Source organism: Gordonia paraffinivorans NBRC 108238 (assembly GCF_000344155.1).
Lineage (GTDB): Bacteria > Actinomycetota > Actinomycetes > Mycobacteriales > Mycobacteriaceae > Gordonia > Gordonia paraffinivorans.
The window spans coordinates 1-51,587 of sequence record NZ_BAOQ01000010.1 but is presented as its reverse complement, the minus strand read 5'-3'; the positions used below and the strand labels follow the sequence as shown (position 1 = coordinate 51,587).

Below are 51,587 nucleotides of genomic sequence, written 5' to 3'. Positions count from 1 at the left end.
ATCGAGTCGGGGGCCGTTCTCGTCTGCGCGGATGTCAGGCGTCGACGCGGCTGCGGTCGGTCTCGGTGGCCACCAGGACCTGCCAGGTGGCGCCGATCAGGAGCAGCGCGCTGCCGAACATGTGCGCGATGACCAGGGCGATGGGCAGGCCGGTGAAGAACTGCACGAATCCGATGAGCCCCTGGAGGAGGATCAGCAGGGCGAAGACGATCGCCGACCGCTGCTGCGGGCGCGCGAACACGCGGGCGTACACCAGGGCGGCGATCCCGAGGCCGACCAGGACGAACACGGCGTCGGCGTGCAGCTGGGTGGCGTTGTCGGGATCGAGGCCGTTGCGCGGGACGTCGGCGTCGCCGGCGTGCGGGCCGGAACCGGTGACCACGGTGCCCAGGTAGATCGTCACCCACGTGACCAGGTAGATCAGCCACGCCAGGTAGACGCCGAGGCGCCGGATCGCGGCGGCGGGGATCTCCGCCTCGGCGGCCGGCTCCGACGGCGTGGGGTAGGGGCGCATCCGGTAGACGAGCACCGTGGCGGCCGACACCAGGATCATCGACAGCAGGAAGTGCAGGGCGACGACCCAGGGGTTCAGGTCGGTGAGGACCGTGATGCCGCCGATGACGCCCTGCAGCGGGATGCCCAGGGCGATCAGCGTGACCAGCCACTTGTCGCTGCGGGTCGAGTTCGCGTAGCGCAGCACCGCGACCCACGCGGCGATGGCGATCACGATCAGCACCCAGGTCAGCAGCCGGTTGCCGAACTCGATGGCGCCGTGGATGCCGAGCTCGCCGTGCGGGACGAAGGACTCGTCGGTGCATCGTGGCCACGTCGGGCAGCCGAGGCCCGAGGCGGTCACCCGCACCGCGCCGCCGGTGGCGACGATGCCGACGTTGGAGATCAGCAGCGCGATCGCCCAGCGATGGACGAAGCGGGCGGTGGGCCGGCCGAAGCCGGGTATGCGCTGCCAGAAGCCGGGCGCCTCGCCGCCGTCGTGTGCGCCGGGATCCGCGCCGCCCGGTCGGGCCGAGGTCTGCGACGTCGTCATCGGAATCGGAACCACCTCACCGCCAAGGTGCCGGCCACTGCGGCCCACACCAGCAACACGCCCACCCCGAAGGCGTCGAACGAACCACGTGCGGCCATCTCCAGGGCCTCACTGAGCGCACCCGAGGGGATGCACCGCGCAAAGGTGTGCACGGCGCCGGGCACGTCGGAGTCGACGACCACGAGGCTGCCGACACCGATGAACGCGAACCAGAGCAGGTTCGCGAGGGCCAGGACCACCTCGGCCTTGAGCGTGCCGCCCAGCAGCAGGCCCAGGGTCGCAAAACAGGCGGTCCCGACGAGGAGCACGACCACGCCGAGGAGCAGGCCGAGCGCGTCGGGCCGCCACCCGAAGGCGGCGCCGATCCCGCCGATGATCACCGACTGCAGGGCGACCACGATGAGCACCGCGACCGATTTGCCCACGATGATGCCCCACCGCGGGATCGGCGTGGCACCCAACCGTTTCAGCGCCCCGTAGCGACGGTCGAAACCGACGGCGATCGCCTGGCCGGTGAAGGCCGTGGACATGACCGCGATGGTCAGGATGGCCGGGACGAAGAGCGTCGCCCGCTCGGCCGGCCCGTCGCCGAAGCTCGTGTTGATCGGCAGCAGGCACAACCCGACGAGCAGGGTGATCGGGATGAACATCGTCAACAGCAACTGCTCGCCGTTGCGGAGCAGCAGCTTGAGTTCGAGCGTCGACTGCGCGGCGATCATCGCGGCCAGCGACGCCGGACGCGGCGCGGGCCGGAACATCCCGCCGGGGAATGTCGCGGCGGCGTCCGGGGAGTTGGTCGTCACAGGGGAGTTCACGGTCGTAGGGCCCGTCCGGTCAGTTCGAGGAAGACGTCTTCGAGGCTGCGCGTCTCGACCCGGAGGTCGGTGGCGAGGACGTTGATGCGCGCGCACCAGGCCGTCACGGTCGCGAGGACCTGCGGGGTGATCGACCCGATGACCAGGTAGTTGCCCGGGGTGGGTTCGGTGCAGTGGTAGCCCTCGGGCAGCGCGAGCGTCAGGGTCGTGAGGTCGAGGCCGCGCGGCGCGGTGAACCGCAACTCGTTCTCGGCGCCGGTGCTGGTCAGGTCGGCGGGGGTGCCGCAGGCGACCACGCGACCGTGATCGATGATCACGACCTGGTCGGCGAGTTCCTCGGCCTCGTCCATCAGATGTGTGGTGAGCAGGACCGTGACCCCGTCGGCGCGCAGGCGGTCGATGAGCTCCCATACCACGAGCCGCGCGTGGGCGTCCAGGCCGGCGGTGGGCTCGTCGAGGAAGACCAACTCGGGGCGACCGACGACCGCGCAGGCGAGCGCCAGACGCTGCTGCTGGCCGCCGGACAGGCGCCGATAAGGGGTGCGCCGGACCTCGTCGAGACCGAGCGCGCCGAGCAGGAAGTCGGGGTCTATCGGGTCGGCCGAGTACGCGGCCACCAGGCGGAGCATCTCCTCGGCACGGGCACCCGGGTAGGCGCCGCCACCCTGCAGCATCACGCCGATGCGCCGGCGGAGCGCGTCGTTGTCGGTGACGGGATCGAGGCCGAGGACCCGGACGGTGCCGGCGTCCGGGGCGGTGAAGCCCTCGCAGATCTCGACCGTCGTCGTCTTGCCCGCACCGTTGGGCCCGAGCAGGGCGAGGATCTCGCCGCGGGCGATGGTGAGGTCGAGGTGATCGACGGCGGTTCGGTCGCCGAAGGTCTTGACCAGGCCGCGCACCTCGAGTGCGGGGACGTTCGGCCGACGATCGTTCATCCGATCGTCATCGCTGATCTGCCGGGAGGACGTGCCGTGCACACAGGTCAGACTATGCGGTCGGACCCCGCGGACGGAAAACGCCGCCCACTCCGGGGTGGGGTGCGGGTCACGGCGTCGGCGTCCTTTCCGCCGGCTCGGCATCCGTCTCGTCGTCGCTGGTCCCGGCCTCGTCGGCCCCCGTCCTGCGACGACGCCACAGGCGTGAGGACCGTTCCTCGAAGAACAGCGCCGTCAGCGCTGCGACCATGATCACACCGGCGAGCACGCCCTGGGCGAGGACGATCCCGCTCGTGTTGGAGCTCGTCGGCATGACGACGATCGCGATGATCGCCGAGGCGGCGATCGTGGAGATGCGGAACCAGGCGCCGGTCGCCCACGCGGCCAGCGGGATGACCGCCCACAGCAGATACCAGGCCTGGACGAACGGGAAGAGCAGCACGACCGTGGCCATCGACACACCCAGGGCGCCGAGCGGGTGCAGACGCCCGCCGAGGGTGGCCAGCATCCAGCGGATGATGAAGAGTCCGGCGATCACCTGGCCCAGCGGGCGGATCACGTCGAGTATCGCCTGGGTGTGCTCGCCGAGTCCGAGTCCGACGCCGATGCGGCCGGTCGTCACGCCCAGCAGCGTCGGGATCGACATCCACGACCGCACGATCGCGCCGGTCGACAGGGTGCCCGTCCAGCCGAAGCCGAGCCCGGTGGCCAGCGAGATCCCGATCATCACCACCGCGAGGATCACGACATAGAACCCGCCGGAGAGGGCGAGCGCATGGACCGACGCCTTCGACCGCGCCCACCATTCCCGCATCGGGGCGTGCCGCAGGGCGGGCAGCGTCGCGCCCCAGCGCATGGCCAGCGCGATGCCGACGAACCCGAGCGCGAGCATCGAGGTCACCTTGATCATCGCCGACGCGGCGAGGACGGCGCCGCCGGCGATGAGGATCCAGCCGGCACGGGTGGGCACGAGGGTGCCGGGTTTTCGGAGCAGGTCGGGTCCGTAGATCGCCCGGAAGCTGAGTTCGAGGCCGACCAGCATCATGCCGAGCATCAGGGCCTCGTTGTGGATGCCGCCGGCCAGGTGCAGGATCACCAGCGGGTTCATCGCACCGAGCCACAGCGCCGCCACCGAGGACACCCCGCACCGGCGGGCCAGCCGCGGCAGTGCCCAGACGATCAGCGCGATGCCGACGAGTGCGAGGCAACGGTGCAGGAAGATCGCCGCGGTGATGTTCGCGCCGGTCACCTTGGTGATGCCCTCGCCCATCCACAGGAAGAGCGGGCCGTAGGGCGCGGGGGTGTCGCGCCAGAGATTCGGCACCGACCTCGTGAGGATGTGGTCGACGCCGAGTCCGCGGACCGGGCTCACCGAGTACGGGTCCATGCCGCGGTAGGCGATCGCGCTCTGCGCGAGGTAGGAGTAGACGTCCTTGCTGAGCAGCGGGGGAGCCAGGATGATCGGCGTGATCCACAGCATGAGGGTCCGGTCGGCCTGGCGGCGGCTCATCCGGCGTTCGGGGCTGCGGCCGTGCAGCACCTCGACGCTGAAGCGTCCCACCGCGAACCGCCCGATGAGCAGCCATGCCACGACGAGGATGATCGAGCCGCCGATCGACAACGCCAGCGCGGTGCCGAACATCCGCGACGGGAGCGAGAGCACCCGCATCCCGGCGACCGGGTTCTGCAGCACCGGCACGGCGCCGGTGCCGAGCGCGCCGATGAGGATCAGGACCGACCCCGTCGCGCCGAAGAGCTTGATCCGCCGCAGTCGGCGGTTCTCGGTCTCGTCGAGCGGGCCGACCTCGCGTTCGTCGTCGTGGAGTCGGGCGACGGCCTTGCCGTAGTCGCCGCGCTGCTCGGTGGCGTCGGCGGACGGCGTCCCCGCCGGACGCTGCTTGCGCAAGCCGAGGTAGTCGAGCACGGCGAGCAGGAGGGTCACGACGCGTCCGAAGAGGTCCGGCAGTCGCCGGCCGGCTGTGGTTTCGGGCACACGACGACTGTAATCGCCGAAACCCGATACCTCGCGAACCACCCTTTATCCGGACTTTCGCCGACCACCTGCGCGACAACGGCGCCCTCTGCTAAGGGCACCCTTGCTGGCAGCAGGGAATCAATTACGTCACACTCGTGTTGTGAAAACCATGCGGAACGATGTTGAGCTGCCCCCGGGCAGCGGCAACGCCGTGCCCTCCGCTGGTGCGGCGACCCCACGCCAGTCCGTCGTCGGTGCCGAGGCGCACCCCGACGGTCAGACGCGTGAGGCCGTGCTGACCCTGCTCGTCGAGGACGGCCCGCTGACCGCGGGCGACATCGGCGAGCGCCTCGGCATCTCCGCCGCGGGCGTGCGCCGTCACCTCGACGCCCTGACCGCGGCCGGGGACATCGAGGTCGCGCCGACCGGCTTCGGCCAGCGCGGCCGCGGTCGTCCCGCCAAGTGGTTCCAGCTCACCCCGGCGGGCCGCGGCAAGATGCGGCACGCCTACGATGACCTCGCCGGAGCCGCGATGCGCAAGCTGCGTGACCTCGGCGGACACGATGCGGTGGCCGACTTCGCCCGCGAACGCGTGGAGCGGATCGTCGCCGAGGTACAGCCTGCCGACGGCCCCGACGACGTGGCCGACACGGTCGACGAGATCGCCGACGCGCTCACGAGCGCGGGGTATTCCGCCAACACCCGACAGGTCGGCAACGGGATGCAGATCTGCCAGCACCACTGCCCGGTGGCGCACGTCGCCACCGAGTTCCCGGAACTGTGTGAGGCCGAGACCGCGGTCTTCACGGAACTGCTCGGCACGCACGTGCAGCGCCTGGCGACCATCGCCAACGGCGACTGTGCCTGCACCACCCACGTGCCGATACACCCGCCCCCGGTCGGCAGACCGGGCGAGAGGAAACCGAGCGTGAAGAGAACGACCCGACAGCCCCGCACACCGCAGTCCCAGACCACCCCGACCCGAAAGGCCACGCGATGACCGTCACCGATCCGGCCGCCGCCAAGGCGACCGCCGCTGCTCCGCTCACGCAGGAGGAGACGATTGCCTCGCTGGGCAACTACGGCTACGGCTGGGCCGACCGCGACGTCGCCGGCGCCGCCGCGCAGCGCGGGCTGTCCGAGGCCGTCGTCGCCGACATCTCGGCGAAGAAGAACGAGCCCGAGTGGATGCTCGAGCAGCGCCTGAAGGCCCTCAAGATCTTCGACAAGAAGCCGATGCCCCACTGGGGCGCCGCCCTCGAGGACATCGACTTCGACAACATCAAGTACTTCGTGCGCTCCACGGAGAAGCAGGCCACGTCGTGGGACGAGCTGCCCGAGGACATCAAGAACACCTACGACAAGCTCGGCATCCCCGAGGCGGAGAAGCAGCGCCTCGTCGCCGGCGTCGCCGCGCAGTACGAGTCCGAGGTCGTCTACCACCAGATCCGCGAGGATCTCGAGCAGCAGGGCGTGATCTTCCTCGACACCGACACCGGTCTCAAGGAGCACCCGGAGATCTTCCAGGAGTACTTCGGCTCGGTGATCCCCGCCGGCGACAACAAGTTCTCCGCGCTCAACACGGCGGTGTGGTCGGGCGGATCGTTCATCTACGTGCCGCCGGGCGTGCACGTCGACATCCCGCTGCAGGCCTACTTCCGCATCAACACCGAGAACATGGGCCAGTTCGAGCGGACGCTGATCATCGTCGACGAGGGTGCCTACGTGCACTACGTCGAGGGCTGCACCGCGCCGATCTACAAGACCGACTCGCTGCACTCGGCGGTCGTCGAGATCATCGTGAAGAAGGGTGGCCGCTGCCGCTACACGACCATCCAGAACTGGTCGAACAACGTCTACAACCTGGTCACCAAGCGCGCCAAGGCCGAGGCGGGCGCCACCATGGAGTGGGTCGACGGCAACATCGGCTCCAAGGTCACGATGAAGTACCCGGCGGTCTGGCTGACCGGTGAGCACGCCAAGGGCGAGGTCCTCTCCGTCGCGTTCGCCGGCCCCGGACAGCACCAGGACACCGGATCCAAGATGGTCCACCTGGCCCCCAACACCTCGAGCAACATCGTCTCCAAGTCGGTGGCCCGCGGCGGTGGCCGCGCGTCCTACCGTGGCCTGGTCAAGGTCAACAACGGCGCACACGGCAGCCGCTCGACGGTGAAGTGCGACGCGTTGCTGGTCGACACGATCTCCCGCAGCGACACCTATCCCTACGTCGACATCCGCGAGGACGACGTGACGATGGGGCACGAGGCGACCGTCTCGAAGGTCAGCGACGACCAGCTCTTCTACCTGATGAGCCGCGGACTGACCGAGGACGAGGCGATGGCCATGGTGGTCCGCGGGTTCGTCGAGCCCATCGCCAAGGAACTCCCGATGGAATACGCGCTCGAGCTCAACCGCCTGATCGAGCTGCAGATGGAAGGAGCCGTCGGCTGATGGCCGATCCGACACTCCCGGTCACCACGCCGGGTTCGCAGACCCCTGCCGTCAACAAGGGTGAGTTGTTCACCTCGTTCGACGTCAACGCCTTCGAGGTGCCCAGCCCGCGCGAGGAGGCCTGGCGGTTCACCCCGTTCCGCCGCCTGCGCGGCCTGCACGACGGCTCCGCCCAGCGGACCGGCGAGGCGACCGTCGAGGTGACCGTCGCCGGGAACGCAGTGAGCGGGACGAATGACACCGTCGCCGGGAACGCAGTGAGCGGGACGAATGACACCGTCGCCGGGAACGCAGTGAGCGGGACAGGTGTAGACGGCGTCACCGTCGACACCGTCGGCCGCGACGACGAGCGTCTCGGCCAGGGCGGCGTCCCCTTCGACCGCATCGCGGCGCAGGCCTATTCGTCCTTCACCCGGGCCACGGTCGTGACCGTGGGCCGCGAGGTCGAACTCGCCGACCCGGTCACCGTCACGGTCACCGGCCCCGGCGAGGGCGAGACCGCGTTCGGCCACATCCAGATCCGGCTCGAGCCGTTCGCCCGCGCCGTCGTGGTCCTCGACCAGAAGGGCGGCGGGACCTACGCGGAGAACGTCGAGTTCGTCGTCGGCGACAGCGCCGCGCTGACCGTCGTCAACGTCCACGACTGGGACGACGACGCCGTGCATGTCGCCGCGCATCACGTCCGCGTCGGCCGTGACTCGTCGGTCCGCCACTTCGCGATCAGCCTCGGCGGCAACCTCGTCCGCCTGTCGCCGATCGTCCACTACGACGCCCCGGGCGGCGACGTGGAGATGTGGGGCCTGTACTTCGCCGACGCCGGCCAGCATCTCGAGCAGCGCCTGCTCGTCGACCACAGCAAGCCCAACTGCCGCTCCAACGTGGTGTACAAGGGTGCACTGCAGGGCGATCCGAGTGGAGACCGCACCCGCGAGGCCCACACCGTGTGGATCGGCGACGTGCTCATCCGCGCCGAGGCCGAGGGCACCGACACCTTCGAGCTCAACCGCAACCTGGTGCTCACCGACAACGCGCGCGCCGACTCGGTGCCGAACCTGGAGATCGAGACCGGCGAGATCGTCGGCGCCGGACACGCCAGTGCCACCGGACGTTTCGACGACGAGCAGCTGTTCTACCTGCAGGCCCGTGGCATCCCGGAGGACCAGGCGCGCCGCCTGGTGATCCGCGGCTTCTTCGGCGAGGTGATCGCCAAGATCACGGTGCCGGAACTGCGCGAGCGCCTGTCCGCCGCGATCGAGCGCGAACTCGAGATCGCCGGCGCCTGAACGGCCGTCGCGCCCACCACGAACTCCCACAGCCTGTCGAGAAAGAACACATCAATGACCACTCTGGAAATCCGTGACCTGCACGTCGACGTCGCGCAGACCGACTCCGACGCCGAGCCCATCCACATCCTCAAGGGCGTGAACCTGACCGTGAAGTCCGGTGAGACGCACGCGATCATGGGGCCCAACGGCTCCGGCAAGTCGACCCTGTCCTACGCCATCGCGGGCCACCCCAAATACCAGGTGACCTCCGGCTCGATCACCCTCGACGGCGAGGACGTGCTCGAGATGAGCGTCGACGAGCGCGCCCGCGCCGGCCTGTTCCTCGCGATGCAGTACCCGGTCGAGGTGCCCGGCGTCTCGATGTCGAACTTCCTGCGCAGCGCCGCCACCGCGGTCCGCGGCGAGGCCCCGAAGCTCCGCCACTGGGTCAAGGAGGTCAAGGAGGCCATGACCGAGCTCGAGATCGACCCGTCGTTCTCCGAGCGCAGCGTCAACGAGGGCTTCTCCGGCGGTGAGAAGAAGCGGCACGAGATCCTGCAGCTCGACCTGCTCAAGCCGAAGATCGCCATCCTCGACGAGACCGACTCCGGCCTCGACGTCGACGCCCTGCGCGTCGTGAGCGAGGGCGTGAACCGCTACAAGGAGCGCGAGAACGGCGGCATCCTGCTGATCACGCACTACACGCGCATCCTGCGCTACATCAAGCCCGACCACGTCCATGTCTTCGTCAACGGCCAGGTCGTCCAGTCCGGCGGACCCGAGCTCGCCGACGAACTCGAGGAGAACGGCTACGAGCGTTTCCTCACGGCGAAGGCCGGCTGACACACGACACCAGGAGGGGCACGTACGTGACACTCTCGACCGAGCCGACGACCGCGGGGACCCGCGGCGCGGCGCTCGACGTCGCCGCGGTGCGCGCGGATTTCCCGATCTTGCAGCGCACTGTCCGTGACGAGAAGCCGCTGGTCTACCTGGATTCCGGCGCCACCTCGCAGCGTCCGGTCCAGGTCCTCGACGCCGAGCGGTACTTCCTGACGCACCACAACGCCGCGGTGCACCGGGGAGCCCACCAGCTCGCCGAAGAGGCCACCGACGCCTACGAGGACGCCCGCGAGGTCATCGCGGGCTTCGTCGGGGCGACCCCGGACCAGCTCGTCTTCACCAAGAACGCGACCGAGTCGCTGAACGTGGTCACCTACACCCTCGGTGACCCGCGTTCGGCGTCGGTCCTCGGCGGCTCGGCGCTCGGCCCGGGGGACACCGTCGTCGTCACCGAACTCGAGCACCACGCGAATCTCGTTCCGTGGCAGGAGCTCTGCCGCCGGACCGGGGCGACGCTCAAGTGGTACGGGGTCACCGACGACGGCCGCATCGACCTCGACTCGCTGACCCTTGACGAGTCGGTCAAGGTCGTCTCGTTCACCCATCAGTCCAACGTCACCGGCGCGGTCGCCGACGTCGACGAACTCGTCCGCCGCGCCCGTGCGGTCGGCGCGCTCGTCGTGCTCGACGCCTGCCAGTCGGTGCCCCACATGCCGGTCGACTTCGGCGCCCTGGACGTGGATTTCGCCGCGTTCTCCGGGCACAAGATGTTCGGCCCCAGCGGCGTGGGTGCGCTGTACGGCAAGTCAGGGCTCCTCGACGCGCTGCCGCCGTTCATCACCGGCGGGTCGATGATCGAGACGGTGACCATGGAGGTCTCCACCTACGCTCCGCCGCCACAGCGCTTCGAGGCCGGCGTGCCGATGACCTCCCAGGTCGTCGGGCTCGGCGCCGCGGTGCGCTACCTGCAGACCCTCGGGATGGATGCGGTTGCCGCACACGAGCACTCGCTCGTCGAACGGGCGCTGGAACGCCTCGGCGCGATCGACGGCCTGCGCATCGTCGGCCCGACGACCACCGAGAACCGCGGGGGAGCGGTGTCGTTCGTCGTGGACGGCATCCACGCACACGACCTGGGCCAGATCCTCGACGACGAGGGTGTCGCCATCCGCGTCGGCCACCACTGCGCGTGGCCGCTGCACCGTCGCTTCGGGGTCGCCGCGACCGCGCGTGCGTCCTTCGCCGCCTACAACACCCTCGACGAGGTCGACGCCCTCGCCGCGGCGATCGTGAAGGCGCAGAACTTCTTCGGGGTGAACTGAGCATGCGGATGGAGCAGATGTACCAGGAGGTCATCCTGGACCACTACAAGCATCCGCACGGCCGGGGCCTCCGCGAGCCGTACGGCGCCGAGGTGCACCACGTGAACCCGACGTGCGGTGACGAGGTCACCCTGCGCGTCGCGGTGTCGGCGGACGGTTCGACGATCGAAGACGTGTCCTACGACGGGCAGGGGTGTTCCATCTCGCAGGCGTCGACGTCGGTGCTGCACGACCTGATCGTCGGCAAGCCCGTCGAGGAATCGCTGGCCATCGTCGAGTCGTTCAACGCGATGATGACATCGCGCGGCAAGGATCCCGGCGACGAGGACGTCATCGGCGACGGCATCGCGTTCAGCGGTGTCAGCAAGTACCCGGCACGGGTCAAATGCGCGCTCCTCGGCTGGATGGCGTTCAAGGACGCGCTCTCGCAGACCGTCGGCACCCTGACCAACCAGACAGAAGCGGAGACAGCATGAGTGACGAGACCACCACGGCGACACCGTCAGAACCGCAGACCTCGCTGCCGACCGTCGAGGACGTCGAGGAGGCGATGCGCGACGTCGTCGACCCGGAACTCGGCATCAACGTCGTCGACCTCGGCCTGGTCTACGGTATCGAGGTGACCGACGATGCGGTCGCCAAGATCGACATGACCCTCACCTCGGCGGCCTGCCCGCTGACCGACGTCATCGAGGATCAGTCCCGGGGCGCCCTGGTCAACAGCGGCCTGTGCACTGACCTGGAGATCAACTGGGTCTGGCTGCCGCCGTGGGGCCCGGACAAGATCACCGACGACGGCCGCGAGCAGCTTCGCGCGCTCGGTTTCACCGTCTAGTCCGTACTCCGGCACGTCACCGGCATGACGTCATGGTTCGAATCGCGGGTCGAGCGGATGATCCGCGAGGCCACCGAGCGCGGGGAGTTCGACGGCCTGCCGGGCCTCGGCAAGCCGATCGACCTGTCCGACGCCGACGACCCGGACTGGTGGGTCAAGCGCAAGATCCGCGACGAGAACCTGGATTCCGCAGCGCTGCTCCCGGCGCCGCTGCGCCTGCGCCGGGAGGCCCAGGAGTTCCCGGAGTCGCTTCGGGACGTCTCCGACGAGGCATCGGTGCGCGAAATTCTCACCGACTTCAATCGTCGTGTGCGCGAAGCACTCCTGGCGTCACGGCAGATGGCCACGCCCCACGGCGTCGTCGCCCACACCGTCGACGTGGAGGAGATGGTGCGGCGCTGGCGCGAGTTGCGTGACGCGCACTAGAGATGCAGTGGCGGGGTGCCGCTGACGTCCCCGGCCCACTCCGGCGTGGACATCGCGCCGCGGGCCACGGTCACGCGTGTCCGCATGTCCACGGCGCGGATGACGCGGGTCATCGCCGCCATCACCCCGGTCAGGTCGTCGCGCCGGCTGAGGTAGCTGCGCTGGGCCTCGACCGGCATCGCGAAGAACGCCTCGAAGAAGGCGATTGTCTGCGTCGGACTCAACCGCAGCAGCGCGCTGAGGCCGCGCAGGCGCAGGTTGTGGACCGCGCGGACCCCGGCCGGCCACATCTCGGCGATGGGGTCCCGTCCGGCCGCGAGCGCCCCGACCACCCGATCGACGGACATCAGCGAGTTGGCGACGCTGTAGCCGGTGGTCGGGTTCTTGAAGCCTCCGGCGGCGCCGAAGCAGAACGTGGACTCCCGCCACGGCTGCGGTGAGGATCCGGTCAGCGGGAAGTTCACGTACTCGACGCGGCGGATGTCCGACGGCAGCCCGCCCAGACGTGTCGCGAGCCGTCGCTTCAGCTCGTCGAGGTCGAGGGCCGGCATGCCCGCCAGGCACGTCTCCTCCAGCAGGTATTCGTTGTGGCCGAGCGGCACGACGTACAGGAACGACGGCAGCCGGCGCCGGTCGACGATCCCGCCCCGCCAGTCCATGAGCATGGCCTCGTGTCCCTCGAGAACCGGTGCGGCGGTGGCGGCGTCGACGACGATGCCGTAGGCGGTCTGCCGCGGTGCGGGATGGGGGAGAGCGCCGCGACAGTCGACCACGACGTCGCCGTCGAGAACCCGGCCGGATTTCAGATGCACACGCGCACCGTCGATCCCGACCACGCGGTCGGCCACGACCTCCGCCCCGTCGAGCGTCAGGCTCCGCTGCAGGCCGGGCGTGTCGAGGACGGTGTAGCCGCGGTCGACCTCCTCGAGTGCGGTGCCGGCGACACCGACCCGGTCGAGGCGTGCGGCGAACGCCGAGTCGGCGAGCCACCCGGGCAACTCGTCGGTCCAGCAGGCGAAGGTCGACTTCCACACCCGCTCGGGGTTGAGGTCCACCACGGTGACGGGTGCCGCGGCAGCCAGCAGCCGATGTGCGAGTGCGCGACCTGCCGGGCCCGCACCGAGAACGATCACGCCGCCGGTCATGGATTCGATACTGTCACGAACCCACGACCGGCGAGATCGGCCGCGGTCAGGGGGCCGCGCATCCGGGGCGGACCGTCAGGAGCCCCCGGTGGCGAGCATGCCGCCGTCGACGGCGAGGGTCTCGCCGGTGATCCACGACGACTCGTCGCTGACGAGGAAGGCGACCGCGCGCGCGACGTCCTCGGGTTCGCCGATCCGCTTCATCGGGTACGCGGCCGCGGCGCGCGCCTCGTTCTCGCCCTCGATGAGCCCCGAGGCGAACTTGGTGCGCACGATCGCGGGCGCGACCGCGTTCACACGGATCTTCGGCCCGAGCTCCCAGGCGAGTTCGGCCGTCAGGCGGATCAGCGCGGCCTTCGACGTGCCGTAGGCGGCGATCACCCCGGTGGACCGGATGCCGGCCACCGACGAGACGTTGACCACCGCGCCGCCGGAGTCCTTCATGCCGGCCTTGTACGCCTCCTGGACGAACCCGAGGGCGGCGACGACGTTGGTGTCGAATGTCTTCAGGTAGGCGCCGAGATCGGCGCCCATGAGCGGGCCGGCGATCGGGGCGATGCCGGTGTTGTTGACGAGGATGTCGATTCCGCCGCCCTGCTCGACGGCCTTCGCGACCGCCTCGGCGCGGTGGTCGGCATCGCCGGTGTTGCCCGCGACGGGTGTCACCGTCGCTCCGGGCACGGCCTGCCGGATGCGGTCGGCGGCCTCGCCCAGCGGATCGGGTTTGCGGCTCGTGATGACCACGGTAGCGCCGCGGCGGGCGAGCTCGGTGGCGATGGCCTCGCCGATGCCCCGACTGGCCCCGGTGACCAGTGCCGAGCGTCCGGTGAGGTCCGATGTCTGCGGAAACGTTGTGGATTGCGTCACGTCCCACACCGTATCGGTCCACCGTGTCGGCGCGGGGCAACTCCGCCCGCGACGTCCGGAGGGTCTCGTGGGGAAAACCGATCGACACGCACCGGTAGACTGGCATGTCGTGATTACCGCGACCGACCTGGAGGTTCGAGCGGGTGCTCGGACCCTGCTGTCGGCACCCGGAGACGCCCTCCGCATCCAACCCGGCGACCGCATCGGCCTCGTGGGGCGCAACGGCGCCGGCAAGACCACGACCCTGCGCATCCTCGCGGGGGAGACCGAGCCGTACGCCGGCACCGTCCGCCGCTCCGGACCGATCGGGTACCTCCCTCAGGATCCGAAGGAGGGTGACCTCGACGTCCTCGCCAAGGACCGCGTGCTCTCGGCGCGCGGCCTCGACGAGATCCTGCGCGACATGGAGAAGCAGCAGGCGTTGATGGCCGAGACGGCCGACGAGAAGAAGCGCGACCGCGCCGTCGCCAAGTACGGGCGGCTCGAGGAGCGGTTCGCCGCGCTCGGCGGTTACGTCGCCGAGTCCGAGGCGGCCCGCATCTGCAACAGCCTCGGTCTCCCGGACCGGGTGCTCGGACAGCCGCTGCGAACGCTCTCCGGTGGCCAACGGCGCCGCATCGAGCTGGCGCGCATCCTCTTCTCCGCCTCCGACGGCTCGGGCAAGTCCGACACGACGCTCCTGCTCGACGAGCCGACCAACCACCTCGACGCCGACTCGATCACCTGGCTGCGCTCGTTCCTGCAGAACCACGAGGGCGGGCTCGTCGTGATCAGCCACGACGTCGACCTGCTGGCCGACGTGGTCAACCGGGTGTGGTTCCTCGACGCGGTGCGCGGCGAGGCCGACATCTACAACATGAACTGGAAGCGCTACCTCGACGCGCGCGCCACCGACGAGCAGCGCCGGCGCCGCGAGCGCGCCAACGCCGAGAAGAAGGCGTCCGCCCTGCGCGCGCAGGCCGCCAAGCTCGGCGCCAAGGCGACCAAGGCGACCGCGGCCCAGCAGATGCTCAAGCGCGCCGAGCGGATGATCGAGTCCCTCGACGAGGAGCGGGTGGCCGACCGCACCGCGCGCATCCGGTTCCCCGAACCGGCGGCGTGCGGCAAGACGCCCCTCATGGCGACGAACCTCTCCAAGAGCTACGGCTCGCTGGAGATCTTCACCGGTGTCAACCTCGCCATCGACAAAGGCAGTCGCGTCGTGGTGCTCGGACTCAACGGCGCGGGCAAGACGACCCTGCTGAAAATGCTCGCGGGCGTGGAGAAACCGGACACCGGCCGGCTCGAACCCGGCTACGGCCTCAAGATCGGGTACTTCGCGCAGGAGCACGACACCCTCGACGACGAGGCGACGGTGTGGGAGAACATCCGCCACGCCGCACCTGACGCAGGCGAACAGGAACTGCGAGGGCTGCTCGGCGCCTTCATGTTCAGCGGCCCGCAACTCGAGCAGCCGGCGGGCACGTTGTCCGGCGGTGAGAAGACGCGCCTCACGCTGGCGGGTCTGGTGTCGTCGGCGGCCAACGTGCTGCTGCTCGACGAGCCGACCAACAACCTCGACCCGGTCTCGCGTGAGCAGGTGCTCGACGCCCTGCGCAGCTACACCGGCGCCGTCGTGCTGGTCACCCACGACCCGGGAGCCGCCGCGGCCCTGGATCCGCAACGCGTGATCCTGCTGCCCGACGGCACCGAGGACCACTGGAGCGACGAGTACCAGGAGCTCATCGAGCTGGCCTGATACCCGTCGCCGTCGTGGTAGGGGTCAGCTCGCCGCGGGCCAGTACTTCTTGCGCAGCTCGCCCTTGACGAGCTTGCCGGTGGGGGTGCGCGGCAGCTCGTCGACGAAGTCCACCGACCGCGGCGCCTTGTACGCGGCGATGTTGTCCTTGGTGAAGGAGATCAGCTCCTCGGCGAGCTCGTCGGACGCGGTGTATCCCTCCGCGAGCTGCACGCACGCCTTGGCGACCTCACCGAGGTCGGGGTCGGGCACGCCGATCACCGCCACGTCGAAGACCGCCGGGTGGTTGATGAGGACGTTCTCGGCCTCCTGCGGGTAGATGTTGACGCCGCCGGAGATGATCATGAACGCCTTGCGGTCGGTCAGGTAGAGGTAGCCCTCCTTGTCGACGTAGCCGACATCGCCTGTGGTGGACCAGTTCTCGTGCTCGGGATGCTGCGCGGCACGGGTCTTCTCGGGGTCGTTGTGGTACTGGAACGCGACGTCCTCGCGCTCGAAGTACACCTGGCCGACCTCGCCGACCGGCAGCTCCTTGCCGTCCTCGTCGCAGATGTGGATGACGCCGAGCAGCGGCCGCCCGACCGAACCCGGATGCTCGAGGGCCTCCTGCGGGCCGATGAACGTCGCGCCCGCGGCCTCGGTGGAGGCGTAGTACTCGTGGATGACCGGGCCCCACCACTCGATCATCGCCTTCTTCACCTCGGCCGGGCACGGGGCCGCGGCGTGGATGGCGATCTTCATGCTGCTGACGTCGTACTTGCTGCGCACCTCGTCGGGCAGCTTGAGCATGCGGATGAACATGGTCGGCACCCATTGGCTATGGGTGACCTTGTACTTCTCGATGGCCGCGAGGGCCTCTTCGGGCTCGAAGCGGTCCATCATGATCACGGTGCCGCCGACCGAGTTCGTCACGCCGCAATACCGAAGCGGCGCAGCGTGGTACAGCGGGGCAGGGGACAGGTAGACGGTGTTCTCGTCGAAGCCGTACATGGGCGCGAAGATCGCGGTGTAGGTATCGGGGACCTGGTCGACCTGGCCCTCGGGCATCGGCGTCTTGATGCCCTTGGGGCGGCCCGTGGTGCCCGACGAGTACAGCATGTCGGTGCCGCGCGGCTGGTCGGTGCGCGGTTCGGCCGAGGCATTGGCGAGGACCTTGTCGTAGGAGTCGAAGCCCGCGATGTCGCCGCCCCAGGCGATGCGGCGACCGGGGCGGTTCAGTGCGTCGATCTCGCCCGAGGCGGAGACCGCGTCGGCGACGGAGGCACCCGCGAACAGCACCTGCGCGTTGCAGTCCTCCAGGATGTAGTTGGTCTCGCCCGCGGTCAGGTGGTGGTTGACCGCGGTGACGTACAGGCCGCTGCGCAGCGCCGCCCAGTACACCTCGAAGACGTGCAGGTCGTTGGCGCTGACCACCGCGATGTTGTCGCCGCGCTCGAGGCCGAGCGATTCCAGGTAGTTCGCGAGCCGGGTCGAGTTCTCGTCGAGCTGACGGTAGGTCAGCTGTTCTCCGGTGGCGGCACGGATGACGGCGGGCTTGTCCGGAGTGGACTTCGCGAAGACTCCAGGGAACAAGGGGCACTCCTTCGACGGCGGAAACGGAACACCCACCCCGAACGTGCATATCTAACGCTCGTTCGGGGTGGTCTGAGTCACAGTACCTCAGATCGCGCGACCGTCGTCACGCTCCGATCGGTGTGGCACGCGCTTGGCGGCCCCGCGACCGCGGTCGGTGTGTGCCCGGGCCTCGGTGCGTGGCAGGAAAGGGGTCCATCGTCCGTTCCGCCACGGCGGTGATCGTCAGCGCTGGGCTGACCAGGCCCACCGCGCCGGCGGGAACGAGGCGTTCACCACGTAGAGGTTGTCGAGACCGTGCACTGCCCCGTGCATGGTCTCGGACATTCCCGGCGGCGTCGGGCCGAATCGGCACCGACGAGTTCGTTCCGGCCGATCGCCGAGCGGCGGTTCGAGCAGGAAGAACGCGTGCGGGAGCGGGGGATGCCCGCACGCCTGCTGAGTGCCGAATGCGTCGATGCGCTCTTGGAACTCGGGGTCGTGTTCGACCTTCACTACGACCGGACGGCGCGTTTCGACCTCGACAGGTCCATGTGGCGGGTGCCGACTGACCGCGCCGAGGCGATCAGTCCTTCGCCCGCACCGACTCCTCGACGAGGTCGAGGACCGCGTGCAGGTCGTCGGTGGGCTGGCCCGTCGCGAGCCGGGTGATCAGCCCGTCGAGGACGAGATCCAGATACTTCAGGAGGACGTCGGTCGGGACGTCGTCCCGCAGGCGCCCGGCCTGCCGACCCTTCTCGAGCCGGCGCAGGGTGGCCTTCTCGAGCTCGGCCGAGCGGGCCAGCCACTCGGCCCGGAAGTTCGAGTCGGTCCGCAGCTTGCGGGCGATCTCCAACCGGGTCCCGAGCCAGTCGTACTCCTCGGGGTGTTCGAGCATGTCGCGCATGACCTGGACGAGACCCTCTTCGGCGGCCACGTCGGCCATCCGTTCGGCGTCCTCGTGCGCGAGAGCGAGGAACAGGGCCTCTTTGTCCTTGTAGTGGTGGAAGATCGCACCACGGGACAGCCCCGTGTACTCCTCGATCCGTCTGACCGTCGCCCCGTCGTAGCCGAACTCGGCGAAGCAATGCCGCGCGCCGTCGAGAATCTCCCGACGACGCGCGGCAAGGCGGTCATCACTGACCTTGGGCACGTCGCGTGCTCCTTGTCAGTTCTTGATCATGTTTCGCAGCACGTACTGCAGGATGCCTCCGTTGCGGTAGTAGTCGGCCTCGCCGGGCGTGTCGATGCGGACCTTCGCATCGAACTCGACCTTCGAGCCGTCCTCCTTGGTGGCGGTGACGTGCACGGTCTCGGGGGTACGGCCCTCGTTGAGCTCCTCGATGCCGACGATGTCGAACACCTCGGTGCCGTCGATGCCGAGCGACTTGTGCGACTCGCCCTCCGGGAACTGGAGCGGGATGACGCCCATGCCGATCAGGTTCGAGCGGTGGATGCGCTCGAAGCTCTCGGCGATGACGGCCTTCACGCCCAGCAGGCGGGTGCCCTTGGCGGCCCAGTCACGCGACGAGCCGGTGCCGTACTCCTTGCCGCCGAGCACGACCAGCGGGATGTTCTGGGCGGCGTAGTTCTGCGCGGCGTCGTAGATGAACGACTGCGGGCCGCCCTCCTGGGTGAAGTCGCGGGTGTAGCCGCCCGAGACCCCGTCCAGCAGCTGGTTCTGCAGGCGGATGTTGCCGAAGGTCGAGCGGACCATGACCTCGTGGTTGCCGCGGCGGGCACCCAGCGAGTTGTAGTCCTTGCGCGCCACACCGTTGGCATCGAGGTACTGCGCGGCGGGGGTGCCGGGCTTGATGGTCGACGCGGGGGAGATGTGGTCGGTGGTCACCGAGTCGCCGAGCTTGGCGAGCACGCGTGCGCCCTTGACGTCGGAGACGGGCTCCGGGTCCAGCGGCATGCCCTCGAAGTACGGAGGCTTGCGCACGTAGGTGGACTTCTCGTCCCACTCGAAGGTCTTGCCCGACGGGGTCGGCAGGTTCTGCCAGCGCTCGTCGCCCTTGAAGACGTCGGCGTAGTCGGCGGCGTACTGCTCCGGCGAGATCGACGCGGCGATGGTGGACTCGATCTCCTCGTTGGACGGCCAGATGTCCTTCAGGAAGACGTCGTTGCCCTCGGAGTCCTTGCCCAGCGGGTCGGTCTCGAAGTCGAAGTCCATCGTGCCGGCGAGCGCGTAGGCGATGACCAGCGGCGGCGACGCCAGGTAGTTCATCTTGACGTCGGGGTTGATGCGACCCTCGAAGTTGCGGTTGCCCGACAGCACCGCGGTGGCGGTGAGATCGTTGTCGTTGATCGCCTTCGAGATCTCCTCGGGCAGCGGGCCCGAGTTGCCGATGCAGGTGGTGCAGCCGTAGCCGACCAGGTAGAAGCCGAGCTTCTCCAGATACGGCCACAGGCCGGCCTTGTCGTAGTAGCCGGTGACGACCTGCGAGCCCGGGGCCATCGAGGTCTTGACCCACGGCTTGGAGGTCAGGCCCTTCTCGACGGCCTTCTTGGCGAGCAGGCCGGCGCCGATCATGACCGACGGGTTCGAGGTGTTGGTGCAGCTGGTGATCGACGCGATGGTCACGATGCCGTGGTCGAGGATCATCGAGCCGCGCTCCTCGGAGTCCACGCGGACCGGCTTGGAGGGGCGGCCCTCGGAGCCGTTGGCGGCCGACGGCACGACGGCGTCGTCCTCGGCGAAGGACAGCGCGGCCGGGTCGGAGGCCGGGAAGGACTCCTCGACGGCCTCGTCGAGCTGGGTGTGCGGAGTCGATTCGCCGGTCTCCACGTAGTTGTGGATGTCCTTGCGGAAGGCGTTCTTGGCATCCCACAGCTCGATGCGGTCCTGCGGGCGCTTCGGGCCGGCGATCGACGGGACGACGGTGCTCAGGTCGAGCTCGAGGTACTCCGAGTAGGCGGGCTCCGCGGCGTCCTTCTCCAGCCACATGCCCTGTTCCTTGGCGTAGGCCTCGACCAGGGCCAGGGTCTCCTCGCTGCGGCCGGTGAGGCGCAGGTAGTTGATGGTCTCGTCGTCGATCGGGAAGATCGCGCAGGTGGAGCCGAACTCGGGGCTCATGTTGCCGATGGTGGCGCGGTTGGCCAGCGAGACCTCGGCGACGCCGTTGCCGTAGAACTCGACGAACTTGCCGACCACACCGTGCTTGCGCAGCATGTCGGTGATGGTGAGCACGACGTCGGTGGCGGTGACGCCCGGCTTGGTGGAACCGGTCAGCTTGAAGCCGACCACGCGCGGGATGAGCATCGAGATCGGCTGGCCGAGCATCGCGGCCTCGGCCTCGATGCCGCCGACGCCCCAGCCCAGGACGCCGAGGCCGTTCTCCATCGTGGTGTGCGAGTCGGTGCCGACACAGGTGTCGGGGTAGGCGACGCCGTCACGGACCATCACCGAGCGGGCGAGGTGCTCGATGTTGACCTGGTGGACGATGCCGGTGCCCGGCGGGACGACGCGGAAGTCGTCGAAGGCGCCCTGGCCCCAGCGGAGGAACTTGTAGCGCTCCTCGTTGCGCTGGTACTCGATCTCGACGTTGCGCTCGAACGCCTGGGCGTTGCCGAAGGCCTCGATGATGACCGAGTGGTCGATGACCATCTCGGCGGGAGCGAGCGGGTTCACCTTGTCGGGGTCGCCGCCGAGTTCCTTGACGGCCTCACGCATGGTGGCGAGGTCGACGACGCAGGGGACGCCGGTGAAGTCCTGCATGATCACGCGGGCCGGCGTGAACTGGATCTCGACGCTCGGCTGGGCGTTCGGGTCCCAGTTGGCGAGGGCCTCGATGTGCTCCTTGGTGACGTTGGCGCCATCCTCGGTGCGCAGGAGGTTCTCGGTCAGCACCTTGAGGGCGTAGGGGAGCTTCTCGGCACCCTTCACGGCACTCAGGCGGTAGATCTCGTAGCTCTTGTCGCCGACGTCCAGCGTTCCGCGGGCGCCGAAGGAATTGATACTCACGTCTTATTCCACTCTCCTCGTGTACCGACGGGCTGCGTCGGCGATGCTCGATGATCAAACTGCCTTGCCGGACAGCCCGGTCTCCGCCGGGCGGACGCTCCGGGGAGACGTCGATTGCCCGTACCGCGCTGTACCTGCACCGGAGGGCTGCACCGGTGCCATCGGATGTCCGCGAGACGACCCGCGACAACATCGCCCAGTCTAACAGTACGTCCGTACTGTCCCAGGCCGGGGCTGTGTGGGACACGCCGTCGGTGTCTTCGGCGGCACGCGAATACCCGTACCCCACCATTGTGTCGTACCGTGCAGGTCGAGATCTGGAGTCTGGGCGAACAGGGGTGTGACGATGGGGCCGGAGTCGACAGTGGTGCTCGCCGCTCCCGCGGGGGTGCTGGCCGCTCCCACGGAGAACAAGGAGCTCACCGGACTCGTCGGGGTCGACATGGAGCAGCTCTCGCGCGACATCGCCGACGACGGGGTGGCGGGCGCCGCGCCCGAGCAGGTCCCGGCCATGCTCGAGGTCGTCGAATACGCCAAGTCCAAGGGGCATGACGTCAGTTTCGTCGTCATCGACCAGCAGCAGCCGCGGTTCACCCTCTATCGCGACATCGCCAACCAGTTGCAGGAGCAGGTGGGCGGCACCGTCATCGTGCTCGGTCCCAACTCGGTCGGGTCGTCGTCGCCGGAGTTCTCGCGGGTGATCCAGGAGCAGGCGACACAGGACCTCACCCTCACCGACCCGCCGGGTGCCGCGCGGCAGATGGTCGACGTGATGACCGACGACCACATCGACTGGACCCTCGTCGGCCTGGGGCTGATCCTCGTGGTCGTCGTCGGCGCCGTGATCGCCCGTCTGCGCACCCGTCGCGCGCGTGCCGCGGTGGCCGCCGGCCCGCTCGGTCCCGTGGTCGACGACCCCGCACCGTCTTCCGCCGCCGACGCCCACGCGCCGGCATCCGCCGACGACGAGCAGGCGAAGGCCGCGGACTCGTCGGCCTCCTGATCCGCGCGATCTGACGCCCCACCTCGGGGCCTTTTCCCGGAGTCGGCACGGCACCGCGCGGCCGCGTCGACCCGACTCGGCCGGTCTCTGCCGAACTGTTGCCAATTCGAGACCTGGGCCACGCTGGTGAACTTTCTCCAGTTCACGGCATCGTCGCAGGTAATCACGTCTTTGTAATTCAACGCGTTCGGTTTTCTCGTGTGGTTCGTGTGACGTACGGTTCTGTTGTCGCGCATGTGACTCGTGTCTTGTCCAGTGGCATGTGCGGCAGTTGTGCACTGTGTTGTCGGGGTGGTTGCAGTGACCAGCACGACCGGCCTGCCCCCGGGCCGGGCCCCCGAGAGAACCGCGAGGAGTTACAGGTGAGGCGAGGAAGAACAGGTGCGTTCTGGCCGACGCGCATCACGGCGGTCATGACAGCCGTTCTCATCTGTGCGGTCGGCGCCGGCCAGGCGATCGCTGCGCCCGGCCGGGCCCCCGAGTCGCCCGTGTCAGGCCTGATCAACGAGATCGCCGCGGTCAACCAGGAGCTCGCCGATCTCGACCAGGCGCTGGCCGTCCGCCAGGAGAACGTCAACCGCGCGATCGTCGACTTCCAGAACTCTCTGGCACAGCGCAAGCTGGCCACGGTCGCCGCACGCGGGGCGCGCGCCGAACTCGACAGCGCCGCCCGTGCCGTCGCCGAGGCGCAGAAGGGCTTCGACGACTTCGCCCGGCTGGCCTACCAGCAGGGCGCCGAGCAGGTCTCGCTGTCGAACTACGCGACCGCGCCCGATCCGCAGGCGGTCCTCGACCGGATGAAGCTCATCGACCAGGTCGGCAAGAAGCAGCAGGAGACCATCCGCAAGCTGCAGGTCGCCCGCAACCAGAAGGCCAACCGCCTCGCCGCCGTCGAGGCCACGCGCCGGCAGGCCGAGATGGCCGCGAAGAGCGCCGAGCAGCGCAAGAGCGACGCCCTGGCCGCGGTGAACGAGGCGCGCACCGCGATCGCCGACCAGCGCAAGCGCAAGGCCACCCTGATCTCCAAGCGCGATGACGTGCAGAAGAAGCTCGACGCGATCCGCGGCCACGTCCCGAAGAAGACCGTCGAGGGTCCGTCGACGCGTGAGCTGCTGACCGGGCTCTTCCCGGCGAAGCCGCAGCTTCCCGAACTGCCCGCCACCCCGGTCTCCGACAACGAGCTGCTCAACATCGCGGCCCGCGCGGCCGCGGAGATCGCGGTCGACCTCGGTTCGGCCGCGCTCGGCATGGGCCTGGACATGGGGTCGCAGATCCTCAAGGGGATCATCGGCGAGCAGCGCCTCCCGCAGTCCGAGCTCCTCAACGAGCTCGGCCTCGGCGGTGTCGACCTGACCGGCAGCAGCGGCAACGACAGCCTCAGCTCGCGTCTCGGCTCGGGCAGCCTCGGTTCGCTCTTCGGCTCCGGCGGTGGTGGCGGCGGCTCCGGCGGCATGGTCCGGCCCGGTCTCCGCGGCCCGCAGGCGGTCGAGATCGTCGTCAACCGCGCCCTGTCGCAGCTGGGCGTGACCTACGCCTGGGGCGGCGGTGACGTCAACGGCCCGACGCAGGGCATCCGCGACGGCGGCGTCGCCGACAGCTACGGCGACTACCGGAAGGTCGGCTTCGACTGCTCGGGCCTGATGATCTACGCCTTCGCCGGCGTAGGCATCGAGCTGCCGCACTACACGGGCTACCAGTACACCTCGGGTCCGCACTACCCGCTGTCGCAGATGAAGCGCGGCGACATGATCTTCTACGGCCCGAACGCGAGCCAGCACGTGGCGCTCTACCTCGGTGACAACAAGATGGTGGAGGCGCCGCAGTCCGGCGACGTGGTGAAGGTGTCGCCGCTGCGGACCAACGGCGCGATGCCCAACGTGGTCCGGCTTCTCTGAGGGTCGTCCGGACGACACCGCCGACGGTCTTCTTGGCACCTTTTCAGCTCGCGCGACTAGGCTGGCACAGACACGCGGGGGGCGTCTCTCGCGATCCCGCCGGTGAGCAGCAGAGTTCAGACGAACAGGAGCACGGGTTGACCGAATCGCACTCCCTCGACAAGGCGGCCGCCGATCGGGCCGCGCCAGGCGCCGATCCGTCGGTCCTGAGCGACTCCGACGTCAAGCTGCTCGAGCGGGCCATCTACGAGGTCAAGCGTGTCATCGTCGGTCAGGATCAGCTCGTCGAGCGCATCCTGGTGGGTCTGCTCGCACGCGGGCACATCCTGTTGGAAGGCGTCCCCGGCGTCGCCAAGACGCTCGCGGTCGAGACCTTCGCGAAGGTCGTCGGCGGTTCCTTCTCGCGCGTGCAGTTCACGCCGGACCTGGTGCCCACCGACCTCATCGGCACGCGCATCTACCGCCAGGGCCGTGAGGAGTTCGACACCGAACTCGGTCCGGTGGTCGCCAACTTCCTGCTCGCCGACGAGATCAACCGCGCGCCGGCCAAGGTGCAGTCGGCGCTTCTGGAGGTCATGGCCGAGCGGCACGTGTCGATCGGCGGCAAGACCTACCCGATGCCCGACCCGTTCCTGGTGATGGCGACCCAGAACCCGATCGAGAACGAGGGCGTCTACCCGCTGCCGGAGGCGCAGCGCGACCGCTTCCTGTTCAAGGTGCTCGTCGACTACCCCTCCGTCGAGGAGGAGCGCGAGATCGTCTACCGCATGGGCAACGTCCCGCCGACCGCCTCGCAGGTCCTCGACCCGGCGGCGATGCTGAGGCTGCAGAAGACCGCGGCGAACGTCTTCGTCCACCACGCCCTCGTCGACTACGTCGTCCGGGTCATCAACGCAACCCGTCGTCCGGCCGAACTCGGCCTCCACGACGTCGCGTCGTGGCTGTCCTACGGCGCGTCGCCGCGCGCCACCCTCGGCATCGTGGCGGCCTCGCGCGCCCTCGCGCTCGTCCGCGGCCGCGACTACGTGATCCCGCAGGACGTCGTCGAGATCATGCCGGACGTCCTGCGCCACCGCCTGGTGCTGTCCTACGACGCGCTGGCCGACGAGGTCGACGCCGACACGGTCATCACCCGCGTCCTGCAGACCGTCGGGTTGCCGCAGGTCGGCGCGCAGCCGGTCGCCGGGCCCTACGGCTCGCCCCAGGGCCAGGCGCCCCAGAACCAGGCACCCCAGCAGCCGCCCCAGAACCAGGCGGCCCCGCAGGGCGCCAACGGCTATGGCGCGCAGCAGGCTTCGCAGAACGCCGGCCCGGTGAGCCCGAATTCGCCACGGTATGGCGGCTAATCGCGACCTGCCGAGCCTCGGTGCCGGGCTGCTCGAGGAGCCCCAGCTCACCGCGGCTCTGAAGATGCTGGAGCTCTCCGTCCGGCGAAAGCTCGACGGCGTGCTGCAGGGCGAGCACCTCGGCCTGATCCCGGGACCGGGGTCGGAGCCGGGGGAGGCGCGCGCCTACCAGCCCGGCGACGACGTCCGCCGCATGGAGTGGTCGGTGACCGCCCGCACCACCCAACCGCACGTCCGCCAGATGATCGCCGATCGCGAGTTGGAGACGTGGCTGGTCGTGGACGCGTCGGCGAGCCTGGACTTCGGCACCGCGGAGTGCACCAAGCGCGACCTCGCGGTCGCGGCCGCCGCGGCGATCGTGCACCTGACCACCGGCGGCGGAAACCGCCACGGCGCACTGGTCGTCACCGGCGACGACGTCGTCCGGGTGCCCGCCCGGGCCGGCCGGGCCCACGCCCAGAACCTGCTGAAGGCCATCGCGACGACTCGGCGCAGCGCGCCCGGCGTGCGCGGCGACCTCAAGGCGGGCATCGAGGCCCTGCGCCGCCCGCAGCGCCGGCGCGGACTCGCCGTGATCATCAGCGACTTCCTCGGCCCGATCGACTGGGAGCGCTCCCTGCGCGCGATCGGCGCCCATCACGAGCTGCTCGCCATCGAGGTCCTCGACCCGCGCGATCTCGAACTGCCCGCCATCGGCGAGGTCACCCTCGCCGACGCGGAGTCGGGGGAGATCCGCGACGTGACCGTCACCGAGGACCTCCGACGCGACTTCGCGGCCGCCGCCCGGGCGCACCAGCAGAAGGTGCACCGGACGATCCGCAGCTGCGGCGGACCGACGCTCACGCTGCGCACCGACCGCGAATGGATCGCCGACATGGTGAAGTTCGTCGCCCAGCGGCGTCGGGGTCTGGCAGCGGGGGTGGGGTAGCCGATGCTGTCGAGTCCCTGGTGGCTGCTGCTGCTCCCGGTCGTGGCCCTGCTGGTCGCGGCGTACGTCTACATGCTGCGCAAGCGCAGGCAGCGTGCGCTGACGTTCGCCAATCTCGACCTGCTCAAGTCGGTCGCGCCGCCGGAGCGCAACAGGTTGCGGCATCTGCCGGTCGCACTGCTGGTCGTCGCGCTCGTCCTGCTGACGGTGGCGCTGGCCGGCCCGCAGGCCGACCGCAAGGTCCCGCGGAACAAGGCGACGGTCATCCTCGTCATGGACGTGTCGCGGTCGATGAACGCCACCGACGTCGCGCCGTCCCGCATCCGCGCGGCGCAGGAGGCGGCCAAGAAGTTCGCCGACGAGCTGACCGACGGCATCAACCTCGGCCTCATCTCGTTTGCCGGCACCGCGGCGAGCCTGGTCTCGCCCACGCCGGACCACAACGCCACGAAGGTCGCCGTGGACAAGCTGCGCCTCGACGACAAGACCGCGACCGGTGAGGGCATCTTCGCCGCGCTGCAGCAGATCAACACGCTCAACGCGGTGCTCGGGGGTGGGGACGCGGCCCCGCCGGCCCGCATCGTCCTGCTGTCCGACGGCAAGGAGACCGTGCCGGACAATCCCGACGACCCCCGCGGTGCCTTCACCGCCGCGCGCAAGGCGAAGGAGGAGGGGATCCCGGTCTCCACCATCTCCTTCGGCACGCGCACCGGCACCGTCGAACTCGAGGGCGACCGGGTGCCGGTCCCTGTCGACGACGACTCGCTCCGCAAGATCGCGAACCTGTCGGGTGGCGACTTCTTCACCGCGTCGAGCCTCGACGAGCTCAACAAGGTGTACGAGAAACTCCAGAACGAGATCGGTTACGAGACGCGTCGAGGGGACAATTCGAGACCGTGGCTGATCGCCGGCACGCTGTTGGCGCTGGTGTCGGCGTTCGCCGCCCTCGCCATCAACCGACGGTTGCCCTGATCTGCCGACCACCGCGCCGTCGGCCCTGAGAGAACGGATAGGTTAGACACTCATGACGGCAGCTAGCAACGAAGCGCAGAACCCCTCCCGGTCGGTCCTGGTGACCGGCGGCAACCGCGGCATCGGTCTGGCCGTGGCCCGGCGGCTGGCCGCCGACGGCCACAAGGTCGCGGTCACCCACCGCGGCTCGGGGGCTCCCGAGGGACTCTTCGGCGTCCGGTGCGACGTCACCGACTCCGAGTCGGTCGACGCGGCCTTCGCCGAGGTCGAGGCCCACCAGGGGCCGGTCGAGGTCCTCGTCGCCAACGCGGGCATCACCGACAACATGCTGCTGATGCGCCTGTCGGAGGAGTCCTTCGAGAAGGTCATCGACGCGAACCTGACCGGCGCCTTCCGCTGTGCCAAGCGCGCCACCAAGGGCATGCAGCGCGCCAAGTGGGGCCGGATGATCTTCCTCGGCTCGGTCGTGGCGATGTCCGGTGTCCCCGGCCAGGTCAACTACGCCGCCTCCAAGGCCGGCCTGATCGGCATGGCCCGGTCGATCGCCCGCGAGATCGGTTCGCGCAACATCACCGCCAACGTCGTCGCGCCCGGCTTCATCGACACCGACATGACCGCCGGCATGGAGGACCGCTACATCGAGATGGCCAAGCAGGCCATCCCGCTCGGCCGCACTGGCAAGCCGGAGGACGTGGCCGCGGTCATCAGCTTCCTCGCCTCCGACCAGGCCGAGTACATCACCGGCGCGGTCATCCCGGTCGACGGCGGCATGGGCATGGGTCACTGACCCCGCCCGGCACCCGAGACCGACCCCACCCATCATCGTCGAGCAGGAGCACACTTTCGTGAGCGGAATCCTGGACGGGAAGACCGTCCTCATCACGGGCATCATCACCGATGCGTCGATCGCCTTCCATGCCGCCGCCATGGCGCAGGAGCAGGGCGCGACGGTGATCATCACCGGCATCCCCGAGCGCCTGCGGCTGATCGACCGGATCGCCAAGCGCCTGCCGAAGGAGGTGCCGCCGGCCATCGGACTCGACGTCACCAGTGAAGAGGACCTCGCCGCGCTCGCCGACAAGGTGCGCGAGCTCGCCCCGCAGGGCATCGACGGCGTCCTGCACTCGATCGCGTTCGCCCCGCGCACCCTCATGGGTCCCGAGGCCAAGCCGTTCCTCGAGGGTCCCGGCCCCGACGCGGCGAAGGCCTTCGAGATCTCCGCCTGGAGCTACGCCTCGCTGGCCCGCGCCGTGCTGCCCGTCATGAACGAGGGCGGCTCGATCGTCGGCATGGACTTCGATCCGCGCACCGCGATGCCGTACTACAACTGGATGGGCGTGGCCAAAGCCGCGCTGGAGTCGGTCAACCGCTACGTGGCCCGGGAAGTGGGCTACGCCAAGAAGATCCGCTCCAACCTCGTCGCCGCCGGTCCGATCAAGACCCTTGCCGCCAAGGCCATCGCCGGCACCGCCACCGACGACGCCAAGCAGCTCAACATGCTCAACGAGTACTGGGACGGCGCCTCGCCCATCGGCTGGGACGTCGACGACCCGACCGTGGTCGCGAAGTCGGTGTGCGCGCTGCTCAGCGACTGGCTGCCCGGCACCACCGGCTCGATCGTCTACGTCGACGGCGGCGCGAGCCACAACACCTGGTTCCCGGAGGGCATGACCTCCGGGTCGTGATCGGCGTGAGCAGCCCGTTCGACTCCGTCCTGTTCCTGTCCTTCGGCGGTCCCGACGGTCCCGACGACGTGATCCCGTTCCTGGAGAACGTCACCCGGGGTCGCGGTATCCCGCGGGAACGCCTCGAGGCGGTGGCCGAGCACTACTTCCACTTCGGCGGGGTCTCGCCCATCAACCGGCTGAACCTGGACATGATCGAGGCGTTGCGGGCGGAGTTGGCCCGGCGCGGACTGGATCTGCCGGTGTACTTCGGCAACCGCAACTGGCATCCGATGGCCGAGGACGCCCTCGCCGAGATGTACCGGGCCGGGCACCGCCGGATTCTCGTCTTCCCGACCTCGGCATGGGGCGGCTACTCGGGGTGCCGGCAGTACCACGAGGACATCGACCGGGCCCTCGCGGCGCTCGCCGAGCGCGAGCCGGCGAGCACCACCCCGGAGGGCGGCGTCCTGCTGCGCAAACTCCCGCAGTACTGGTCGCATCCGTCGTTCGTGGCCGCGGGTGCCGATTCGGTGCGGCGCGCCCTGGAGTCGCTCGGCGATTCCGAGGAGCCTGTGCGTCTGGTGTTCACCGCGCACTCCGTGCCGAGTTCCGCCGACGCGGCCTCCGGGCCGGCCGCCGAGGGCGGGGGACTGTACTCGCGTCAGGTCATGGCCGCGTCGAAGGCCGTCGCCGACGCCCTGGGCATCCGCGACTTCGATCAGGTGTGGCAGTCCCGTTCGGGTCCGCCGCAGATCCCGTGGCTCGAACCCGACATCTGCGATCACCTCGAAGACCTTGCCGCGCAGGGAATTCGGCGTGTCGTCGTGTACCCGGTCGGGTTCATCTCCGATCACCTCGAGGTGGTCTGGGATCTCGACAACGAGGCGGCCGAGGTCGCGCAGCGGCTCGGGATGGACTACGTCCGCGCCGACACGGTGGGGACCGATCCGCGGTTCATCGAGATGATCGGCGAGCTCGTGCAGGCCTACGCCGACGGCGGCGGGGACCTCGGCGCGATGGGATGCGGCGACAACGGGCGCGTATGCCGCGACCGGTGCTGCGTCCCGGTGAAGCGCCCGGCGCGGCCCCGCCGGTAAGCGCCGCCGGGATTCCCAGCCCCCGCACAATCGCGAGTTCGGGTCGGGTTCGCAGGTTCCGACCTGCGGTTCTTTCCCTGAAGTCGCGATTTCCTGTGCGGTCGCAGCGCCATTTCCATGGAATCGCTCTTGGACGAATGACCCAGTGGGCGAATCCTTCTCCGGGGAGAAGAAAACTCGCGCGTATATGTAACGAGTGTATAACGACATATGGAGACTTGGTTTCACATCCGAGAACGAAATGTGATGCTCGTCTCGCACGGTCCTTACTGGGCTGGCAAGTAGCGAGAGAGGAACTCCCATGGCAGAACGTCCAATCCGTCTGGAGATCGACATCCTCGGCCCGATTCTCGACACGCTCTTCTCCGGCTCGAGTGGCGGCAGTGACGACGGCGATCCGGTGTAGTCCCCACTACACACGCGATTTCCCGGGTGGGCCGTTTTCCCGATGCGGCCCACCCGGGAGCAGGTGATGACAGAGGTTGGAATCCTGATCCGGGCCGATCTCAGCTCGGTCGTCGAACTCCTCTCGGCGAGTGTCGACGAAATCCCGCTGTATTCTTGGGTGCTCGGTGAGCACCTTTCGGATCGCGAATTGCGTGCCTGGCTGGCAGAGATCCTGGTGCGGCCGTATCTGAATGCGGGTTACGTTCTGGGTGCCCGCGAGAGCGGCCGCCTCGTCGGCGCACTGGTGTGGCAGCCGCACGACGCCGATCTCACACCCGACGGCACGCCGCTGCTGACGCCCGACGACTTCGTCCGCGTCGCACGCATTCCCGGCGTCCGGGAACGACTAGCTGCCTGGCTGACGAGTCCGCAACTGCCCGTTCCGGTGCCGGATGCCGTCAACCTCCGCATCGCCGTCGTCGCGCCCGAGGCGCGCGGCGGTGACACCCTCGTCGAACTGGTTCGCCGGGTGGAGCGCTTCTGCGCGGAGACCTGCCGCCCGTACTACGCCTGGACAGGTTCCCCGCGGTTACGCGAATGGTTCTGCTCGGTATGGAACGCAACTGATTTCGCGACCGTTGACTTCCACGGGATCGCCCTGTACGGCATCGAGTCCGAACGTCCGCCGAGACCGGCGCGGGTGGAACTCCGTCAGTCCCGCAGCAGCTCTCCGATCGTGTGATTCACCGCGGCGGCACGCGCCGCACGGGTGAGCGACTGCAGCCTGCGCAGTGCGGAGTCGCCTGAATCCCATTGTCCCGCCGTGTCTCCGACCTCGACGCCGCGAGCGACGGCGAGGTCGACGATGGCCTCGACCTGTGCCGCGGTGTCGATCAGCCGGGTGGAGCGGGCGTCGAGGGAGTGGGGCGGCAGGTCGACCCGGTGGCGGGCGGTGCGCGCCGCGAGGTCCTTCCGCAGGTCGGCCAGATCCACCGACCGCCGGTTCCCGAGGCCGCCGATGATCGTCGTCGCCTCCGCGACCGCCTGCCGCAGTTCGTATTCCAGGTCGCCGGCCGACGGGCCCGCGGTCAGCAGGTGGCCCAGGTCGAGACGCGTGTCGTAACGCAAAACCGACCACCGGCAGAGCACGTACGGCGGGTCGGTGTCGAAGGTGTCGAGCTCGGGGACCAGTGCCAGGGTGCCCGCGGTATCGCCCTCGTCCACCAGCAGCACCTCGCCGGCGAGCAGTGCCTTGGAGGTCGCCGGATGCGGCGGGAGACCCTGCGGGTCACCGGTCGACGGCAGGCGCACCGCGAGGCCGCGGGCGGGACGCAGGATCGACAGCAGTTCCAGCACGCCGTTGCCGGAATCGGTTGTGTCACCGGCTTCCTCGTGAAGCACGGTGTGACGGTCGGCGGACTCGGCGAGTGCGGCGATCACGTCGTCGGGGGAGCAGCGTCCGGTGAGCCGGGCGGCCCCCCATGCGCCGAGCGCGCAGGTGGGCCATGCGGCGGTGTGCGTCAGGGTCCTGCTGCTTCTCATCAAGTGGAGGATACGCCGCACTCGTGACCGCCTCCGGGCGTGGCAACCAGACTGCGGGCGCGAGGGCGAATACGGTGTTGGTCGTCAACGCGTGGGACGCAAGTGACAGAAGTGAATGTCCCGCAGGTGAAGTCTCCAGTGGTGAACGAGGTGATGGTCGGAATGGATGACCGGTACGGGCGCGACGTGCTCTCCCAGCCCAGGCGGGCCAAGCCGCGTCCTCCGGAGGTCGCCGCGGAACGCGACCTTGTCGTCGAGGACGCCGCCACCGGATTCTGCGGCGCGGTCGTGGGCCTGGAGAAGAGCTATTCCGGGGACATGGTGCGCCTCGAGGACCGTCACGGGCGTACGCGCGTGTTCCTCATGCATCCCGGGGCCTTCCTCATCGACGGCCGTCCGGTGACCCTGGTCCGTCCTCGCGTCCGCGGGCCGCAGCGGCCGGCGATGACGGCGTCGGGTTCGCGCGCGGCTCCCAAGACGCGGGCGCGGACTGCACGGGCGAGCCGCATCTTCGTCGAGGGCGTGCACGACGCGACCCTGCTCGAGCGGGTGTGGGGTGACGACTTGCGCGCCGAAGGCGTGGTGGTCGAGAGCCTCGACGGCCTCGACAACCTCGCCGACGCCCTCGCCGAGTTCCAGCCGGCGCCACATCGCCGGGCCGGGGTCCTCGTCGACCATCTGGTGGCCGGGTCCAAGGAGGCCAACCTGACCGCCGAGGTCGGGGAGCACGTCCTCGTCTGCGGCCACCCCTACATCGACGTGTGGGAGGCGGTGAAGCCCGCGTCGGTGAAGATCGACGCGTGGCCGCGGATCCCGCGGGGCACGGATTGGAAGACGGGCGTGTGCGAGGCACTGGGCTGGGGCGATCCGCGCGACGGTTGGCGCCGGGTCCTCGGCGGTGTCAGCAGCTTCCGCGATCTCGAGGTCCCGCTTCTGCGCTCGGTCGAGGAGCTCATCGACTTCGTGACCGCCGCCGACGAGCGGAGCTGACCGGCCCGGAAGCCTCGGCCGTCTCTGGCAGACTGGGGACATGAGTGCCCTGCTGTGGCTGGCCGCCGCGATCGTCCTGATGGTCGCGGAGTTGTTCGGTGGCGAACTGGTGCTGCTCATGCTGGCCGGCGGAGCCCTCGCCGCGGCAGGGACCGATTTCGTGTTCGAGCCGCCGATCTGGGTGGACGGCCTGGTGTTCGCCGCGGTGTCGTTGCTGCTGCTGGTGGCGGTCCGTCCGGTGGCCAAGCGGCACATGCTCAACCGCCCGCCGGTGCCGATGAACACCGAGGCGCTCGAAGGGCAGCACGCCGTCGTCACCGAGAAGGTCGACGGCTCCGACGGCCGGGTGAAGATCGGCGGCGACATCTGGTCGGCCCGTGCGATGGACCCGGCGCAGGTGATCGAACCCGGAACCGAGGTGACCGTCGTGGAGATCGACGGCGCCACCGCGGTCGTGTGGCGGCCGTGATGATCCTGCAGCTGTCGAATCGCCCGATGTCGAACCCCGGACACCGGACCCCCAACCGCCGGCCCGACGACCCGGCGACCCGCGGCGCGCCCTGAGCGCGGCGACCACCCGACCTGCTCGACCCGCACGCGAGAAAGGTGATCGATGAACAGCTTGGAGACCTTCGGCCTGGTGGTCGTGATACTCCTGATCCTCTTCGTGGCGGTGGTGCTCGCGAAATCCATCGCGCTGATCCCGCAGGCGGAGGCGGCGGTCATCGAACGCCTCGGCCGCTACACCCGGACGGTCTCCGGTCAGCTGACGCTGCTGCTGCCGTTCATCGACCGCATCCGCGCCCGGGTCGACATCCGTGAGCGTGTGGTGTCCTTCCCGCCGCAGCCGGTCATCACCGAGGACAACCTGACGCTGTCCATCGACACCGTCGTCTACTTCCAGGTGACCAACCCGCGGGCCGCGGTCTACGAGATCGACGACTACGTCGAGGGCGTCGAGCAGCTCACGGTCACCACGCTCCGCAACGTCGTCGGCGGCATGACCCTCGAGCAGACCCTCACCTCCCGCGACTCGATCAACGCGCAGCTGCGCGGCGTGCTCGACGAGGCGACCGGACGCTGGGGTCTGCGCGTGGCACGGGTGGAGCTGAAGTCGATCATGCCGCCGCCGTCGATCCAGGAGTCGATGGAGAAGCAGATGAAGGCCGACCGCGAGAAGCGGGCGACCATCCTCGCCGCGGAGGGCCAGCGCGAGTCGGCCATCAAGACCGCCGAGGGCAACAAGCAGTCGCAGATCCTGGCCGCGGAGGGCGCCAAGCAGGCGGCGATCCTCGCCGCCGAGGCCGAACGCCAGTCGCGCATCCTGCGGGCCCAGGGCGACCGCGCGGCCGCCTACCTGCAGGCACAGGGCGAGGCCAAGGCCATCGAGAAGACCTTCGCGGCGATCAAGTCCGCCAAGCCGACCCCGGAACTGCTCGCCTACCAGTACCTGCAGCAGCTGCCCGAGATGGCCAAGGGGGAGGGCAGCAAGGTGTGGGTGGTGCCGAGCGACTTCGGTTCGGCACTGCAGTCCTTCGCGAAGTCCTTCGGCGTCCAGGGCGACGACGGGGTGTTCCGCTACCAGCCGTCGGAGTCCGAGCCGTCGGCCGTCGACGAGACCGAGACCGAGGACTGGTTCTCGCTCGCCCCGGACCCGGAGGTCGCGCAGGCCGTCGCCGAGGCGGAGGCGGTCGCGCGCACGCCGGTCGCCCCCGAGCTCGCCACGTCGCCCGCTCCGGACCAGGCCACGCTCGACGCCGGTCGCCATTCGGCCGAGCCCGGTCCGTCCACCCCTGCGGGGTCCTACGCACAACAGCCGTACGGCCAGGGCGCCGGCACCCCGCAGTCGTATGATCCCGGTTCGCCCACGCAGGACCCGTACCCCGGCGGAGACCGCTAGTTCGTGAGGAGGTGCTCGATGCCGGCCATGCCGATCGCCCAGAGCACCGAGACGAAGGTGCCCATGATGAACTGCTCCGACGCCTGCGGCGCGCGTAGCTCCGGATAGCGGGCGAGGCCCTTCACCGCGAGGATGATCGCGAGGCCCTCGGGCCAACCCGCCATCAGGGTCGAGACCACCGCGAGGCGTTCCAGATACCCGATGACGCGACCGCCGCGCAGGGGGCCGACCTCGGTGGTCGACTCGGGGTCCTCGTCGGCGCTGTCGTCGGCCGCCGGTGCCGGGCGTACGCCGCCCAGCGCGAGCACCGCCCGCACGATCGGTCCGCCGCCGGTCACCGCGGCCGCCGCCGCGATCACCGGTGCCGCATGTGCCCAGAATCCCGTGGCGGGGCCGGCCGCCGTCGCGACGATCGCCGTCGCCGAGGCGAGGCCGGCAAGCATCGCGAGTCCGACGACCCGCAGCAGCGACGCAACCGTCGAGGGGAGCAGCCCGAACAGATGGCGGTCGCGGGTCGCGCGATCGGCGGCGAGCCAGGCCACCGGAGCGAGTGCCGTCAGCACGAAGAGCGTCAGCGCGGCAGCGGTCATCGTGCGGCTCCTCCGGTCGCGGCCCGGTCGGCCTCGGCGAGTGTGTCCGCGAGCAGGTCGAGGGAGTCGGCCTCGAGGTCCCAGCCCGCCGTGCGGAGGCGTTGGCTCATCGCCTGCGGCGAGATCCCGAGCTCGGCGGCCGCCTCGACCTGGGTCAGGCCGCGCCGCATGAGCGCGACCGCCTCGGCCCCGGCGTCGCTGCGGCCGGCGATCACGTCGGCGATCAGCCGTCCGGCGGTCTGCGCATGTCGACACCACCGGGGGTCGGGGCCGCGGACGCACAACGGGATCCGCCCGCGTTTGGCCGCCTCGACGGCATCACGGGCATGGATGAACGCGGCACCGCGACCGGCCCGCGTGGACTCGGGGAGTGGCACTTCCACGTCGCCGGTGCCGATCCCGACGCTCCAGTGCCCGTCGGCGGCCAGGCCGACGGCGAGTTGCGCACACACTGCCGGGTCGTCGAGGACGGCCTGGATCTCGTCACCCGCGGTCCGCTCGAAGGGTCGTACCGTGTCGGTGCCGGCCAGTGTGGACAGCAGGTCCTCGACCCGGTCGACGTCCTTGCGACTGCCGCGCTGGTCCACCGTCATGACGAACATCACTCAAGGCTAGATACTTGAATTGGAAAGATCAAGCTCCAGGACTGGATTGATCAAGAGTTCGGCCTTGATCCGGGCGAAACAGGCCTCAGGACTTGTCGTTCGCAGCGTCGTCCGCGGATGCCGTGGCCGGCGTGGAGACCGGGAGCCGCGCGTCGAGGACGAGTCCGCCGATGCCGATCGCGAAGAGGGCGCCGCTCACCACCAGCTGGAGCGGATGGGTGTCGCCGGTGAGCGAGTCGCCCAGCATGACCACCGCGGCGGTGCCCGGCGCCATGCCCAGGACGCTCGCCACCGTGTAGGGGAGTGCGCGCACCGAGGACAGTGCAGAGCAGTAGTTCGCCACCGAGAACGGGCACGCGGCGATGAGCCGCAACGACCCGACCGCGAGCCAGCCGCGCCGCTGCAGCCGATAGTCGACGGTGCGCACCACCGGCTTCTTCAGGAACGGCTGGACACGATCGCGTCCGAGCGCGCGGACCAGGCCGAACGCCGCGACCGCCGCGATCGTCGACGCGATCATCGCCCCGACGAAACCGACCAGCGGACCGAAGAAGATCCCCGACATCACCGTGAAGGTCGACCGGGGGATCGGGAAGATCGTGACCACGGCGTAGGCGGCGAAGAACGCCCACACGAATGCCGGTCCCAGGTCGTCGCCCCACGCCCGGACGCTGGCGATCGAGGGGAGCGGCATCAGATACGAGCCGACGAGCACCGCCACGACGACCGCCATGGCGATCAGGGCGCGGCGCACCACCCGCTTGTCGAAGCGGACGCGACGACCGGACGCCGGGGCGGGCGACCCCGGTCCGGTCGTCCTCTCCTCGACGGGGGCTGGCTCGGGCACCCAGTCAATCTACTCTGCGACCCGCGGCCGGCCGGGCGGCCTCGATCGACGCTCACACGATCCGTTCCCGCTCACGCGAACGGTGTGAGCGGGAACGGATTCGGTGAGCGAGGGGGCCGCGCCGCTCACACCGGCTCCGGAGGGGTGGCGTAGGTCACGCAGACCGCGTTGTCGGGCCGAGCGAGCGATCGGCTAAGGTCGTGTACGCGCTCGCACAGAGCACTCACGGAGGTGTGCTTCCCCACATGCCACAGCAAACTGACCAGTCCCGTTCCGGGTCGGATCTCGACAGGACCGACATCGACCAGGCCTACCAGGCATGGTCGAAGTCCGCCGCGGCCGTCTTGGCCAAGGCGCGACGCGTCGAGGTCGACGAGCTCCCCGACACCCCGGAGGCCCTGCTCTCGACCACGACCGAGGACAGGCTCACGATCCGGCCGCTGTACACGCGTCGCGACGAGACCGACGAGCCCGGCCTGCCCGGCCGGTTCCCGTTCGTCCGCGGCGCCGACCCCAAGCGTGACGTCACCGCCGGATGGCGCGTCACCGAGCGGTTCGGCGACGACGCGACCGGCGCGGCCGACGTCAACGGACTCGTCCTCGAGGCGATGGCCAACGGCGCCAGCGGACTCTGGCTGTCGGTCGGCAAACCGGGCGGAGCGCTCGGCGTCGCCGATCTGGCCACCGTGCTGCGCGGCGTCTACCTGGACCTCGTGCCCGTCACGCTCGACGCCGGCGCGGAGGGCATCGCCGCCGCCCGTGAGCTGCTCGCCCTGAAGGAGAAGGCCCAGGCCGCTCCCGTCGCGGCCGAGCCGACCGCGGCCACCACCCTCTCGTTCGGTCTCTCGCCGCTGACCGCCGCGTTCTCCGGCCGTCCCACGGTCGACGCCGACGAGGCGACCGCCCTCGCCGCGTCGGGCCTGCCCGCCGGCGTGCGCGCGTTCCGCGTCGACGGCAGCGATTTCGCGACCGCGGGCGCCGACAACGCGCTCGAACTCGGTCTGGTCGCCGCGGCCGCCGTCGCGCACCTGCGCGATCTCGCCGCCGCCGGCCTGACGGTCGAGGCCGCGCTCGGCCAGATCGTCTTCGGCGTCTCCGCCGACGACGACCAGTTCGCGACCATCGCCAAGTTCCGCGCGCTGCGCAAGATCTGGGCCCGCATCGCGCAGGTCCTCGGCGCGCCGGACGCCGGTGCCGCGATCACCCACGCCGTCACCGACCTGTCGATGTACACCCAGCGCGACCCGTGGGTGAACATGCTGCGCAGCACGATCGCCGCCTTCGGCGCCGGTGTCGGCGGTGCGGACCAGCTCACGGTCCTGCCGTACGACGTCGCGATCCCCGCCGACAAGCGCACCTCGAGCCCGTCGTTCTCGCGGCGCATCGCGCGCAACACCCAGCTGCTGCTCCTCGAGGAGTCCAACATCGGCCGCGTCCTCGACCCGGCCGGCGGCTCGTGGTTCGTCGAGTCGCTCACCGACGACCTCGCCGACCACGCGTGGTCGGTGTTCACCGAGGTCGAGGCCGCCGGCGGCTACCGTGCCGCACTCGCGAGCGGTTGGATCGCCGAGAAGGTCGACGCCGCGCTGGCCCACCGCGACGAGGAGGTCGCGCACCGTCGCTTCGCGGTCACCGGTGTCAACGAGTTCCCGAACATCGACGAGCGCGCGCTGGCCGAGGGCCCGGGTGCCACCGCGGCGGGGGTCACCGACATCGAGACCGGGACGCCGAAGCTGGCCCGCGTCGGCCGCGCCTTCGAGGCGCTGCGCGACCGTTCCGACGTCGTGCTCGCCGAGACCGGCGCCCGCCCGTCGGTGCTGCTGATCCCGCTGGGAAGCATCGCCGAGCACAACGGGCGCACCACCTTCGTGACCAACTTCCTGGGCGCCGGCGGCATCACCGCCGTCAATCCGGGTCCGCTCACCACGGACCGGATCGCCGAGGCCGTGGCCGGGGCGAAGACCCCGATCGCCGTCATCTGCGGCACCAAGGCGCGCTATGCCGAGGACGGCCCGGCCGCTCTCGCCGCCGCTCGCGCCGCCGGGTTGTCGACGGTCCTGCTGGCCGGCCCGGAGAAGGAATGGCCCGAATCAGATGATCGTCCCGACGGTTCGCTGCGCATCGGCATCGATGCCGTGAGCACCCTCGGTGGACTCCTCGACCAGCTGACCTCGACGGGAGCGACGGCATGACGCAGACCGAACCCACACAGGCGATCCCGAGCTTCGCCGGGGTCGATCTCACCCCCGAGGTGACCCCCGAGCCCACCGGCCCGGGCGTGAAGGTCGCCGAGGAGCTGGCCGCCGCACACGGCTACACGGTCGACCAGGTCACCTGGAACACCCCCGAGCAGATCGACGTCGTGCCGGTCTACACGCGGGCCGACCGCAACTCGGTGCTCGACGACCCGGAGCACCCGTACCCGCTCGACTCGGTGCCGGGCCAGGCGCCGTTCATCCGCGGCCCGTACCCGACGATGTACGTCAACCAGCCGTGGACGATCCGCCAGTACGCGGGCTTCTCCACCGCGGCCGAGTCGAACGCCTTCTACCGTCGCAACCTGGCCGCCGGCCAGAAGGGCCTGTCGGTCGCCTTCGACCTCGCGACCCACCGCGGCTACGACTCCGACCACCCGCGCGTGGCCGGTGACGTCGGCATGGCCGGTGTGGCGATCGACTCGATCCTCGACATGCGCCAGCTCTTCGACGGCATCGACCTGGGCAACGTCTCGGTGTCGATGACGATGAACGGTGCGGTGCTGCCGATCCTGGCGCTCTACGTCGTCGCGGCCGAGGAGCAGGGTGTGCCGCCGGAGAAGCTGGCGGGGACCATCCAGAACGACATTCTCAAAGAGTTCATGGTCCGCAACACCTACATCTATCCGCCGAAGCCGTCGATGCGGATCATCTCGAACATCTTCGAGTACACCAGCCAGAAGATGCCGAAGTTCAACTCGATCTCGATCTCCGGCTATCACATCCAGGAGGCGGGCGCGACCGCCGACCTGGAGCTGGCGTACACCCTCGCCGACGGCGTCGAGTACATCCGCGCCGGCCTCGACGCCGGTCTGGACATCGACAAGTTCGCGCCGCGCCTGTCGTTCTTCTGGGGCATCGGCATGAACTTCTTCATGGAGGTCGCCAAGCTCCGCGCCGCTCGCCTGCTGTGGAGCGAGCTCGTCGCCGAGTTCGGGCCGAAGAACCCGAAGTCGCTGTCGCTGCGCACCCACTCGCAGACCTCGGGCTGGTCGCTGACCGCGCAGGACGTGTTCAACAACGTCGCCCGCACCTGCGTCGAGGCGATGGCCGCGACCCAGGGCCACACCCAGTCGCTGCACACCAACGCCCTCGACGAGGCGATCGCGCTGCCGACCGACTTCTCGGCCCGCATCGCGCGCAACACCCAGCTGCTGCTGCAGCAGGAGTCGGGCACCACGCGGCCGATCGACCCGTGGGCGGGCTCGAACTACGTCGAGTGGCTCACCCATCAGCTCGCGCAGAAGGCGCGCAAGCACATCCGCGAGGTCGAAGAGGCCGGCGGCATGACGCAGGCCATCAACGAGGGCCTGCCGAAGCTGCGCATCGAGGAGGCCGCGGCCCGCACCCAGGCCCGCATCGACTCCGGCCAGCAGCCGCTGATCGGCGTGAACAAGTACCAGGTCGCCGACGACGAGGAGATCGAGGTCCTCAAGGTCGACAACTCGAAGGTGCGCGCCGAGCAGCTGGAGAAGCTGAAGACCCTTCGCGCTCAGCGTGATTCGGCTGCCGTGGAGCGTGCGCTCGCCGACCTGACCCGCGCTGCGGCGTCGAGCGAGGGCGGCATGGAGAACAACCTGATGGCCCTGGCCATCGAGGCCGCTCGCCACCAGGCGACGGTCGGCGAGATCTCCGAGGCGCTCGAGAAGGTCTACGGCCGCCATCAGGCGGAGATCAAGACCATCAGCGGCGTCTACCGGAACGAGGCGGGTGAGGTGAGCAACATCGACGCGGCCATGGAGGCGGTGCGCAAGTTCGCCGACGCCGAGGGCCGCCAGCCGCGCGTGCTGGTCGCGAAGATGGGCCAGGACGGTCACGACCGCGGCCAGAAGGTGATCGCGACCGCCTTCGCCGACCTCGGCTTCGACGTCGACGTGGGCCCGCTGTTCGCCACGCCGGAGGAGGTGGCCCAGCAGGCCGCCGACAACGACGTGCACGTGGTGGGCGTGTCGTCGCTGGCAGCCGGTCACCTGACCCTGGTCCCCGCCCTGAAGAAGGCGCTCGAGGAGGTCGGCCGCGACGACATCATGATCGTCGTCGGCGGCGTCATCCCGCCGGGCGACTTCGACGAGCTGTATGCCGCCGGCGCGTCGGCGATCTTCCCGCCCGGGTCGGTCATCGCCGACTCGGCCGTGGAGCTCATCGGCAAGCTGTCCGACCAGCTCGGGCTGGATCTCGACCTGTCCGACGCCGGTACGTCCGCGAACTGATGGCCGACCGACCTCGGCGTCAGGTCGACGTCGATGCCATGGCCGAGGCCGTGCTGGCCGATCGCCGCGCCGACCTGGCGCGGGCGATCACGCTGGTGGAGTCGAAACGTGCCGACCACCGGGCCGCCGCGCAGGAGCTGCTCCTGAAGCTGACCCCGCACGCGGGCAACTCGTTCCGCGTCGGGATCACCGGCGTGCCCGGTGTCGGCAAGTCGACGACGATCGAGGCGCTCGGCATGCACCTCATCGAACTCGGCCACAAGGTCGCGGTGCTGGCCGTCGACCCGAGTTCTACGCGGACGAAGGGGTCGATCCTCGGCGACAAGACCCGGATGGGGCGACTGTCGTCGCACCCCCGTGCCTACGTCCGCCCGTCCCCGACCTCGGGCACGCTCGGCGGTGTCGCGAAGGCGACCCGCGAGTCGATCGTGCTCGTCGAGGCGGCCGGCTTCGACGTCGTGCTGGTGGAGACGGTCGGCGTCGGCCAGTCCGAGGTGACCGTCGCCAACATGGTCGACACGTTCACCTTCCTGACGCTGGCCCGCACCGGTGACTCGCTGCAGGGCATCAAGAAGGGCGTCCTCGAGCTCGCCGACGTCATCGTGGTCAACAAGGCCGACGGCAAGCACGTCAACGAGGCGAAGGCCGCCGCCCGGGAGCTGCGCAACGCGCTGCACCTGATGTACCCGCACGACGCGCTGTGGACGCCGCCGGTGCTGACGATGTCGGCGATGGAGAACACCGGCGTCGACGAGTTCTGGAAGGCCGTCCTCCAGCACAACAAGACGCTGCGGGAGGCCGGCGAGTTCGACGCCCGGCGCAACCGGCAGCAGATCGACTGGACGTGGTCGATGGTGCACGACATCGTGCTTTCGCGCCTGCACGAGTCGCCGGCGGTGGCCGAGATCCGCGACGACGTCGAGCAGCGGGTGCGCGAGGGCACGCTGACGCCGGCGCTGGCCGCCCAGCGGATCGTCGACGCCTTCGACCGGCGCTGAGAGCATCCGGTTCCGGGCTCCGGCGGGGCGGCTCGCCCTGCGTCAGGCCAGCAGCGGTGCCAGCGTCTCGCCGAGAAGTGAGACCCGGCCCGGCACCTGGCCGTTGGCGGCCGCGTTGACGGTGAAGCCGTCGACTCCCGCGGCCAGGATCTCGGCGTAGCGCGCGGCGACCTCGTCGGGGTCGCCGATGATCATCTGCCCGCGACGCACCTCGGCCGCCGGCGTGCGCCGCACGTACTCCTCGAACTCGGCGACCGCTTCGTCGTGGGTGGGCGCCATGCACACGTAGGTCTGCACGGTCACGGTGATCTCCGAGCGATCCCGTCCGAGCCGCTCGCAGTGCTCGTCGAGGGCGGCGAGCTTGCGGGCGATGTCGGCCGGCGGGCACAGCAGATTCGACTCGTCGGCGTACTGCGCGACCATCCGCAGCGTCTTGCGTTCGCCGCCGCCGCCGATCATCACCGGGATCGTCGACAGCGGCGCGGGCACGTTGAGGGCCTCGCGCACCCGGTACCGCTTTCCGTCGAGGGTCGGCCGATCGCCGGCCAGCATGCCGCGGATGATCTGCAGCGCCTCTTCGAGTTTCTCGAACCGGTCGGTGAAGGTGCCGAACTCGAACCCGAGCGAATCGTGTTCGAGCTCATACCATCCTGCGCCGATCCCGAGCTGCGCGCGACCGCCGGACACGATGTCGAGGGCGGTGACGGTCTTCGCGAGCAACGCCGGGTTCCGGTACGTGTTACCGGTGACCAGGGACGACAGCCGCACCGTGGAAGTGTGCTGGGCCAGCGCCGACAGCAGCGTGTAGCACTCGATCATCGGATCGTCGGGTTCCCCGAGCATCGGCAGCTGATAGAAGTGGTCCATCACGAAGACGGTGTCGAAACCGGAGGCCTCGGCCTCCTTCGCCTGCGCGACGATCGTCGCGAACAACTGCTCGTCGGGAACGTCGGGGTAGGTGAAGTTGGCGATCTGGTAGCCGAGTCGGGTCACGCGTCGACCCTAGTCCCGCAACGTCTGTCGTGTGCGGTTCAGCGATGCGCGAGTGATCGCGCGAATGTCCCGATCCGCTCGGTCAGCTCGTCGAAGACGGCGTCGACGTCGGCGCCCGTGGCGATGCGCGCGTTGGGTCCCGCGGGCATCCACCGCTCGTCGGCGACCGTCATGCCGCGCGTGAGCGTGCCGGTCAGTTCCACCCCCACATGCGCCGGGATCGTCTCCACCAGACCGGGATCGAGGGCGACCATCGCCGCGAACGGATCGTGCAGGTGGGCGAAGTAACCGTCCTCGTGGTCGTGGTGGAACTCGAAGTAGAACCGCAGGGCGTCGGTCAGGTGCCGGACGATCTCGTTGTCGGCCACCGACCTCGTCCCGCGTTCGTCGTCGGCGTCCGGGCATTCCAGCGGCGTGCTCCCCGCCGCCGCGGCGAGGCGGACGAGGTGGTCGGGCGTCATGACGACCTGCTCGGTCAGGTCGAGGGAGCACACGATCGGCGCCGGGGCGCCGGCGGTCCCGAAGGCCGCGAACACCTCCGCGGCGGCCTCCGGGTCGACCGCGACGTTCCACTCCGACACCGCCGTGGTGTTGCCGTGGGCGTGGAACGCGCCGCCCATGATCACCAGCCGCCGAAGCCGCGACGGCAGCGTCGGATCCCGGCGGATCGCGATCGCGAGGTTGGTGAGCGGGCCCGTCGCCAGGCCGACGAGTTCGCCGTCGTGTGCGTGGGCGGCCTCGATCCACGCGTCGGCGGCGTCGACGGGGCTGGGGGTGATGGTCGGGGTCGGCAGCTCGGCGTGGCCGACGCCGAGCGGGCCGTGGGTGTCCTCGGTGGTCATCAGATCGGCGACCAGGGGAGCGGGCGAGCCGACGTGGACCGCGATGTCGGGCCGGCCGCACAGTTCGAGCCACGCCAGGTTGTTGGCCGTCACGACGTCCACGGGCACGTTGCCCGCGGTCGACGCGATCCCGACGATCTCGACGTCGGGGCGCGCCAACAGATACAGCAGCGCGACCGAGTCGTCGATGCCGGTGTCGCAGTCGAAGAACAGTCGCTGGGTCATGCACCCGATTGTGCCGTTTGGCCCGCTACGCGCCGCATCCGGACGGGTTCGGCCCTACGATTCCCCAAGACATATGCCGTCGCTCGACGGCTGCCACCACTGCGCGGAGGAACCGTGATCGCACAACGTCTTTCACCGAGGCGTCTTTCGTCGGATCGTCGATCGTCGGGCCATGGCCCGTTGGGCGGGGGGCCGGCACGTCGCTTCTCGTCGGCGCTCGCGCCCAGGCGCGCGGCGGTCGCGGTCGGCGCGTGCGCGGCACTGTTGCTCGCGGCGTGCGGCAGTGGCGAGGACACCTCGACCGGTGCGGTGCCCTCGATCCCCACCCCGGTGGTCACGCCGGTCGTCGGCGAGGTCATGTTCGCACCGACGCCGTTCCCCGGGTCGGACGGCAAGGATCACCTGGTCTACGAGATCTCGCTCACCAACTTCATGCCGACCCCGGTGACCATCGCGGGCGTGACGGTCTTCGGCAGCGATCACGACCCGGACGACGGGCACGACCACGACGCCGACGACGAGGGTGCCGGCGCGTCGGTGACCATGCTGGAGCTCGACGAGGCCGGTGTGGCCGCCCGGCTCAAGCCCACCGGCGCGCCGTCGGCGCCGAGTCCCGGGGCGCCCGAAGGGTTCTCCGCGGTCCTCGCTCCCGGCCAGAACGGTGTCTTGTTCCTGCACGTCACCTTCGACGGGAAGGCCCCGAAGAGTCTGAGCCACGAGATCGACGTCCGCGCCGACGAGGCGCCGCCGGAGCGGCGGCGGACCACCGAGCGGATCGCCGCGGTCGAGGTCGACGACGACGAGGTGCCGGTGCTGGGCCCGCCGCTGAACGGCGAGCACTACATCGCCGCCGACGCCTGCTGCGACGCGGTCCGCCACACCCGTGCCGTGCTGCCGCTCGACGGCTCGCCCGTCATCGCACAGCGCTATGCGGTCGACTGGGAGCAGGCCGGTCCCGACGGGAAGATCTTCGTCGGCGACCCGAAGGACCCGGCGAGCTACCGCATCTACGGAGACGACGTCCTCGCCGTCGCGGACGGGACCGTCGTCGCGAGCCGCAACGACCTGCCCGAGCAGGTGCCCGGGGAGTACCCGGCGAACCTGCCGATCGCCGACGCCGACGGCAACAACCTCGTCCTCGACATCGGGGACGGCTTCTACGTCAACTACGCCCACATGCAGCCCGGATCGGTGCGCTTCAAGCCGGGCGACAAGGTCAGGCGCGGCGAGGTCATCGGCAAGGTCGGCAACACCGGCAACTCCGTCGCCCCGCATCTGCACGTCCACGTCATGAACGGCCCGTCGTTCCTCACCTCGCAGGGCGTGCCCAGCGTCACCGACGTGTTCGAGATCACCGGCCGCGTCGCCGACACCGCCGCCTTCGACGCCTCGGAGGGCACCGGGGTCCCGCTGAAGATGGCGCCCGGTGTGGCGGTTTCCACACAAGAGGACCGGATGATCCTCGACCAGAGCGTCGTCACCTTCCGCGTCGGCTGACGGCGCCCGCGCGGCGGCGGGCGCCTCGACAGGAGCGGATGCGTCCGTACGGTCGGGTAGATGACCCCTCCGACCCCTGACCTATCACCACATGACCTGTCGATGCCGGACGTGACCACCCGCGCGTTCGAGTGGACCGAGACGAACCGCGAATGGCTCGTCGAGAACCCGATCCGCATCGTCGCCTACGTCCTCGCGGCGCTCGTCGCGCGGTACGCGATCCACCGCGCCGTCGACCGCGCCATCCGTCCGCGAGCCAAGGACGGCGAGAAGCCGCGCAGCGCGGCCCTGATCCGCTCTCTGCGGCCCAGAAACGCCCCGACGGAACGTAGTGCCCAGATCGCCGCCAGGCGCGCCCAGCGGGCCGCCACGATCGGTTCGGTGCTCAAGTCCACGGTGTCGATCGTGTTGCTCGTCTGGGTCGTGCTGTCGGTGCTGAGCGTCCTCGGCGTCAACATCGCCCCGTTCATCGCCTCCGCCGGCATCGTGGGCCTCGCGATCGGCTTCGGCGCGCAGAACCTCGTGCGCGACTTCGTGACCGGGGTCTTCATGCTCCTCGAGGACCAGTACGGCGTCGGCGACATCGTGGACCTGGGGGAGGCCGTCGGCGAGGTCGAGACGGTGGGACTGCGCGTCACCACGCTGCGCGACGTCGACGGCACGCTCTGGTACGTCCGCAACGGCGAGATCGCCCGCGTCGGCAACATGAGCCAGGAGTACGCGGTCGCCCGCGTCGACGTGCCCGTGGCGCCGGGCGCCGACATCGACGAGGCGCAGCGCGTCGCCGACGAGGCGGCCCGGCAGGCCCTCGCCGACGACGACACCGATGTGCTGGGCCCGGTCGAGATGCTGGGCGTGCAGGAGGTGGCGTCCGACCAGATCGTGCTGCGCCTGACGGTCAAGACCAAGCCCAACGGCCAGTGGGCCGTTCAGCGGCGTCTGCGACGGGCCATCCTGCGGGCGTTCGTGGACAACTCCGTCGACCTGCCGTACGTCCGTGCGATGGCGATGGAGGCGAACTGAGGCCTGAAGGACTGATCCCGGACACCCGAGAACTCCCGGAAACGAGAGAACCCCGGCCCTGGGGCCGGGGTTCTTCTCTGTGGTGTCCGAGGGGGGACTTGAACCCCCACGTCCGTTAATAGGACACTAGCACCTCAAGCTAGCGCGTCTGCCATTCCGCCACTCGGACTTGTGCTCTGCTCCCTCGATCCGGCGGGATTTCTCCCTGCCCTCTCGCGGCAGCGGGATAACAGTAACCGAGGTTGCCCGTGTTCCCCAAATCCCGTAGGAGTGAGGGGTGTCTTCACAGCGTGCGACCGAGGAAGTCGTCGAGCTCGTCAGCCAGTTGATCAGGTTCGACACCACCAACACGGGCGAGCCCGAAACCACGAAAGGCGAGGCAGAGTGCGCCAAATGGGTGGCGCAGCAACTCGAGGATGTGGGATACACCACACAGTACGTCGAATCGGGCCGTGAAGGCCGCGGGAACGTCTTCGCGCGGCTGCCCGGACCCCCGGATTCCGACCGCGGCGCGCTGCTGATCCACGCGCATCTCGACGTGGTCCCCGCCGAACCGTCGGACTGGAGCGTCCACCCGTTCTCCGGTGCGGTGAAGGACGGATACATCTGGGGCCGTGGGGCGGTCGACATGAAGGACATGGCCGGCATGGCCCTCGCGCTGGCCCGGCAGTTCAAGCGCGACGGCACGGTCCCGCCGCGCGAGCTGGTCTTCGCCTTCCTCGCCGACGAGGAGGCCGGCGGTGCGTGGGGCTCGCACTGGCTCGTGGAGAACCGGCCGGATCTGTTCGAGGGAGTCACCGAGGCCGTCGGGGAGGTCGGCGGCTTCTCGTTGACCGTGGACCGCCCGGACGGCACCCAGAAGCGCCTGTACCTCGTCGAGACGGCCGAGAAGGGCCTCGGATGGATGCGACTCGTCGCCGACGCCCAGGCCGGCCACGGCTCGTTCCTGCACTCCGACAACGCCGTCACCGAGGTCGCCGAGGCGGTCGCGCGCATCGGCCGCCACACCTTCCCGCTCGTGATGACCGACTCGGTGAGTCAGTTCCTGGCCGAGGTGAGCGCGGAGACCGGCCTCGACTTCGACCCGACCTCGCCCGACCTCGAGACGGCGCTGTTCAAGCTCGGCAACCTCGCCCGCATCATCGGCGCGACGCTGCGCGACACGGCCAACCCGACGATGCTCAAGGCCGGCTACAAGGCCAACGTCATCCCGCAGAAGGCCGAGGCGGTCGTGGACTGCCGCGTCCTGCCCGGACGCCAGCAGGCGTTCGAACGCGAGATCGACGAGCTGATCGGGCCGAATGTGACCCGCGAGTGGATCACCCACCTCGACTCGTACGAAACCCGCTTCGACGGGCACCTCGTCGACGCGATGAACAACGCGATCCTCGCCCACGACGAGAACGGCAAGACCGTGCCGTACATGTTGTCGGCGGGCACCGACGCCAAGGCCTTCGCCAAGCTCGGCATCCGGTGCTTCGGTTTCGCGCCGCTGCAGCTGCCGCCGGACCTGGACTTCGCCGCCCTGTTCCACGGCGTCGACGAGCGCGTCCCGGTGGACGCGGTCCTGTTCGGCACGAAGGTGTTCGAGCACTTCCTCCTGCACAGCTGAGCGCTCACCTAGAGTGGGCAGCAGCATGTCCGATGTGTGAAACGTGAGAAAGGTGAACCGATGCCGTCGTCCTTCGACCCGTATTCCCCGCTTCCGAGCCTGCCGAGTTTCACGCTGAGGTCGGAGAACCTCACCGACGGCGCGACACTGGCCAACGGCCAGGTCAGCGGGATCATGGGAGCCGGCGGCGAAGATCTCTCGCCGCAGCTGACCTGGTCCGGATTTCCCTCGGAGACCAAGTCTTTCGCGGTCACCTGCTACGACCCCGACGCCCCGACCGCATCGGGTTTCTGGCACTGGGCGGTCGCCGACATCCCGGCCACGGTCACGAGCCTGCCCGAGGGCGCGGGTGACGAGACGGGCTCGGGCCTGCCCGAGGGAGCGATCACGCTCACCAACGACGCGTCGCTGCGCCGCTACATCGGCGCCGCGCCGCCGCCCGGGCACGGCCCGCACCGCTACTTCTTCGTCGTCCACGCCGTCGACGTGGAGTCGCTGAACCTGCCCGAGAACGCCACCCCGGCCTACCTCGGCTTCAACCTGTTCTCGCACGCGATCGCCCGCGCGACGATCATCGGCACCTACGAGCAGCCCGGCGAGAACGTCTGACCGAGGCCTCTCGAACGCCGACGGCCCGACCGGATCATCCGGTCGGGCCGTCGGCGTATCGCCGGTTGTACGGTCAGGACCCCGAGCGCGCCGCCGAGCCCACGGCGTCGGCGATCGAGGAGAACCCGCCGGCGCGAACCCGCTCGGCCAGCCCGGCGTTGAGTTGGTACAGCCACAGTGGGCCGCCGTAGATGAACCCCGTGTAGACCTGCAGCAGGTCGGCGCCGGCGCAGATCCGCTCCCACGCCTGGTCCACGGTCTCGATGCCGCCGACGCTGACGATGGCGATCCGGCCCCCCACGCGGCCGTAGAGCCGCCGGAGGACCGCGAGGGACCGGTCGGCCACGGGAGCGCCGGAGAGCCCGCCCGCGCCGATCGCCTCCACCTGCTCGGCCGGGGTGCGCAGACCTTCGCGCCCGATCGTGGTGTTGGTCGCGACGATCCCGGCGAGCCCGAGCTCGACGGCCAGGTCGGCGACCGCGTCGATGTCGGCGTCGGCGAGGTCGGGGGCGATTTTCACCAGGACGGGGACGTGGACCTCGTCCTGGACGGCCTGCAGGATCGGGCGCAGCGAGTCGACGGCCTGGAGGTCACGCAACCCGGGCGTGTTGGGCGAGCTGACGTTGACGACCACGAAGTCGGCGAGCGGGCCGAGCAGGCGCGCCGACAGGCGGTAGTCGTCGATGGCGTTCTCGAGGGGCACGACCTTCGTCTTGCCGATGTTGGCGCCGATCGGGATCGACACGGGGCCGCGGCGCACCTCGGCGAGGTGCCGCGCCGCGACCGGGGCACCCGGGTTGTTGAAGCCCATGCGGTTGATCAGCGCGCGGTCGGCGGGGAGTCGGAACAGGCGCGGCTGCGGGTTGCCGGGCTGTGCCTGCCCGGTGATGGTGCCGACCTCGGCGAAGCCGAAACCGATCTGCCCCCACGTGTTGACCGCGCCGGCGGTCTTGTCGAAGCCGGCCGCCAGGCCGATGGGCACCGGGAAGTCGACCCCGAACACGCGCCTGCGCAGCACCGGGTCGTGGTGGGCGAGCAGCTTCGCGACCGGGTGGGCCAGAATCGAGACCCGGCCGACGACACGGAGTGCCGCGAAGACGATGTGGTGGATGCGTTCCGGGTCGACCAGGAACAACACCTTGAGCAGCAGGGGATAGAGCCACCGGTCCAGCGCGATCAGCGCCTTGGTGGCGACGGGGGTGTTCAGCATGCCTGGGCACTCCGGGGGTCTCGGCCGTCGTCGGTGTCGAGGGGTCGTGCGCCGCGCGGCGGGCGGCGGCGCTTGAGCAGGACCTTGCGGGTCCCGTCGGAGTACAGGCGCACCCGGGACAGTTCCCAGCCGCCGAACTCCGCCTCGATCGCCAGTCGCATCGACGCGGTCACGCGCGTGACGTCGGGAGGAAGGCGGAGCAGGATGCACTCGAAGTCCTCCGACGTGACCTCCCAACCCTTCGGATAGCGCGAGCCGAGTCGCGCGAAGGTGCGTGAATGCCGCGGCGGGAGGTGGTTCTTCGATCGTCGTTCAGAGGTCATCGTCACCGGCCCGGCTCGACAGGGGCGACGCCGAGGGGCGTGTCGGATTGCGGGACGACCTGCAGGAGACCGTCGCGCGCGGAGAGGACGTAGACCGTGCCCTTGTCGTCGACCGTGATGCGGTCGGGCTGGACGACGGACGCGAACCGCTGCTTCTCGGAGGGTTCGCCGTCGGCCAGGTCATACGCCACCACCTCGTTGTTGCCCGTCGTCGACACCCAGAGCAGGTTGCGGGTGTCGTCGTAGTCTACGGCGTACGGGCCGTCGGCGACCGGGTAGCGGAACCGCATGACCAGCGGCGAACCGTAGAAGCCGAGGATCTCGCCGTCGCGGGTGTTGGCGACGAGGATGCGCCCGTGGCGATCGACGGTGGAATTGGTGGCGCCGTTGCCGGCGCGCAGCGCGGGCCCGAGGTCGCCGTCGGCGGGGTCGATCGGGGTCACCGACGACTGGGCGCGGTCGAGGACGACGACCTGGTCGTCGAGTCCCTCGGCCGACGCCGGCGCCGCGGTGAGCGCGTCGACACGGACGAAGTCGCGCTTGTCGTGCTTCTCGGCGAGGTCCTCGTCGAAGATGAGGACGCGGCCGTCTTCGGTGCCGACGACGATCTGCCCGCCCGCCGCGCGCACGACGGCCGTCGGCGAGTCGGCGTCGAGGTTCGCGGTGCGCGTCGCGCCCGACGCGTCGACGACGACGAGGTTGCCGGGGCCGACGCCGAGATAGCCGCCGTCGCGGTCGGCCGCCAGCGCCGTCAGGCCGGGCACCGCGATCGGGGTCGGCGGGGCGGTGATCGACGCGGCGTCGTAGCGCAGCACCTGGTTGCCGTCGGGGGAGAGGACGG

Annotated in this window: 46 protein-coding genes and 1 tRNA gene; 28 read left to right on the top strand and 19 right to left on the bottom strand. The window is 69.7% G+C overall.

What is annotated here, in order from left to right; all coding sequences use genetic code 11:
- Positions 1-34: 34 nt before the first annotated feature.
- The 4 genes from GP2_RS05615 to mptB all read right to left on the bottom strand — a co-directional run bounded on the left by GP2_RS05615 (position 35) and on the right by mptB (position 4,761).
- A complete protein-coding gene (locus GP2_RS05615; protein WP_006899510.1) occupies positions 35-1,045 on the bottom strand; it encodes a COX15/CtaA family protein in 1,011 nt (336 codons plus the stop codon).
- Positions 1,042-1,803 carry an ABC transporter permease gene (locus GP2_RS05610; RefSeq protein ID WP_174320698.1) on the bottom strand — a complete coding sequence of 254 codons (762 nt, stop codon included), beginning with the start codon at positions 1,801-1,803 and terminating at the stop codon, positions 1,042-1,044. The genes GP2_RS05615 and GP2_RS05610 overlap by 4 nt, the downstream gene beginning before the upstream one ends.
- Positions 1,804-1,856: 53 nt before the next feature.
- The gene (locus tag GP2_RS05605) at positions 1,857-2,795 is read right to left on the bottom strand and encodes an ABC transporter ATP-binding protein (protein ID WP_006899508.1); all 939 of its coding nucleotides are present in this window, start codon (positions 2,793-2,795) and stop codon (positions 1,857-1,859) included.
- Between the two features lie 109 nt (positions 2,796-2,904).
- Positions 2,905-4,761: a polyprenol phosphomannose-dependent alpha 1,6 mannosyltransferase MptB gene (mptB, locus tag GP2_RS05600; RefSeq protein WP_040526499.1), complete on the bottom strand. Its 1,857-nt coding sequence runs from the start codon at positions 4,759-4,761 to the stop codon at positions 2,905-2,907.
- Between the two features lie 178 nt (positions 4,762-4,939).
- Here mptB and GP2_RS05595 point away from each other — a divergent pair, with 178 nt between their 5' ends.
- Genes GP2_RS05595 through GP2_RS05560 form a run of 8 tightly spaced genes read left to right on the top strand, consistent with a single transcriptional unit; the run spans position 4,940 to position 11,912 of the window.
- Entirely contained in the window at positions 4,940-5,770 is an 831-nt protein-coding gene (locus GP2_RS05595) for a helix-turn-helix transcriptional regulator (RefSeq protein ID WP_006899506.1), read from the top strand.
- The gene (gene sufB, locus GP2_RS05590; RefSeq protein WP_006899505.1) at positions 5,767-7,221 is read left to right on the top strand and encodes a Fe-S cluster assembly protein SufB; all 1,455 of its coding nucleotides are present in this window, start codon (positions 5,767-5,769) and stop codon (positions 7,219-7,221) included. The genes GP2_RS05595 and sufB overlap by 4 nt, the downstream gene beginning before the upstream one ends.
- Positions 7,221-8,504 (top strand): Fe-S cluster assembly protein SufD, encoded by a 1,284-nt coding sequence (gene sufD / locus GP2_RS05585; protein WP_006899504.1) that lies wholly within the window; start codon positions 7,221-7,223, stop codon positions 8,502-8,504. Before sufB ends, sufD begins: the two co-directional genes overlap by 1 nt.
- A gap of 54 nt (positions 8,505-8,558) precedes the next feature.
- Entirely contained in the window at positions 8,559-9,329 is a 771-nt protein-coding gene (sufC, locus tag GP2_RS05580) for a Fe-S cluster assembly ATPase SufC (protein ID WP_006899503.1), read from the top strand.
- Positions 9,330-9,355: 26 nt separating this feature from the next.
- Positions 9,356-10,651: a cysteine desulfurase gene (locus tag GP2_RS05575; RefSeq protein WP_006899502.1), complete on the top strand. Its 1,296-nt coding sequence runs from the start codon at positions 9,356-9,358 to the stop codon at positions 10,649-10,651.
- Positions 10,652-10,653: 2 nt separating this feature from the next.
- Positions 10,654-11,127, top strand: a complete 474-nt coding sequence (sufU, locus tag GP2_RS05570; protein ID WP_006899501.1) for a Fe-S cluster assembly sulfur transfer protein SufU — start codon at positions 10,654-10,656, stop codon at positions 11,125-11,127.
- Positions 11,124-11,486, top strand: coding sequence for a metal-sulfur cluster assembly factor (locus GP2_RS05565; RefSeq protein WP_006899500.1), 363 nt, complete (start codon positions 11,124-11,126; stop codon positions 11,484-11,486). The genes sufU and GP2_RS05565 overlap by 4 nt, the downstream gene beginning before the upstream one ends.
- A 24-nt stretch (positions 11,487-11,510) precedes the next feature.
- The gene (locus tag GP2_RS05560; RefSeq protein ID WP_006899499.1) at positions 11,511-11,912 is read left to right on the top strand and encodes a DnaJ family domain-containing protein; all 402 of its coding nucleotides are present in this window, start codon (positions 11,511-11,513) and stop codon (positions 11,910-11,912) included.
- Here the strand turns inward: GP2_RS05560 and GP2_RS05555 are convergent.
- Positions 11,909-13,057 carry a lycopene cyclase family protein gene (locus GP2_RS05555; protein ID WP_006899498.1) on the bottom strand — a complete coding sequence of 383 codons (1,149 nt, stop codon included), beginning with the start codon at positions 13,055-13,057 and terminating at the stop codon, positions 11,909-11,911. The genes GP2_RS05560 and GP2_RS05555 overlap by 4 nt on opposite strands.
- Before the next feature lie 75 nt (positions 13,058-13,132).
- Positions 13,133-13,933 carry an SDR family oxidoreductase gene (locus GP2_RS05550; protein WP_006899497.1) on the bottom strand — a complete coding sequence of 267 codons (801 nt, stop codon included), beginning with the start codon at positions 13,931-13,933 and terminating at the stop codon, positions 13,133-13,135.
- A gap of 100 nt (positions 13,934-14,033) precedes the next feature.
- On the opposite strand from GP2_RS05550, the gene GP2_RS05545 reads away from it, so the two are divergent.
- Positions 14,034-15,662 carry an ABC-F family ATP-binding cassette domain-containing protein gene (locus GP2_RS05545; RefSeq protein ID WP_006899496.1) on the top strand — a complete coding sequence of 543 codons (1,629 nt, stop codon included), beginning with the start codon at positions 14,034-14,036 and terminating at the stop codon, positions 15,660-15,662.
- Positions 15,663-15,686: 24 nt separating this feature from the next.
- Here the strand turns inward: GP2_RS05545 and GP2_RS05540 are convergent, their stop codons facing one another.
- The 3 genes from GP2_RS05540 to acnA form a co-directional block, all read right to left on the bottom strand.
- Entirely contained in the window at positions 15,687-17,234 is a 1,548-nt protein-coding gene (locus GP2_RS05540; RefSeq protein WP_006899495.1) for an AMP-binding protein, read from the bottom strand.
- A gap of 565 nt (positions 17,235-17,799) precedes the next feature.
- Positions 17,800-18,366, bottom strand: a complete 567-nt coding sequence (locus GP2_RS05530; RefSeq protein WP_006899493.1) for a TetR/AcrR family transcriptional regulator — start codon at positions 18,364-18,366, stop codon at positions 17,800-17,802.
- Positions 18,367-18,381: 15 nt separating this feature from the next.
- On the bottom strand, positions 18,382-21,180 hold the full coding sequence (acnA, locus tag GP2_RS05525; RefSeq protein WP_006899492.1) for an aconitate hydratase AcnA: 2,799 nt from the start codon (positions 21,178-21,180) through the stop codon (positions 18,382-18,384).
- 346 nt (positions 21,181-21,526) lie between these two features.
- Between acnA and GP2_RS05520 the strand changes: the two genes are divergently transcribed.
- The 9 genes from GP2_RS05520 (at position 21,527) to GP2_RS05480 (ending at position 31,217) form a co-directional block, all read left to right on the top strand.
- Positions 21,527-22,183: an Rv1476 family membrane protein gene (locus GP2_RS05520; RefSeq protein WP_006899490.1), complete on the top strand. Its 657-nt coding sequence runs from the start codon at positions 21,527-21,529 to the stop codon at positions 22,181-22,183.
- Positions 22,184-22,545: 362 nt separating this feature from the next.
- Positions 22,546-24,078, top strand: coding sequence for an NlpC/P60 family protein (locus tag GP2_RS22055; protein WP_040526490.1), 1,533 nt, complete (start codon positions 22,546-22,548; stop codon positions 24,076-24,078).
- Positions 24,079-24,215: 137 nt separating this feature from the next.
- The gene (locus GP2_RS05510) at positions 24,216-25,424 is read left to right on the top strand and encodes an AAA family ATPase (protein WP_006899488.1); all 1,209 of its coding nucleotides are present in this window, start codon (positions 24,216-24,218) and stop codon (positions 25,422-25,424) included.
- Positions 25,414-26,352, top strand: coding sequence for a DUF58 domain-containing protein (locus GP2_RS05505; RefSeq protein ID WP_006899487.1), 939 nt, complete (start codon positions 25,414-25,416; stop codon positions 26,350-26,352). The genes GP2_RS05510 and GP2_RS05505 overlap by 11 nt, the downstream gene beginning before the upstream one ends.
- 3 nt (positions 26,353-26,355) lie before the next feature.
- Positions 26,356-27,324 carry a VWA domain-containing protein gene (locus GP2_RS05500; protein ID WP_006899486.1) on the top strand — a complete coding sequence of 323 codons (969 nt, stop codon included), beginning with the start codon at positions 26,356-26,358 and terminating at the stop codon, positions 27,322-27,324.
- Between the two features lie 52 nt (positions 27,325-27,376).
- Positions 27,377-28,111: a 3-oxoacyl-ACP reductase FabG1 gene (fabG1, locus tag GP2_RS05495; RefSeq protein ID WP_006899485.1), complete on the top strand. Its 735-nt coding sequence runs from the start codon at positions 27,377-27,379 to the stop codon at positions 28,109-28,111.
- A gap of 58 nt (positions 28,112-28,169) precedes the next feature.
- Complete coding sequence (inhA, locus tag GP2_RS05490; RefSeq protein ID WP_006899484.1) at positions 28,170-29,009, top strand: NADH-dependent enoyl-ACP reductase InhA; 840 nt, start codon at positions 28,170-28,172, stop codon at positions 29,007-29,009.
- Between the two features lie 5 nt (positions 29,010-29,014).
- Positions 29,015-30,088, top strand: a complete 1,074-nt coding sequence (locus GP2_RS05485; protein WP_040526496.1) for a ferrochelatase — start codon at positions 29,015-29,017, stop codon at positions 30,086-30,088.
- A gap of 472 nt (positions 30,089-30,560) precedes the next feature.
- Positions 30,561-31,217, top strand: coding sequence for a hypothetical protein (locus GP2_RS05480; RefSeq protein ID WP_040526488.1), 657 nt, complete (start codon positions 30,561-30,563; stop codon positions 31,215-31,217).
- Here the strand turns inward: GP2_RS05480 and GP2_RS05475 are convergent.
- Positions 31,187-32,017 carry an Rv1486c family protein gene (locus tag GP2_RS05475; RefSeq protein WP_040526486.1) on the bottom strand — a complete coding sequence of 277 codons (831 nt, stop codon included), beginning with the start codon at positions 32,015-32,017 and terminating at the stop codon, positions 31,187-31,189. The two genes, GP2_RS05480 and GP2_RS05475, sit on opposite strands and share 31 nt — an antisense overlap.
- A gap of 162 nt (positions 32,018-32,179) precedes the next feature.
- Here GP2_RS05475 and GP2_RS05470 point away from each other — a divergent pair, with 162 nt between their 5' ends.
- The 3 genes from GP2_RS05470 to GP2_RS05460 all read left to right on the top strand — a co-directional run bounded on the left by GP2_RS05470 (position 32,180) and on the right by GP2_RS05460 (position 34,907).
- The gene (locus GP2_RS05470) at positions 32,180-33,007 is read left to right on the top strand and encodes a DUF3097 domain-containing protein (protein WP_040526495.1); all 828 of its coding nucleotides are present in this window, start codon (positions 32,180-32,182) and stop codon (positions 33,005-33,007) included.
- Between the two features lie 40 nt (positions 33,008-33,047).
- Positions 33,048-33,476, top strand: a complete 429-nt coding sequence (locus tag GP2_RS05465; protein WP_006899479.1) for an NfeD family protein — start codon at positions 33,048-33,050, stop codon at positions 33,474-33,476.
- Between the two features lie 144 nt (positions 33,477-33,620).
- Complete coding sequence (locus GP2_RS05460; protein WP_006899478.1) at positions 33,621-34,907, top strand: SPFH domain-containing protein; 1,287 nt, start codon at positions 33,621-33,623, stop codon at positions 34,905-34,907.
- Here GP2_RS05460 and GP2_RS05455 read toward each other — a convergent pair.
- The 3 genes from GP2_RS05455 to GP2_RS05445 all read right to left on the bottom strand — a co-directional run bounded on the left by GP2_RS05455 (position 34,904) and on the right by GP2_RS05445 (position 36,949).
- Positions 34,904-35,497: a hypothetical protein gene (locus GP2_RS05455; RefSeq protein ID WP_006899477.1), complete on the bottom strand. Its 594-nt coding sequence runs from the start codon at positions 35,495-35,497 to the stop codon at positions 34,904-34,906. The two genes, GP2_RS05460 and GP2_RS05455, sit on opposite strands and share 4 nt — an antisense overlap.
- The gene (locus tag GP2_RS05450) at positions 35,494-36,099 is read right to left on the bottom strand and encodes a helix-turn-helix transcriptional regulator (RefSeq protein ID WP_040526484.1); all 606 of its coding nucleotides are present in this window, start codon (positions 36,097-36,099) and stop codon (positions 35,494-35,496) included. Before GP2_RS05450 ends, GP2_RS05455 begins: the two co-directional genes overlap by 4 nt.
- 88 nt (positions 36,100-36,187) lie before the next feature.
- Positions 36,188-36,949: a TVP38/TMEM64 family protein gene (locus GP2_RS05445; protein WP_006899475.1), complete on the bottom strand. Its 762-nt coding sequence runs from the start codon at positions 36,947-36,949 to the stop codon at positions 36,188-36,190.
- A 245-nt stretch (positions 36,950-37,194) separates the two neighbouring features.
- On the opposite strand from GP2_RS05445, the gene GP2_RS05440 reads away from it, so the two are divergent.
- From GP2_RS05440 to meaB, 3 genes are read left to right on the top strand one after another with little or no spacing between them, the layout of a single operon-like run.
- Positions 37,195-39,141: a methylmalonyl-CoA mutase family protein gene (locus GP2_RS05440; RefSeq protein ID WP_006899474.1), complete on the top strand. Its 1,947-nt coding sequence runs from the start codon at positions 37,195-37,197 to the stop codon at positions 39,139-39,141.
- The gene (gene scpA / locus GP2_RS05435) at positions 39,138-41,414 is read left to right on the top strand and encodes a methylmalonyl-CoA mutase (RefSeq protein WP_006899473.1); all 2,277 of its coding nucleotides are present in this window, start codon (positions 39,138-39,140) and stop codon (positions 41,412-41,414) included. Before GP2_RS05440 ends, scpA begins: the two co-directional genes overlap by 4 nt.
- Complete coding sequence (meaB, locus tag GP2_RS05430; protein WP_040526479.1) at positions 41,414-42,412, top strand: methylmalonyl Co-A mutase-associated GTPase MeaB; 999 nt, start codon at positions 41,414-41,416, stop codon at positions 42,410-42,412. The genes scpA and meaB overlap by 1 nt, the downstream gene beginning before the upstream one ends.
- Positions 42,413-42,454: 42 nt before the next feature.
- On the opposite strand, the gene GP2_RS05425 is transcribed toward meaB, so the two are convergent.
- Together GP2_RS05425 and GP2_RS05420 are read right to left on the bottom strand one after the other, a co-directional pair.
- Positions 42,455-43,405, bottom strand: a complete 951-nt coding sequence (locus GP2_RS05425) for a TIGR03560 family F420-dependent LLM class oxidoreductase (RefSeq protein WP_006899471.1) — start codon at positions 43,403-43,405, stop codon at positions 42,455-42,457.
- Between the two features lie 38 nt (positions 43,406-43,443).
- Positions 43,444-44,472 (bottom strand): nucleoside hydrolase, encoded by a 1,029-nt coding sequence (locus tag GP2_RS05420; protein WP_006899470.1) that lies wholly within the window; start codon positions 44,470-44,472, stop codon positions 43,444-43,446.
- A gap of 180 nt (positions 44,473-44,652) precedes the next feature.
- Here GP2_RS05420 and GP2_RS05415 point away from each other — a divergent pair, with 180 nt between their 5' ends.
- Both GP2_RS05415 and GP2_RS05410 read left to right on the top strand, forming a co-directional pair.
- On the top strand, positions 44,653-45,969 hold the full coding sequence (locus GP2_RS05415; protein ID WP_006899469.1) for a M23 family metallopeptidase: 1,317 nt from the start codon (positions 44,653-44,655) through the stop codon (positions 45,967-45,969).
- 102 nt (positions 45,970-46,071) lie between these two features.
- On the top strand, positions 46,072-46,992 hold the full coding sequence (locus GP2_RS05410; protein ID WP_006899468.1) for a mechanosensitive ion channel family protein: 921 nt from the start codon (positions 46,072-46,074) through the stop codon (positions 46,990-46,992).
- An 80-nt stretch (positions 46,993-47,072) separates the two neighbouring features.
- Here GP2_RS05410 and GP2_RS05405 read toward each other — a convergent pair.
- Positions 47,073-47,161 (bottom strand) — tRNA-Leu (locus tag GP2_RS05405).
- 108 nt (positions 47,162-47,269) lie between these two features.
- On the opposite strand from GP2_RS05405, the gene GP2_RS05400 reads away from it, so the two are divergent.
- Together GP2_RS05400 and GP2_RS05395 are read left to right on the top strand one after the other, a co-directional pair.
- Positions 47,270-48,604: a M20/M25/M40 family metallo-hydrolase gene (locus GP2_RS05400; protein ID WP_006899467.1), complete on the top strand. Its 1,335-nt coding sequence runs from the start codon at positions 47,270-47,272 to the stop codon at positions 48,602-48,604.
- A 60-nt stretch (positions 48,605-48,664) separates the two neighbouring features.
- Complete coding sequence (locus GP2_RS05395) at positions 48,665-49,213, top strand: YbhB/YbcL family Raf kinase inhibitor-like protein (protein ID WP_006899466.1); 549 nt, start codon at positions 48,665-48,667, stop codon at positions 49,211-49,213.
- A 73-nt stretch (positions 49,214-49,286) separates the two neighbouring features.
- Here the strand turns inward: GP2_RS05395 and GP2_RS05390 are convergent, their stop codons facing one another.
- The 3 genes from GP2_RS05390 to GP2_RS05380 form a co-directional block, all read right to left on the bottom strand.
- On the bottom strand, positions 49,287-50,423 hold the full coding sequence (locus tag GP2_RS05390; RefSeq protein ID WP_006899465.1) for a quinone-dependent dihydroorotate dehydrogenase: 1,137 nt from the start codon (positions 50,421-50,423) through the stop codon (positions 49,287-49,289).
- Positions 50,417-50,746 carry a DUF5703 family protein gene (locus GP2_RS05385; RefSeq protein ID WP_006899464.1) on the bottom strand — a complete coding sequence of 110 codons (330 nt, stop codon included), beginning with the start codon at positions 50,744-50,746 and terminating at the stop codon, positions 50,417-50,419. The genes GP2_RS05390 and GP2_RS05385 overlap by 7 nt, the downstream gene beginning before the upstream one ends.
- 2 nt (positions 50,747-50,748) lie before the next feature.
- Positions 50,749-51,587, bottom strand: an 839-nt coding sequence (locus tag GP2_RS05380) for a YncE family protein (protein WP_006899463.1), incomplete at its 5' end; no start/stop codon positions are given.

Bases quoted from the DNA above. Each gene is read 5' to 3' on its own strand.
- meaB (WP_040526479.1), top strand. From the start codon at position 41,414: ATGGCCGACCGACCTCGGCGTCAGGTCGACGTCGATGCCATGGCCGAG.
- sufB (WP_006899505.1), top strand. From the start codon at position 5,767: ATGACCGTCACCGATCCGGCCGCCGCCAAGGCGACCGCCGCTGCTCCG.
- GP2_RS05595 (WP_006899506.1), top strand. From the start codon at position 4,940: ATGCGGAACGATGTTGAGCTGCCCCCGGGCAGCGGCAACGCCGTGCCC.
- GP2_RS05480 (WP_040526488.1), top strand. From the start codon at position 30,561: ATGACAGAGGTTGGAATCCTGATCCGGGCCGATCTCAGCTCGGTCGTC.
- GP2_RS05390 (WP_006899465.1), bottom strand. From the start codon at position 50,423: ATGCTGAACACCCCCGTCGCCACCAAGGCGCTGATCGCGCTGGACCGG.
- sufU (WP_006899501.1), top strand. From the start codon at position 10,654: ATGCGGATGGAGCAGATGTACCAGGAGGTCATCCTGGACCACTACAAG.
- GP2_RS05610 (WP_174320698.1), bottom strand. From the start codon at position 1,803: ATGTTCCGGCCCGCGCCGCGTCCGGCGTCGCTGGCCGCGATGATCGCC.
- GP2_RS05455 (WP_006899477.1), bottom strand. From the start codon at position 35,497: ATGACCGCTGCCGCGCTGACGCTCTTCGTGCTGACGGCACTCGCTCCG.
- GP2_RS05555 (WP_006899498.1), bottom strand. From the start codon at position 13,057: ATGACCGGCGGCGTGATCGTTCTCGGTGCGGGCCCGGCAGGTCGCGCA.
- GP2_RS05560 (WP_006899499.1), top strand. From the start codon at position 11,511: ATGACGTCATGGTTCGAATCGCGGGTCGAGCGGATGATCCGCGAGGCC.
- fabG1 (WP_006899485.1), top strand. From the start codon at position 27,377: ATGACGGCAGCTAGCAACGAAGCGCAGAACCCCTCCCGGTCGGTCCTG.
- GP2_RS05500 (WP_006899486.1), top strand. From the start codon at position 26,356: ATGCTGTCGAGTCCCTGGTGGCTGCTGCTGCTCCCGGTCGTGGCCCTG.
- GP2_RS05470 (WP_040526495.1), top strand. From the start codon at position 32,180: ATGGATGACCGGTACGGGCGCGACGTGCTCTCCCAGCCCAGGCGGGCC.
- sufD (WP_006899504.1), top strand. From the start codon at position 7,221: ATGGCCGATCCGACACTCCCGGTCACCACGCCGGGTTCGCAGACCCCT.
- GP2_RS05410 (WP_006899468.1), top strand. From the start codon at position 46,072: ATGCCGGACGTGACCACCCGCGCGTTCGAGTGGACCGAGACGAACCGC.
- GP2_RS05385 (WP_006899464.1), bottom strand. From the start codon at position 50,746: ATGACCTCTGAACGACGATCGAAGAACCACCTCCCGCCGCGGCATTCA.
- GP2_RS05395 (WP_006899466.1), top strand. From the start codon at position 48,665: ATGCCGTCGTCCTTCGACCCGTATTCCCCGCTTCCGAGCCTGCCGAGT.
- GP2_RS05460 (WP_006899478.1), top strand. From the start codon at position 33,621: ATGAACAGCTTGGAGACCTTCGGCCTGGTGGTCGTGATACTCCTGATC.
- GP2_RS05465 (WP_006899479.1), top strand. From the start codon at position 33,048: ATGAGTGCCCTGCTGTGGCTGGCCGCCGCGATCGTCCTGATGGTCGCG.
- GP2_RS05450 (WP_040526484.1), bottom strand. From the start codon at position 36,099: ATGTTCGTCATGACGGTGGACCAGCGCGGCAGTCGCAAGGACGTCGAC.
- scpA (WP_006899473.1), top strand. From the start codon at position 39,138: ATGACGCAGACCGAACCCACACAGGCGATCCCGAGCTTCGCCGGGGTC.
- GP2_RS05475 (WP_040526486.1), bottom strand. From the start codon at position 32,017: ATGAGAAGCAGCAGGACCCTGACGCACACCGCCGCATGGCCCACCTGC.
- sufC (WP_006899503.1), top strand. From the start codon at position 8,559: ATGACCACTCTGGAAATCCGTGACCTGCACGTCGACGTCGCGCAGACC.
- GP2_RS05505 (WP_006899487.1), top strand. From the start codon at position 25,414: ATGGCGGCTAATCGCGACCTGCCGAGCCTCGGTGCCGGGCTGCTCGAG.
- GP2_RS05615 (WP_006899510.1), bottom strand. From the start codon at position 1,045: ATGACGACGTCGCAGACCTCGGCCCGACCGGGCGGCGCGGATCCCGGC.
- GP2_RS05605 (WP_006899508.1), bottom strand. From the start codon at position 2,795: ATGAACGATCGTCGGCCGAACGTCCCCGCACTCGAGGTGCGCGGCCTG.
- GP2_RS05565 (WP_006899500.1), top strand. From the start codon at position 11,124: ATGAGTGACGAGACCACCACGGCGACACCGTCAGAACCGCAGACCTCG.
- GP2_RS05440 (WP_006899474.1), top strand. From the start codon at position 37,195: ATGCCACAGCAAACTGACCAGTCCCGTTCCGGGTCGGATCTCGACAGG.
- GP2_RS05520 (WP_006899490.1), top strand. From the start codon at position 21,527: ATGGGGCCGGAGTCGACAGTGGTGCTCGCCGCTCCCGCGGGGGTGCTG.
- GP2_RS05420 (WP_006899470.1), bottom strand. From the start codon at position 44,472: ATGACCCAGCGACTGTTCTTCGACTGCGACACCGGCATCGACGACTCG.